Here is a 57,671-nt window from a genome sequence, read left to right as displayed (position 1 = left end):
CTTCATAAAGGGACTACGCTGTAGTCTGGGGTGCGTCTATCGTTCGAGCACGCAGGTTACGAGGAAATCCGGTAGCGGCAAACCTGAGCCGTGCGGCAGAATCTTTCGTCAATGACGGTCGGGACCAGTTTCGCCGGTTTCAGCCAACTCCGGTCAGTCGACGCTGCCGCGCAAATTCGCGACAATCAGAGAGAACTCCGGTCGCTCACGGCGCAGCGTCAAGTTCACATCCTGGCGTCAGCCAGTGGCCATCTACGCCCGACGATCACATTCGAGCAGCCCGTACAGCGCGCTATCCGACACCTCATCGCCAACTATCCAGCGATCACGCAACAACCCTTCGCGGACAAATCCGAGCCGTTCGAGAAGAAGCGCCGAGGCTACATTTCGTGGGTCGATATCCGCCTCAATCCGGCGTAAATTCAGCGTGCCGAACGCGTGCTCGATCAGCGCGGAAACCGCCTCACTCATATATCCGTTTCCCCAATGCTTGCGTTGCAGACCAAACCCTATCTCCGCGCGTCGGCATTGCTCGTCTGCATGAAAGAGAGCGCAATCACCGAGCACTTCGCCGGTTGTCTGCAACTCGACTGCACAGATGAAGTCCTGGCCGCCAGCTGACGTCTTCAATTTACGTGCGACTCGATCCGTTGCCTGATCCAGGGAAGTCATCGCCGGAAACGAAAAATAGCGCATCGCATCCGCGTCCGACCAGATCGCGAACAGTGGTTGCGCGTCTTCATGACGAAGCGGCCGCAGAACTAGGCGTGGGGTAGTCAGCGTGACGGGCTCGAATAATGGCATGACGGGGGCAGGGCACCGGAAATAGATGACCCCATTAGAACATGTGGGCCGAGAGCCAACAACCGCACGCATCGAACCGCGTGGCAGCACAGCCTTTGTGCGGCCACTTTCGCGATTTACCTCTGTCGCTTACGGGTCGCGTGCTGCCGGTCATGACACGACACTTGTCGATCGCACAACGATTGGCAAGGTTCGGTCACGAAGGGTCACTCGACTCGGAGAATACAATCGGCAAAAATCGGTGGCCGTTCGCGGCCGAAGCTACTCAGGGAGTGACGTGATGGCCGAAGCGCTGACGGATCTTAGTTCCTTTTCTTTCGTCCTCGCGGTTCCAAACCTCGAAGCCAGTGCCTCATACTTTCGGGACGCGCTCGGTTTTCGGCTGGACTGGCCCGACGGCACAGGTTGGAAGTTGGCCACGAGAGGGGGTGTGCGCGTCATGATCGGCCATTGCCCCGATGCCATGTTGCCTTCGGCAACCGGGGACCACAGTTATTTCGGCTACCTCCAAGTGGCGAACGCTGACGCACTTCATGAAGAACTTGTCGGTCGACGCGCCATCATCCTGCAACCTCCGACCGACAGACCGCACGGCATGCGCGAGTTCCTTGTAGGGACTCCGGATGGTCATCGAATGATGTTTGGTCAAGACCTGTCGTGACTCCGCGCATAAAAGGAAGCGACGACACAATGCTGATTGTTGTTGGCTTCACGGCTAGCTCGCACAAATTTTCTTGCGCTATGCCGACTGCATGAAGCGCAATTGGTGGCCGCCGCCGCGTGGGGCACAGCCCGGCCACTTTGAGACACTCGACGCCGCCGCTTAAACTGTTGTCAATCATTCCTCCTGAGGCGAAGAAAATGACAACTGAGATCGAACTCTTGAGGCCTACGACTGCGTTGCTGGCAAGCTACGTTTCGGCCCTTGAGGCGGGATGGTCACCTGACAATGTTCGTAAGGAGGTCGCTGCGCGCGAACAGTTGAATGCTATCGAGTTGAACGCAGAGGCATTCGTCGACGGGCTGGATGATCCGACCGCATCAGGCGGCCCGATTCCTTTGCCCGATGGCTCGACCGTTGCCCGTCTTCCAAGCATCATCCGATGGATTTGGGACGGCGATGTTAGCGGTGCGATCGGATTTCGTTGGCAGGCTGGATCTGCCGAATTGCCGCCGTATGTGCTCGGACATATCGGCTTCTCAGTCGTGCCGTGGAAGCGAGGCAACGGCTACGCCAAGCAGGCGCTCAATTTGATGCTTGGCGAAGCGAGGCTGCAAGGCTTGCCCTACGTGGAACTAACGGTTGATCCTGAAAATATAGCCTCACAGCGGGTGATCGCAGCATGCAGTGGTGTCCTGATTGACCGGTTCAAAAAGACCGCCGCCTATGGATTCGCGGAAACTCTTCGTTATCGCATTGAGCTAGACGACTGAGAAACCTGTCGGACCCTGTTCGGCCAACTCCGGAGATTGATCCATCTCTGTTGGATCGGCGACAATTCAAGCCCTGCACACGCCTATACGATGGAGCATCATGAGTGGCATTCAGCTAAGCCGAGTGATCCGTGCCGACGCCGCCGATTTGATCGCCGCAAACTCAGCAAGTCAGGACTATCACCTGCCTTGGGTCACATCCTTTACCGATCAAACGGGCTTCGATAACTGGTTTTCAGGTGGTCTCACCGGGTCGAACGTCGGCCTCATTGCGCGTGAAGTGGCATCGATTCAAATTGTCGGTGTGGTGAACATTAGCGAAATAGTAATGGGCGCTTTTCGCAGCGCCTATCTCGGGTATTACGGAATGTCGAACTTCGCCCGGGCAGGGTTGATGACGGACGCGGTACGGGCAGCTGTGATCTATGCTTTCAGCGAACTTGGATTGCATCGGGTGGAGGCAAATATTCAACCAGGGAATATCGCGTCGATCGCACTTGTGCGGCGGTTGGGTTTTAAACAGGAAGGTTTTTCTCCTCGCTATCTCCGCATAAATGGCGAATGGCGCGACCACGAGCGATGGGCGTTGCTGGCCGATATGCCCGGTTAGACACAGCCGCCACTCAAAAAAATAATGTGCTCACGCAGAAATTGTTTTTGTGCCAATATTGACAGCATGGAACTTCGTAACGTCCCGAGCAAGGCTCACCACCATCATCACGGTCGCTATCCGCTGCGCCGTGGGTCGTTACGTCCATAGCAAGGAATTCGACCTCACGGTCCATTCCATGTGCAAACGACCAAGGCGCTTAAGGCGCCTTTTTTTTTATTTTTCCACCATGAAGAGCTGAAGATGACCGACTCGATAAGCTATCGCCGCGCAACCGTGGACGACATTTTGAAAATTTGCGAGTTGGGTCAAATCTTGAACGCGATCCACCATCAGGCACGTCCTGACGTCTATGCAAACGCCACTGAAGAGTTCGCTCGAGACAAGCCTCACTGGCTATCTAGCCTTCAGGGAGAAGATCGAGCCATGTTTCTCGCCGAGCATGGCAGCACGGCGGTCGGCTTTATCACCGTTCAAGTGATGCAGCCGACAAGTCCACTGTTGCAACCGTTGACCGTTGGCCGCATTGGCTCAGTCGCTGTTTTGGAACGACTGCGGGGACGCGGCGTCGGGAGCACGCTGATGAAACTTGCTGAAGAGTGGGCACGAAAAAACGGTGCCAACGACATGAGGCTGACCGTTTGGGCGTTTAATGAACAGGCGGTCGATTTGTATCAGGAACTTGGCTACGAGCTTCGTGCGTTCGAGATGGGAAAGCAACTGCCTATTGCTGGGGATATGCCAGTCGCATGAGGCGATGCTCGGCCACGAACGGTCAGTCTATATTCGTGCATAGATCGTGGACAATTAATTGTTCACGTGAAACTTTTGAAACCTCTATTATCTGTTGCGTCTTTCCGAAAACGTTCTTGGAGCATTCAATGCGGATTAGAACCACCTATTTGAAAGTGTCGGACATGGAACGCAGTTCTGCTTTCTGGGAAAACCTGTTGGAACGCGCGCCGAACCGCAGGTCGGATAAGTGGACCGAATTCTCGCTCGGTGAAGTCCGCTTCGGGTTGCTGCTAAATGATTTTGGCGATGAGTTCGTCGGGAGCGGATGCGTTCCTGTGTTCGAATTTGACGTATCCGCCTTGCATATATTTCTGGATCGCGCCAAGGCTTCTGGAGCAACAGTCGCTCTCGACGGGCTAAACAATGAAGCCATGAAGAGCATTGTGTTGGTTAGCCCTGATGGCCATGAGTTCGAACTTTGCGCATGTCACGACTAATCGGTTGTTCTACCCCGAAAATCTAGGCCCGCGTTGCCCGTCGCGAGTGTCCGTTCCTAAGGGCGTCAACGGGCTGTTGTGGGTCGAACTCGGCCGACCGTAATATGCCCGGTTCGCCGATAAGCTTTCGCTCGCTCATTCTGGCAAATACGCACGCCCGGTGGTATTTTTGGTGCTATCCGTACCGGCAAAATTCCTCGAACCCGCTCAAGCAAAGCGATAGCAGGAATTTTTTCATTCGGGCCCTGCCATCAAACAATCTTCCCGATTCCCAATCGTCCGGAATACATCGCCAGTCGCATCTCCCATCAAAAACCGGTTAGCCACACCGGGATCATTCATCCAGGCTGGTAAGCACGCCCTCGCCGCCTCACCGACGGTGGAAAGTACCTTGCGACACAGAGCCCGTAAATGATCAGCGCCGCGACCGTGTAGGACACGAATCGCGCCGCAAAGAACAGCAAGACTACGACGATCGCGGCCAGCAGCATCTCCAGTCTCGGACCGAGCGCCGACAGTTGCCCGCCGCGCGCCTCGAAGGCGGTCCCCAGCAAAATCAGCAACGGGATCAACGCGAGCACCATGTGGATCGGCTCGAGGATCGGATAAGCCACGAGCATCGTCATCGAAGCGAGCGCGTAGTCGATGCGGCTGTCCCGATGGCGGCGAAACACCAGATACGCGGACAGCAGGCAAGCAGCCAGCACCAACGCATGCGAAGCAATCGACAGCAACGTACCGGACACCGGCATGCCGATCGTCGCCGATAGCGTCTGCAGCGCGCCCCTCACGGCATTGTTCATCGGCGCGCCGCCACCGCTCATCGCCAGTGCCATGCCGTTCAGGCGCGGCATGTCCGACACGAAGTAGTGCCACAAAACGTCGAAGCCGAGGCGCGCTCCGGTGATCAACGTCAACGCAATCGCAACGACGCTTGCCATCACGAACGTCCGCCATTCGCGACGCAGCAACAGCAGGCCGGCGACGGCCAGGGGCGTGAGCTTGATCGCGATCGCAAAGCCAAGAAAGAGTCCAGCGGCATAACCTTTGCCACGCTCGATCAGCGCGAAAGTCGCAATCAACAGGAAGAACAGCAGTTCGTTCGATTGGCCGTCGTAGGTATCTTCGACGAGCGGAAAGCTCAGCAGCGCGACCGCCACCAGCAGCAGGTTCACGCTGCGCTCCGTGCCGCGGTACGCCATCGTGACGACGAGATACAAAGCCACCGAGAACAACACGAGCGACGTACTCACCCAGACGATTTTCGCGGTGAGCGGCGTCAGCAGCGCGAGCGGCGCAAACACCAGCGCGAACTGCGGCGGGTAGGCGTAGAAGATGTCGTCGCCCGTCGAGCGCGCGCCGATGCCCTGCAAAAACGCGATGAGCGCGTCGTGGTCGTACAGGCGCGTCGGGTCATGCAGCACGACGTTGAAGGCGTACAGGTAGAAATTGAAATCGCCGAAGGCGTCAGGGACGTTGCCACGAAACTTCGCGACGACGTGCAGAATACGCAGCGCGAGGCAGGCTACCGCAATCAGCAAAAGGAGCGCGGCACCCGCGCCGAAGTTCGACCTGGTTCGTACGGCGCCTGCGTTGAACATGGTGTCTCTCCGCGGTACGTCAATCAACGTGGGAGTTGCTGCGCCCATGAGACCCGCGCTAGCGGGGGCGTACCAGCAGACCATGTCGCCGGTACGGTCCGGGGATGGCCGGCATGGCCAGCCATGCCGGCTTCGTGCCGGACGACCGGACAGAGATTACCGATTCGCAAAAATCGATCTGTGCGCTCGCCCACACGAGACCGACCTATGTCGGGAACTTCGGCGCGCGAAGATCGTTCGTTGGCGGCGAATCGCCGTGTTCGCTGCGGAATGCCACGCACGTCGCGCCGATCGGCGCTTATCGGCTCGCGGCCCCCATGCCAGCGCGCGCAACCTCACGGCGTCGCTTGATCACGTAGCCGCCCCACATCAGCACGAGCCATGCCGGCACCAGCCACACCGAGATCGACAAGCCCGGCGTCAGCGCCAGAATCACGAGGATCAGCGCCATGAATGCCAGGCAGATCCAGTTGCTGACCGGGAACCAGAACGAGCGGAACACCAGCGTTTCGCCCGCGGCTACCATCGCCTTGCGCGACTTCAGATGCGTGAGGCTGATCAGCGCCCAGTTCAGCACCAGCGCCGCGACCACGAGCGACATCAGCGGTCCGAGCGCTTCCGGCGGGATCACGTAGTTGATGATCACGCACGCGAACGTCGCGAGCGCCGACAGACCGATCGCCAGATTACGGCACGCCTCGCCGGTCGAGCTTCAGCAGCGCGCGCGGCGCGTTGCCCTGTTCGGCGAGGCCCTATTCCTCTGACATTCGGAGCCGCCCGCTTCGTTCTGCGCCGCACTTAAGCGCGCGGATTGTGATTGTCACGGGGATGGCGCCTGGGTATGTTGCCGAAGTCCACTTTTCATGCCGCGGAGCTTCAATATGTTGCCCAAACGTCTGCTTTGCGCCGCCGTGTTGTGCCTCTGTTTCGCGGGCGTCAGTACGTCCGCGCTCGCGCAGACGGTGCCCGCCGCCCAGCAAACGGCCGATGACGCCGCGTCGCAGGCAAGCGGCCAGCCTGCGCCAGCGCCTGCCCCCGCTACTGCCAGCAAGCCGCCTGCCGCCGCGCTCGGCGGTCCGGTGCGCAACATCGTGCTCGTGCATGGCGCGTTCGTCGACGGATCGAGCTGGAACGGCGTGGTCGCGAAGCTGCAGCAAAAGGGTTATCACGTGAGCTCGGTGCAGAACCCGCTGACCTCGCTCGCCGACGACGTCGCCGCGACCCGCCGCGTGCTCGATCGCGAGAACGGTCCGGTGCTGCTGGTCGGGCACTCGTGGGGCGGCGTCGTGATCACCGAGGTCGCCGCGAATGCGCCGAACGTCGCCGGGCTCGTGTATGTCGCCGCGCTTGCGCCGCAACTGCACGAATCGGCGATGGACGTGATGAAGGCCGGCGGGCCGATGCCGGCCGGCCAGAGCATCAGCAAGGACGCGAACGGGTTCTTGTGGATCGACCGCGCGCGCTATCACGCCGATCTCGCCGCCGACGTGCCCGAGACCGTCACACGCGTGCTCGCCGCCGCGCAGGTGCCGATCGCTGCGAGCGCATTCGACGAACCGGTCGATCAGGTCGGCTGGAAGGACAAACCGTCATGGTACGTGCTGACGACGAAAGACCACGCGGTGTCGCCCGATCTGCAGAGAATGATCGCCGCGCGCATCGGCGCGAAGGTGGTGCCGGTCGCGTCGAGCCATCTCGCGCCGGTGTCGCACGCCGGGGCGGTGGCGGAGGCGATCGATCACGCGGCGCGCGAGTTGAGCCGGCAGCAGCAGTAAGCCGGCGGCTCGACGCCGCGCGGCTCAGCGCAGCATGAACGACATCGCCGACAGACAGTTCAGCATCCGCACCGCATGCTCGGCCGACGCCGCACTGAAGCGCAACCTCACGCCATCGACGCGTGTAAGCGTCGGCCATTGGCAGAACAGATCGGCGAGCCCGCTCGTTTGCACGCGCAGTTCGCAGTCGATCGTTCGCGGCTCCGCGCGCGTCGCGGCAGGCGCGCGGCCCGCTTCGACATGCTGACGGACCACGTCGCGCGCGGCGACCCGCAGCGCCTCGCGCACGCTCGCGGGCGACTGCGTGACGCCGCTTGCCTGCCCGGTTGCGGTCTTCGTGACGACGAAACGCGCGCCGGGAAAACGCGACGCGGTTTCCTCGGCGAACACGTCGTCACCCGATAAAAGCACCACACGCGCGCCATATTCTTCGGCGAGCGCACCGTACAGCCCCGCTTCGCCCAGCTCCACGCCGTTGAACGCCACGCGCGCGAACGCGAAGCTGTTGATCGTGTGCGCGAGGATGCCGCGCGTTTGCGCCTTCGCGTGATAGCCGAGCATGAAGACCAGCGCCGCACCGTATTCGAGCCCGGCCATCATGCCGAGCGTGCGCGGCTTGCCGAGCACGAGCTGGGCGCGCGGATCGAGCAGATCGGGCAGCAAATTGCGAAAGCCGCCGTGCGAATCATTGACCCACACGTCGGTCGCGCCGCCCGCGAACGCGCCTTCGACGGCCGCGTTGGCTTCGAGCGTCATCCAGCGTCGCGCGGCTTCGTATTCGCCGTTGCCCGCGCGCGTCTGCTCGGCATGGAACACGCCGGCGATGCCTTCGATGTCGGTGGAGATCAGGACTTTCATCGCGCGGAATTCCTCAGCAGGTGGGCAAGGTCCGGCACGCTGTCGCGCAGCGACAGCCGCCGATGGCCGTCGCGACCGGTGACCGACTCGGCGCTCCACAATGCATCGACGATCGCCTGCTCGACGCTGTCGGCGCAGGCGCGAAACAGCGGGTCCATACAGTGATCCGCGACCAGCGGCGGCAGCGCGACGAAGTCCGCGCCGTGCGGCACCGTGTACGCGGTCGAAAACGCCAGCGCGATATCGCCGCTGCCGTGGCCGTACACCGAGCCGGTGCGCGCGAGACCGGCCGCCGCGCGCAACGACAGGCGTTTCAGCTGGCGCGCGTCGAGCGGCGCATCGGTCGCGACGATCATGATGATCGAGCCTTGCTCGGGTTGCTCGGGGGTCGCGTGAGCAGCGGCACTGGCAGCATTCGCCGCCTCAGCGACGGCCGCGCGTTCGGCCAGCATGCGGCCGAGCGGCGTGCCGTCGATCGTCAGCATCGGCAGACGGCCGAAGTTGGCAAGCACGAGCGCGCCAACGGTGTAGTCAGGGCCCGCCGCACTGAACACGCGCGACGCAGTGCCGATGCCGCCCTTCAGATCGAAACACGACATGCCGCGCCCCGCGCCGAGCGCACCGCTCGCGACATCGGCACTTGCCGCGTCGAACGCTTTGGTGAAGTGCTGTTCGGTCACGGCAAGCGCCTGAATGTCGTTCAGGTAGCCGTCGTTGCACTCGAACACGAGCGGATTGAGCGTCGACCATTCGCGGCCGATGAGCGGATTCGCGCGAATCGCCGCGCGGATCTGCGCCTGCGCGACCGTACCGACGCCGAAGGTGTTGGTCAGCGCGATCGGCGTCTCCAGCGTGCCGAGTTCGTCGAGCTGCACGAGCCCGATGCTCTTGCCGAAGCCGTTGATCACCGACGCGGCGGCCGGCACCTTGTCGACGAACGGATCGCCGCGATGCGGCCGGATCACGGTCACGCCGGTTTGCAGCGCGCCTTCGGCAAGCGTGCAATGACCGACGCTGACGCCGTCCACGTCGGCGATCGTGCCGAGCGCTCCGGCCGGCAACGTGCCGAGATGCGGCGCGCGCTCAGCCGAATGATGGTTGCTCATGCTCATGGCCGATCCAGCTTCGGATCGAGCGCATCGCGCAGACCGTCGCCGAGCAGATTGAACGCGAGCACGGTCAGGAAGATAGCGAGGCTCGGAAACAGCGCGATATGCGGCGCGGTCACCATGTCGGCGCGAGCTTCGTTGAGCATCGCGCCCCACTCGGGCGTCGGCGGCTGCGCGCCCAAGCCGAGAAACGACAGGCTCGCCGCCGTGATGATCGACGTGCCGATGCGCATCGTCAGGTACACGACGACCGACGAAATCGTGCCCGGCAGAATGTGCCGCGCCATGATCGTCCAGTCCGACGCGCCGATGCTGCGCGCCGCCTCGATATAGGTGAGTTGCTTGAGCATCAGCGTATTGCCGCGCACGAGCCGCGCGAATGCCGGAATGCTGAAGATCGCCACGGCGCAGATCACGTTGATCATGCCGTTGCCGAGAATCGCGACCACGCCGATCGCGAGCAGAATGCCGGGGAACGCGAACAGCACGTCGGCCACGCGCATCGTGATGCGATCCCACCAGCCCTCGTAGTAACCGGCAAGCAGACCGAAGAACGTGCCGATCACCGCGCCGATCGCAACCGACAGAAAGCCTGCCTCGAGCGAAATGCGCGAGCCGACGAGGATGCGGCTGAAGATATCGCGGCCCAGCGAATCGACGCCGAACCAGTGCGCGGCCGACGGCCCCGCGTTCAGCGCGTCGTAGTCGAAGAAGTTCTCGGGGTCGTACCGCACGATATGCGGCGCGATGATCGCGACCACGATCAGGAGCAGCACGAACACGCCGGCGGCCAGCGCGACATGCTGCTTGCGGAACTTGCGCCAGAATTCGCTCCACGGTGTGCGGATCGCGCGTTCGGAGGCAACGGGAGTGGCCGCATTCGGCCCGGTGGCAGTGGTGCTCATGCGGGCCTCACTTGAAACGGATGGTCGGGTTGATCACCGCGTACAGCACGTCGACGATCAGGTTGATGATGATGAATTCGAGCGAGAACAACAGCACCTCGGCCTGAATGATCGGATAGTCGCGCATCGACACGGCATCGACGAGCAAACGGCCGAGGCCCGGCCAGTTGAACACCACCTCGACGACGATCGAGCCGCCGAGCAGAAAGCCGAACTGCAGACCCATCATCGTGACGACGGGAATCAGCGCGTTGCGCAGGCAATGCTTGATGATCACGAGCCGCTCGGGCACGCCCTTCGCACGCGCGGTGCGCACGAAGTCCTCGTGCAGCACTTCGACGAACGAGGCCCGCGTGAAGCGCGCCATCACGGCCGCGACCGCCGCGCCGAGCGTCAGCGACGGCAGCACGTAGCTGCGCCACGAACCATCGCCGACGATCGGCAGCCAGCCGAGCTGCACCGAGAAAATCTGCATCAGCAGCATGCCGAGCGCGAACGCCGGAAACGAAATGCCCGACACCGCGAGCGTCATGCCCAGGCGGTCCGGCCAGCGGTTGCGCCACACCGCCGAGGCGATGCCGATCGCCATGCCGATCACGACCGCCCACACCATGCTCGCGATCGTCAGCCACAACGTCGGGAAGAAGCGTTCCGCGATCTCCTGGCTCACCGGCCGCTTGCTGCGCGTCGAAACGCCGAAGTCGCCATGCGCCATCCGCCAGAAGAAACGGACGAACTGCCGCGGCAGCGGCTTGTCGAGCCCGAGGTCGGAGCGCACGAGCGCCACGGTCGCCTCGTCCGCTTCAGGACCGGCGGCGAGCCGCGCCGGATCGCCCGGCAGCAGATGCACGAACAGGAACACCAGCACGGCGACGATGAAGAGCGTCGGCAGCAGGCCTAGCAGACGTTTGACGAGGAAGTTCAGCATGAAACCAGTCCGGCAAATGAGCGGCAATTGAGCGGCAAAGCAGGCGGGCAACCAGGACTCGTGTGCGGCGGCGGCGCGGCGGCGGGCTGGCTGAACCGCCGCCTGCGCATGCCGCCTCGTCAGCTCATCACCTGATCGCGATCTCGTCGAAGTTGAACGAGCCGTCCGGCGCGACGTAAGCGCCCGACAGACGCTTGCTGCGCGCATACACGACCTTCTCCTTGACGAGGAAGATCCACGGCGCGTCGGCCCAGATGCGCTTCTGCGCGTCGGTGTAGAGCGCGGCCTTCTGCGTGCGGTCGGTCGTTTCGAGCGCCTGCTTCAGATCGTTGTCGACCGCGTCGTTCTTGTAGTACGACGTGTTGACCATCTTCGGCGGAATCGAGTAGCCCGCGAGCAGCGGGCTGATCGCCCAGTCCGCCTCGCCGGTCGACGACGACCAGCCCGCGTAGTACATCCGCACCGGCGCGGTCGCCGGGTCCTGCGCGCTTTCGACCTTGGCGACGCGCTGACCCGCTTCGAGCGCCTCGACGCTGGCCTTGATGCCGACCTGCGCGAGCTGCTGCTGCACGAACTGGATCACCTTCTGCGCAGTCGAGTAGTTATACGCGGACCACAGCGTCGTTTCGAAGCCGTTCGGATAGCCCGCTTCCTTCAGCAGTTCGCGCGCCTTCGCCGGATCGTACGGCCAGGGTCCGAGCTTGACCGCATAGTCGACGCCCTGCGGCACGACGCCGTCGGCCGGCGTCGCGTAACCGGCGAACGCGACCTTCGTCAGCGCTTCCTTGTTGACCGCGTAATTCAGCGCCTCACGCACCTTCGGGTTGTCGAACGGCTTCTGGTTCATGTTCAGGCTGATGTAGCGCTGGATGATCGACGGCGCCGCGATCAGATCGAGCTTCGGGCTCGACTGCAGTTGCGCGGCCTGCTCGAACGGCACCTGGAACGCGAAGTCCGCTTCGCCGGTGCGCATCAGCGCGGCGCGCGTGTTGTTGTCGACGACCGGCTTCCAGTCGATCGCATCGATCTTCGGATAACCCTTCTTCCAGTAGCCGGCGAACTTCTTCACGGTCAGGTCGCCGGCCGGGTCCCACTTCACGAGTTCGAACGGGCCCGTGCCGACCGGATGAAACGCGATGTCCTTGCCGTACTTCTTCAGCGCGTCCGGCGAGATCATCACCGCAGACGGATGCGCGAGCACGTTGATGAACGCCGAGAACGGCGTTTTCAGCGTGACGCGCACCGTGTACGGATCGACCACTTCCGTTTTCTCGATGCGGCTGAACATGTTGTAGCGCTTCAGCTTGTTGGCCGGATCGGTCACGCGGTCGAAGTTCGCCTTCACGGCGGCCGCATTGAAGTCGGTGCCGTCCTGGAACTTCACGCCATGGCGCAGCTTGATCGTATAGACGCGCGCGTCGGGGCTCGCCTCATAGCTGTCGGCGAGCACGTTGACGAGCTTCATGTCCTTGTCGAAGCCGAACAGCCCCTGATAGAACGATTTCGCGACCGCCTGCGACAGCGTGTCGTTCGCGTCGTACGGATCGAGCGACGTGAAGGTCGACGCGACGGCCATCACGGCCGTCGTTTCGGCGTGCGCCAGATTGCCCGCGAGCGTCGCGAACACCACCGCGCCGCCGCTGACGAGCGCGCGCAAACGAAACGGAGACGACGGGAACAGCAGCTTCATGAGATTGCTCCAGGCTGCGAGTTAAGGGTGTGACAGGGTCGTTATGGTTGGCTTGTGCTTCGGCTGCGGGTGCTGCGGGTTTTGCTTCGGATCTTTTTGCTTTAACGCGATGCGGCGCTTCGCTCAATAAGCGCCGCCGACGCGATGCTGCGCGACGAAATGATCCGGGCCCACCGCGACGAGCGGCGCGACGACCGGCTCGTCGTGCAGCGCGCGAATCGGGCTCGGAATATCGTCGGCGGCGAGCATGCGTTGCGCGTGACGGCGCGCGGGATCGGCGACCGGCACCGCGCTCATCAGCTTCTTCGTGTACGGATGCTGGGGCGCCTCGAACACCGCGCGACGCGGACCGATCTCGACGATCTGGCCGAGATACATCACCGCGACGCGATGGCTGACCCGCTCGACCACCGCCATGTCGTGCGAAATGAACAGATACGCGACGCCGAGCTCGCGCTGCAGGTCGAGCATCAGATTGACGATCTGCGCCTGCACGGAGACGTCGAGCGCGGACACCGATTCGTCGGCGATCACGACCTTCGGATTCAGCGCGAGCGCGCGAGCAATCGCGATACGCTGACGCTGCCCGCCCGAAAACTCATGCGGATAGCGGCGCGCGGCCTCGGCCGGCAAACCGACTTTCTCGAGCAGCCACGCGACGCGCGCCTGCGCTTGTCCACCCTGCGCGACGCCATGCACGAGCAGCGGCTCCATGATCGAGAAGCCGACGGTCAAGCGCGGATTCAACGACGCGAACGGATCCTGGAAAATAAACTGGATATCGCGGCGCAGCGCCTGCAACGCGGGCCCGGTCAGCGAGCTGATTTCCTTGCCAGCGAATTCGATCGAGCCACTCTGACTTTCGACGAGCCTCAGCAGCGAGCGGCCCGTGGTCGACTTGCCGCAGCCCGACTCGCCGACCAGCGCGAGCGTTTCGCCGGGCCGCAGATCGAAGCTGACTTTTTCGACCGCATGCACACGGCCCGTCATACGGCCGAACAGGCCGCTACGGACCGGAAAGCGCGTGACCAGATCGCGCACGCGCAGGATCGGCGGCGTGTCGTCGCGCACCAGCGGCTGCGCTTCTTCGGCGACAGCCGCCGCCGGCTGCACCACGGCATCGGCGCCGTTCGCGCCGGCCTGCTCGACGCTCAGGATCGGAAAGCGCGCGGGCTGATCGGTGCCCTGCATCGAGCCGAGCCGCGGCACCGCCGCGAGCAGCGCCTTCGTGTACGGATGCGACGGCGCGGCGAACAGCGCGTCCGACCCGCCCTCCTCGACCTTCTCGCCGCGATACATCACGAGCACGCGGTCGGCCACTTCGGCAACCACGCCCATGTCGTGCGTAATGAAGATCACGCCCATGTTCATCTCGTCCTGCAAGCCGCGAATTAGTTGCAGGATCTGCGCCTGGATCGTCACGTCGAGCGCGGTGGTCGGTTCATCGGCGATCAGCAGCGCGGGCTTGCACGACAACGCCATCGCAATCATCACGCGCTGGCGCATACCGCCCGACAGCTGATGCGGGTAACGCGCCGCGACGCGCCTTGCCTCGGGAATCCGCACGATCTCGAGCAGACGCAAGGTTTCGGCGCGCGCGGCCTCGCGGCTCTTGCCCTGGTGCAGCGCGATCGCCTCGCTGATCTGATCGCCGACCGTGAAGACCGGATTGAGCGAGGTCATCGGCTCCTGGAAGATCATCGCGATGTCGGCGCCGCGCACCGTGCGCATCGTGCCGGACGACGCCTTCGCGAGATCGAGCACGCTGCCGTCGCGCCCCCGGAATGCGATGCTGCCGCCGGCAAGACGGCCGCCGCCATGCTCGATCAGCCGCATCAGCGCCAGCGACGTGACCGACTTGCCCGAGCCCGATTCGTCGACGATCGCGAGCGTCTCGCCGCGCTCGACCGTGAACGACAGATTGCGCACCGCGTTGAAGGTCGAATCGCCGCGGCGGAACGCGACCGTCAGATCGTCGACCGCGAGCACGCGCTGCGGCGGCAGGGTTTCGATAAGCGGGCTGGCGGTGTGCGAGGAAGTCGGCACGGTGGTTCCTTTGCTTTGAATTCGAACGCGGCTAACGGGGCCTCAGGCATGTGGCGACACGCGCCAGCGGCTAGCGATAGATCGCCGTCACCGGCGCTTCGCCGAGCCGCGCGAAACCGCGGTACATACCCTCGGTATTGAACGGCAGCGTGACGTTGCCCCGCGCGTCGACGGCGACGAGGCCGCCGCGTCCGTCGATCTTCGGCAAGCGGTTCATCACGACGTCGTGCGCGGCTTCTTCGAGCGAGACCTGGCGATAGGCCATCTGCGCGGCGACGTCGTAGGCGGCGACCATGCGCATGAACATTTCGCCGGAACCGGTGGTCGATACCGCGCAGGTCGCGTCGTCCGCGTAGCAGCCCGCGCCGATTAGCGGTGTATCGCCGACGCGGCCCACCTGCTTGTTGGTCACGCCGCCCGTCGAGGTCGCCGCGGCGAGATGCCCGTGGCGGTCGAGCGCGACTGCGCCGACGGTGCCGAACTTGCGATTCGGATCGATCGGCTCGTGCGGCGTCGGGTCGTCGTTGCTCGAAGCCGTGGACGCGAGCGTCGCGGCGTCGTGATCGAGCATCGGACGCTGCTGCTTACGCGCCAGTTGCCATTGGCGATAGCGCGCGTCGGTATCGAAGTAGCTGTTGTCGACGAACTCGAGCCCCTGCGCGGCCGCGAACGCTTCCGCGCCGTCACCGGTGAACAGCACGTGGTCGCTGCGCTCGAGCACGCGGCGCGCGGCGAGAATCGGATTGCGCACGCGCTTCACGCAACAGATCGCGCCCGCGTCGAGCGTGCGGCCGTCCATGATCGCGGCGTCGAGCTCGTGCGTGCCGGCCGCCGTGTAGACCGCGCCGTGGCCCGCATTGAAGAGCGCGCAGTCTTCGAGCAGCCGCACCGCTTCGCTGACCGCGTCGAGCGCGCTGCCGCCGTCGGCGAGCACGCGCTGGCCAGCGCTCAGCACCGCGTTGAGCGCCGCGTGATATCCGGTTTCGGCGCTGGCCGACATCGACGTGCGCAGGATCGTCCCGGCCCCGCCGTGAATGGCAATGACTGCGTTGGAGTTCATCGTTTGGATCGTGGAGTGCGGGTGGTTCGGGGAGTGCGGGGTGCTGTGATGGCTTTTGCTTCGGCATCCCTGGCTTTCGTGCTTCTGGCTTGGGTGCTGTCGGCCTTTGCGCCGTCGCTGTGTTTTAGCCTTGCAGCCCTCGCGCGCGCGGCTTTGCTCAGGGCGCGCGCCGGCTCCTGCGCAGCGCCGGCAGCGCCCGACTGCGGATCGAACAGCCACGGCAGCACGAACTCGCTGACCTCGGCGGCCGCCTTGACCGAGCGTTGCGCGCGATACGCGACCGCGTCGCACAACGCCTCGATGACCGCGAGCACGGCCGAATCGGCATTCGATGCGAGACGCCGGTCGGTGCGGACATACAGCGCCAGGTCCGCGAACCGCACGAGCGGCGAGCGCGGACCGTCGGTGAGCGCGAGCACGCGCGCGCCGCGTTCGGAGGCGCGGCGCGCGAGCTCGATCGTGTCCTCGACATAGCGCGGAAACGCGATGCCGATCACGAGATCGCCCGGGCCCGAACCCACGAGGTGCCGCGCCGCATGCGACGGCCCGCCGCTCAGCGCCAGCGAATGCACGTTGTCGTGATACGGCAGCAGTCCGTGCTCCATCAGGCTCGCGAGAAACGCGCTGGCGCCGAAGCCGATCACGAATACGCGACGCGCGGCGATGATTGCGTCGACGGCGGCGTCGGCGGTCGCGCGATCGATCGACGTACGCGTCGCGTGCAGATTGTTGGCGGCCTGCTCGAGCGACGCGTCGATCAGATCGTCACCGGCCGCGAGCGTTTCCTGCGCGCTGCGCAGCCGCTCGACCGGCGCGAGCGTCGCCTCGAAGCCACGCACGAGCGCCTCGCGAAACTGCGGATAACCGTCGAAGCCGAGCGCGCGCGCAAAGCGATTCGCGCTCGCGACCGACGCGCCGACCACGCTCGCGAGCTCGTCGATACGCATCGTCGCCGCGCGGAACAGATGGGCCAGCACGTACTCGCCCATGCGCTGGTGGATCGGCGTGAGCGTCGGCATCGCAGCGGTGATGCGCGCGGCAATGGCCTCCTCGACGGGGTTCGACACAGCGGACGGGTGATGGATCATGCGAGCGGACAGGCGCGGTTGTTCTATGCGAATGGGATGAAATTATATTTACATGAAACACGCGCCGAAAAAAATTCATTTTCATTATTTCGAGGGTTTTCACCGACCGAAGCCCTCGTAGGCGCCAAAGTAAGCGCGACTGGCGCCATAGTTCTACGATTGACCGACAGAGTTAGTGCGAATGGCCTATCGTTTTGGCGCCGCGGTCGCACGGGCGCCGCACTGTTGAAAGCCACCGCTGAGCGCGCATTGGGTCAAAGGACCCCTGGGTGCGAGTACCGATTGTCGGAAGGCAGAGGTCGGCCACGGACGGTCAGTCGCACCTAGTTCCCGGCGGTCTCTTCACGAAAGCCTATCGGCCCCTCGCCGCAACGGTCGCAACCGAAAGGTCGCTGGCCGTGTCAAAACTTTGGCTGTCCGTGAGAAGATGGAACATCAAAAAACATGAGGCTAGTGGTATGCCCGCAACGGCAGAGCAAATCACACGGCTATGTGATGACTGGTTGGCGGCAGTAACGCAACCGGGCGGTGGCACGGCCATTGGCGGCGCATCCGAACGTTTCCGCCTTCACAAAAATGGCGTCAACTTTCATGAGGTAGAGTTTGACGCGCTGTGCGCGGCGATTGTGGGCTTAACTAAGGTCGTGTTATTGCCAGGACTCACTACGGTTGTCGACGCGGACCATCAGCTACTGTGGTCGTGGTGCGCGGAGGTTCTCTTATGTCGCCGTGCTGACGTGTTTCAGCCTGAACAGTCCGAGCTTCGTGAACTGCTGTCGACGGCAATCCACTGTGCATTGGTAACAGCTCGAAATCCGGGCTTGCGTCCGAGCGATTGGCATCGAGAAGCCTTGATCACGCAGATTCAAAGCGTACATGTACAAGAGTTGACTGTGAATTCGTTGTTGACGCTTACGTATCTCGCGTTTCCCGTGCTGGAGGGGCTCATCAAGTTGAAGTGCGCGGAATTTGTCGACATGAGCGGGCGCGTTTTGGCGGAGTTTGAGGTACCGAGGCGTGGCGGGGAGTCGGGACGATTGAGGGCGTACCGCCCCGAGCAGCGCGGCAATGGGCAATGCAATAGCATCCGAGACTTGCTGATGCTCTATCGAGCGAGGGTTGCCGGGGAGGCGGCTGGGCGATATCTGGATGAAATATTCGGTCGCCTAGTGCAATTGGAGGACAAGCCTGGGCCAGATGCTTTGGCCGATTGGCGAAATAGTTCGTTACACGGTGCAGGATCGTTTCCCACGATCGCCGGGACTGTCATGGGGTGCGCTCTGTTGATCGCCACTGACGGTATAGCGGGCCAATATGTTGAGTTGAGACAAGCAGCGTTGGATGGACTTGCTGCACGCCAGCGAATGCCAGTGCGTTTCGGCAATACCTTCTACCCGCCGTGGTAACGCCTGCATGACGGAGAGGACTGCGGCCGTCCGTTTCAGAACAGGAAGTAGACGCCTCGGTCGGTCGGCTAATACAGCTAATTGGCCGTTGTGGGTCCGACTTGCGACGATCATCCGCTGCGGGCCGGCAAGCGGTTCTCAATTCAGCTATCGGACAGGGTTCGGCCAAGAACCGACATTGGGACGGATGCTCACAGTGGCCACCTACGCACTAATAGCAGTCAAATCGTGTGTGCTAGCTCCCGGACGGACAATTTGAAGGCAGCCTCATCGGTGGACAAGACTGTCCACGGAGTCGGACCACACGACCCGCCTATGCGTTTGCACTTCAAGGTGAGTTGCGTTAAGCTCTTTGCATGCCAGCGACTAGGAGCATCTCCGGTCTTATGTCTGGCCTCTCCCGGCTCTGCATCCACTTTACGATTGGGCGGTGCGCTTCTTCGAGGCCGCCGCCCAAATTGTAACTGCTGGCAGCAGCCCCCTTCTCCCTCTCTCCGTTCTGCTCCCCCGGCTCTGCCATCTGACGGCATAATGCATTAGGCTGCTGGTTTCGCGCGTCGCGAAACGGGCCCGTCGACCTTAACTCACGCGTCTCTATGACCAAGAAGCCACTCGCAGAGCTGTTTCGGGCGATGTACCACGGTAAATACGAATATCGTGACTTCATAGGCGAAGCCTTAGATACGCGATATAAACCGCTCAACGTTGGCAGAACCCAAGCGTCGAAGGAACGTCTTGTCTACGCACCAGACAAGACGATGAAGATATATCACAGCTTCCTCAAACTGTTTCTGTTCGAGTACCTCGATGTCAATGAGCGGGTCGTATTTTCCTACCGAAAAGGTGTGAATGTTGTCGAAGCCGTAAAAAAGCATGCGCATAACAAGCACTTTTTCCAGGCCGACATTCAGGATTTTTTCCCCAGTATTGATTCAATGATGGTGCGCTCCGTCATCGAAAGCGCCGCGGCGCGCACACCGATCGCCGACCTCATGGATCACGTTGATCGCATTATCGAACTGGTTACTATCGGCGGTGCCTTGCCAATTGGATTTCCTTCCTCGCCGCTCATAAGTAATGCGGTTTTGCATCGGTTCGACGATAACTTTGAGGATTATTGCGTCAATCATGGAATGGTCTACACGCGATACTCCGATGACATCATCGTCTCGTCTCAAAATAGGGATGGCCTTAACAACCTCGCGGCTGCCATCGAAAACACGCTAAAATCTGTCGAATTAGATCACCTAAGACTCAATCCAGAAAAAACGAAGATTACCAGCATTGGTCGAAAAATAAAGCTTCTCGGCCTAGTTATACTGCCGAACGGTACCGTGTCTGTCGATATTAAATTGAAGCAACAAATCGAAACGATGCTTCATTTTTACATTACAGACAGTGCGAAACTCCGTGACTTTTTAGAGGCGGATCTTTCCAAAGCCACGGAGCAACTTTCCGGCTATGTGAATTATGTGAATACTGTCGATTCCGCATACCTTGATAAGCTCAGGAAGAAATATGGCGTCACCGTAATCGACACACTTATTCACCAAGGATCGAGATGAACCTGATCCTGAAAATTGAGAACGTGCAACATGTCCGCTCCGCAGAGCTGACTCTTGATCTCGACGCAAATGGAATTACCTGTCTCGTTGGGCGCAACGGGATTGGGAAGACCACTCTCGTTAAGGCGCTGCGCAATCTTCGCATAGCAGACACTTTCAAGAAAACAGCCGTTGATAGCATTTTCTCGACGTCGAGCAAAATTATTTACTCGTGCGATCCATATGAATACGTATTTACGTTCGATCCCAAACTTCAGAGCCTAAATTGTAAGACAGTCGTTGCTCAGCAACTTCGCGACAGCCTCGAAGTCGAGCTACCCATGCCCTATGGTGATCGATTCAATTTTTTCCAGAGTATCAGTGATGCAGACCACGAAATCAGACGTAACATCGTCATAGAAAGTTACACGCGCCCCGACGAGTTGATCGATTTCCTTCATACAATTTACGATAACAATAAGTTTGATAATTTGCGTTGCATTGTCATTAAGAAGAAATCTTACTATTGCCAAATTCTTGATGAAAGCAGATATATTCGAGAGGATTATTTTAGCTCTGGTGAGTATTTTCTAATATCTCTCTATCGCAATATAGTTGCTGGCAGAAAGCTAATCGTTATCGACGAGATTGATATTTCCCTTGACGCTGCTGCGCAGACGAAACTTGTCGCGCAGCTAAGGGTGTATTGCCAAAAGTACGCGGTAAACATTGTATTCACAACGCACTCTCTCGCGATGATGGAAACACTGCAAGCCGAAGAATTACACTACATCGAGTCAAAGGATGGGGTGCTCGATATTCAGCCCGTTTCTTTCAATTATGCAAAGAGCTTGCTATTTGGTTTTGCAGGCTGGGACAAGTACATCCTCACTGAGGATGATGTACTGGAAAATTTCATAGAATTTGTCATTAAGCGATATCTCTTGAGGACATTTTATAAGTACAAGATTATATTTATTGGTGGCGGGACGAATACCGTTAGATTGATGGATAGGAATTCCGATCAAAACTTCTTTTCTACCGAAGGCAATGTAATTTCCGTTCTCGACGGCGATCAACGTGCACTCCGTTACGCGAGAGATCGACACAATATTGAGTTTCTTCCATGGGAGAGTATAGAAAAACAAATTTTCATCGAATACACTGATGGAAATCATTGGCCTCGTTTGTCTATAGAAGAAAATCCAGGCATCGATAATCAAAATGGAAAGAATTTGTACGCTGCATTGATTCGAAACAGGATCGTGTCAGAAGACGAAATGTTCTTACACTTGTGCGAAACATATGATGAACAGGCGCGTGCATTCGCGCATTCACTATCCGGCTTTTTGAACACTTAGGTGCGCGCCCTGTTCCAGAGACGTGCGACGACAGATAGGCTAAGGCTGGGCTTGCTCTTCGCATTCCGGACGGTCAGTGGCCGTTTTCCAGGCACATTGAGACATCTGCTGAACCTCGCTAGGGGGCTGCAACGGGTCGGCTCCGGCCGATCGCGGCCGGAGACATGCTACAACTTTGGCGCGAACGTAGGCCAGTCGCACGAACTTTGTCGCACCCACTCTGACACATGTGGCGCGGCTACGCGTAGGCCCTTGATGTTCAGTGTGCGACATCCCAATAACTGGGGCGGCCTACGGCCCTTCAGACAAGGGGGTTCGGCAGCCGAGCCCTGTTGCACCCCGGTGAAAATCCATTTTCATCGGGGCGAGGGGTGGCTTCACCGCGTGCCGCGCTCCGCCGCTCAGCACGCCGCCGCGCTCTGTTCGGGAATGCCCAGGAGCCGCGCCGCCGGCGACATCACGATGATCAGCGCCTGCACGACGAACGCGAGCGACGCCGCGACCAGACACACGTCGATGCTCCAGCGCGCGCTGAGCGCGGCGCCGAGCAGCGCGCCCACCGGCCGCGCGCCGTAGGTGGCGGTGCTGATCAGCGCGGACACGCGGCCGATCATCCGTTCGGGCGTGATCGCCTGACGCAGCGTGGTCGAGCCGACGACCCACAGGATTGGTCCCGCGCCGAGCAGGAAGAAGCTCGCGAGCGCGAGCCAGAACGATGGGACGATCAGCGTCGCCACCATCACGAGCGACGCGAGCAGGCCGCACGACGGTCCGACGATCAGCAGACGGCCGAATGCGAGACGCCGCGCGACCGCGGGCGCGGCGAGCGCGCCGCAGACCATGCCGGCCCCGTACGCGCCGAGCGTCACGCCGACCGCCGAGGCATTGAGCCCCAGCCGATGCACCGCGTAAGGCACATAGACCGCCTGCATGATGAAGAAGCCGAGATTGAAGAACACGGCGGTCAGCAGCATCGGCAACAGCAACGGATCGCGCAGCACGAAGCGCGTGCCGTCGCGCAGCTCCAGCATGAAGTGCCACCGCGGCGCGGCCGCGCGCGGCGGCTCGTGCAATCCCGCCAGCAACGCGACCGCGAACGCCGACAACATCGCCGCGCCGCCATACGCCCAACCCGCGCCGATCCAGCCGACCAGCACGCCGCCCAGCGCCGGCCCCGCCGAATACGCGACGCTGCGCGCGAGTTCGAGCCGGCCGTTCGCGCTCGCATAGGCGTCGCGCGGCACGATCGACGGCACCAGCGACGGCGCCGCAACGTTGTAGGCGACCGTACCCGTCGCGGCGACGAAGCCGAGCGCGGCGAGCAGCGGCAGGTTCAACGCATGCGTGAGCACCAGCAGCAGCACGCACAGCATCGCGCAGACCCGCACGCTCTCGGCGAGCGTCATCAGCACGCGGCGCGAGCGGCGGTCGGCCCAGACGCCGAGCGGCATCGACAGCAACAGGAACGGCAGCGTCTGCGCGGTTTGCAGCAGACCGGTATCGCGCGCGTCGGCGCCGAGCGCGAACACCGCGACGAGCGGTGCGGCGGCGAGGCTGATCTGCTCCGCCGATTGCGCGCACAGGTTCGACCAGGCGAGGCGCTGGAATGCGCGGGGCAGACGTCGCGCATTGGACGGCGAAGACGACGAAGGGGAAGACGTGGCGGACATCGATGCACTCCCGAGGTTTTGACGTGAGGCATTCATCGTCGGCGCTCAGGGCCTGCGGGGCGCTCCGCTTCTTGCGGTGTTATTCTTCGCTCGCCATGAATCTCGAAAGCATTCTCTTTACTCAAGGTTTCGGTTCGCGCCGCCAATGCCGTGCGCTGATCGGCGACGGCCGCGTCAGCGTCGACGGTGCGATTTGCACCGATGCCGACGCCGATTTCGCTATTGATGGCGGCGCGTTGCGCTTTAGCGTCGACAACGTCGAATGGCCGTATCGCGAGCACGCGTATCTGCTGCTGAACAAGCCCATCGGCTACGAATGCTCGCGCGATCCGCAGCATCATCCGAGCGTGTTCAGCCTGCTGCCGCCGCAGTTCGCCGAGCGCGGCGTGCAGTGCGTCGGCCGTCTCGATCAGGACACCACGGGCCTCCTGCTGCTCTCCGACGACGGCAAGTTCGTGCATCAGTTCACGTCGCCGAAACGCAAGGTGCCGAAGCTCTACGTCGCGACCACGCGCCATCCGCTCGACGACGCGCAGCTCGCCGCGCTGCGCGACGGCGTGCTGCTGCACGGCGAAACGAAACCGAGCGCCGCGCTCGACGCCCAGGCGCGCGACACTCACACGCTCGCGCTCACCGTGCTCGAAGGCAAATACCACCAGGTCAAGCGGATGATCGCGGCCTCGGGCAACCGCTGCGAGGCGCTGCATCGCGAACGGATCGGTGGGCTCGCGCTTCCCGCGGCGCTCGCGCCCGGCGCATGGCAATGGCTCGACGCAGCGGCTCTTGCCGCGCTGCGGGCCGGGTAAACGACTAGCCCCAACGAGCGCCCGCCTAAGCCCTTGATGCGCCGGAGAAAGCCCGCGCGCATTGCGGTGCACCGAACCTAGGCCGTTGCGTTGCAGCATGCCGGTGCTTACATGTCGCCCTATACTCGTCTAAACAAACGACTACAAAGGTTTCAAGGAGGGGCGTCATGCAAATCGACGGCACGATGGCGTTTTCGCACGCGATGATCGTGTTCATCTGCCTTGCGCTGCTGCTGGTCGGCGGATTGCTGGTCATCATGCGGCTGCGGCACAAGTACCATCCGAATCTGATCGGCGCATTGATCGGCGGCATGCTGTGCTTCCTGTTGCTGGAAGTGCTGCCTGCGCTGAGCTGATGCCGGTTGGACCGCGCAGCTCGTTTTGCGCGGCGCATTGATGCGGTGCGGCGGATACGCTTTGCGGGGCAACCCGGCCCTCGCGGGGCGGTATTTTGTTTCTGCTGCCGGCCTAGCCGCGTTTCCCGTTCGCCTCGCGCAAAAAATCCTCGACGCTCGGATAGCGCAGACGTACCCGCAATTCCTCCTTCAGACGCCGGTTCACGAGCCGGCGCGACTCGCGCATGAACGACAGCAGCATCGGATCGATCTGCTGCTCCGCCTGCTCTCTCGTGATGCGCGGCGGGCGCGCGAGCCCGAACGCATCGGCGACCGCATCGAAATACTCCCCCATTTTCAGCGACGAATCGTCGGACGCGTGCAGTGCGCGCGCGGGCCGGCCATGCGTGGCGAGACGCACGAGGATCGCGGCGAGGTCGTCGGCGTGGATGTGATTCGTGTAGACGTCGTCGGCATCGACGAGCGCCGGCGTGCCTCTTTCGAGCCGCGCGAGCGGCAGACGGTTGCGTGCATAGATGCCCGGGATCCGCGCGATGCTCGTGGCGACGCTGCCGCGCGCCGTCGCGCGCCGCAACTGCCGCTCGGCCGACACGCGACGTTTGGCGCGCGCATTCGCGGGCCGCGGCGCGCGCGTTTCGTCGATCCACGCGCCGCCGCAATCGCCGTAGACGCCCGTCGTGCTCGCGTAAACGATGCGCACCGGTGCGCGCGAAGCGCCGGTCCGGCGCACCCCGTCGGGTACAATATCGGGTGTTTCAGCGTCCAGACCTGAAGCGCGCGCACGGCGCAACCGCGCGATCGGCGCGACGGACGACCTCGCCGCGCAAGCGTTCATGCGGCCCGCGGCACCTAACGTCGCAAGCAGCGCGCGAGTGCGTCGATCGTCGTCGCCGGACTTCTGCGGCGGCGCGAGATGCAGCACCGTGGGCGCGAGGCGCGCGAGCCGTTTGAGGCTGCCGCGCGCGTCGAGATCGCCGACGAGCGGCATCACGCCCGCGGCGCGCAACTCATCGCAGCGCGCGGCATGGCTCGTCAACGCGAAGATACGCGCGCGCGGCCGCAACAGGGACACGCAGCGCATGCCGACGTCGCCGCATCCTACGATCAGCACGCGCGGCCGGCGGAAGTTTCGTGTCGCTTTCATGGTGGGCGCATTGTAGCGGTCACACGCAACAGGTACCGCGCGGTTGATCCGGCGGGTCCCATTACGATTCCGAATTTTCGATTCCGAACACTTTATGGCATTTAACGTCACGCTCCGGCAAACCGGCCGGCAGTTTCAGGTAGAACAGGACGAACCGGTGCTCTCCGCAGCGCTGCGTCAAGGCATCGGCCTGCCGTACGGCTGCAAGAACGGCGCGTGCGGTTCGTGCAAAGGCACGGTCGTGAGCGGCGAGGTCGAACAGCGCGCGCACTCGTCGTCGGCGCTGTCGAACGACGAAAAGACGCGCGGCATGGCGCTCCTGTGCTGCGCGACCGCGTGCTCCGATCTCGAAGTCGACATCCGCGAAGTGGCCGGCGTCGGCGATGTGCAGGTCAAGAAGCTGCCGTGCCGCGTGAACGCGATCGAGCGCAAGGCCGACGACGTGATCGTCGTGAAGCTGCAACTGCCCGCCAACGAACGTCTGCAATATCTGGCCGGCCAGTACCTCGAATTCACCCTGAAGGACGGCAAGCGCCGCAGCTATTCGATGGCGAGCGCGCCGCACGTCGAAGGCCCGGTCGAACTGCACATCCGCCACATGCCCGGCGGTGCGTTCACCGACCATGTGTTCAACACGATGAAGGAGCGCGACATCCTGCGCTTCGAAGCGCCGCTCGGCACGTTCTTCCTGCGCGAAGACTCGGACAAGCCGATCGTGCTGCTCGCGTCGGGCACCGGTTTCGCGCCGCTGAAGGCGATCGTCGAGCATGCGGTGTTCAAGAGCATGACGCGCCCCATGACGCTCTACTGGGGCGCGCGCCGCAAGAAAGACCTGTATCTGCTCGAACTCGCCGAGCAATGGGCGCGCGAGATTCCGAACTTCAAGTTCGTGCCGGTGCTCTCCGAGCCCGATGCGGGCGACGCATGGACGGGCCGCACGGGCTTCGTGCATCGGGCGGTGATCGAGGATCTGCCCGATCTGTCGGCCTACCAGGTGTATGCATGCGGCGCGCCGGTGATGGTCGAATCGGCGCTGCGCGACTTCACGCAGCATCACCAGCTGCCGGAAGACGAGTTCTACGCGGACTCGTTCACCAGCGCGGCCGATCTCGCGAACGCGGTCTGATTGCACGGCGGCAAATTCCCCCCGATGCAGCGCCAGTGCAAATTCATGGTTTACACCAGCGCTTTTCTTGTCGTATTCTTTCGCGCATGAACCGCATCCAGTCCGAATTCCGACGTCGCCGCTCGCCGCTCCCTTAGGGACGCCGCTGGCTTCGTCACGGACTCGCGCCACACAAAACCTGGGCGCAAGCTGTTCGAATCATGAAAGCCACGGCATGCCGTGGCTTTTCTGTTTTTCCGGCCGCCGTTTTTATTGGCCAAATCGTCACCGTTTCTTCACCCTGCTCTTACCCTTTTGCCTGGAGCCTGCCGTCATGAATTTCAATGAGTATCCAATCGATTCGCTGATGTACATCACGAACCGGCCTGAAATCGTTTTCACGCACGGCAAAGGCTCGTGGATTTACGACAACAATGGCAAGCGCTACCTGGATTTCATTCAGGGCTGGGCGGTCAATTGTCTCGGCCACTGCAACGACGGCATGATCGAAGCGCTGAACCAGCAGGCCAAGCTGCTGATCAACCCGTCGCCCGCGTTCTACAACGAGCCGATGGCGAAGCTAGCGGACCTGCTCACGCAGCACAGCTGCTTCGACAAGGTGTTCTTCGCGAACAGCGGCGCCGAGGCGAACGAAGGCGCGATCAAGCTCGCGCGCAAGTGGGGCAGAAAGTTCAAGGACGGCGCGTTCGAGATCATCACGTTCGACCACAGCTTCCACGGCCGCACGCTCGCGACGATGTCGGCCAGCGGCAAGCCGGGCTGGGACACGATCTACGCGCCGCAGGTGCCGGGCTTCCCGAAGGCGGACCTGAACGACATCGCGTCGGTGGAAAAGCTGATCAACGCGAAGACCGTCGCGGTGATGCTCGAGCCGATCCAGGGCGAAGGCGGCGTGATCCCCGCAACCCGCGAGTTCATGCAGCAACTGCGCGAGCTGACGAAAAAACACAACATCTTGCTGATCGTCGACGAAGTGCAAAGCGGCTGCGGTCGCGCCGGCACGCTGTTCGCGTATCAGCTGTCGGGCATCGAGCCGGACATCATGACGCTCGGCAAAGGCATCGGCGGCGGCGTGCCGCTCGCGGCGCTGCTGTCGAAGGCGGAAATCGCCGTGTTCGAAGCGGGCGATCAGGGCGGCACCTACAACGGCAATCCGCTGATGACCGCGGTCGGCTACTCGGTGATCTCGCAACTGACGGCGCCGGGCTTCCTCGAAGGCGTGCGCTCGCGCGGCGAATATCTGCGCACGAAGCTGCTCGAGCTGTCCGAGGAGCGCGGCTTCAAGGGCGAGCGCGGCGAGGGTCTGCTGCGCGCGCTGCTGCTCGACAAGGACATCGGCAACCAGATTGTCGAGAAGGCGCGCGACATGCAACCCGACGGCGTGCTGCTGAACGCCGCGCGTCCGAACCTGCTGCGCTTCATGCCGGCGCTTAACGTGACGACCGAAGAAATCGACCGGATGCTGGCGATGCTGCGCTCGGTTCTCGACTCGCTGTAATCAACCACGGAGCGCACCGATGACGACGAACACGACGCTGTCGATCCGCCGCTTCGACGCGACCGATACCGAAGCCGTGATTGCGCTATGGCAGGACGTGTTTCCCGAGTATCGCGACGTGACGCGACCGCAGCGCAACCCGCGTCAGTCGATCGCCAACAAGCTCGCGACGCAACCGGAGCTGTTCTTCGTCGCGGTGCTCGATGGACGCATCGTCGGCACCGTAATGGGCGGCTATGATGGACACCGCGGCTGGTTGTATTCGCTCGCGGTCGACGCATCGCTGCGACGTCATGGCATCGGCACGCGGCTCGTCGCGCACGTCGAGAGCGAGTTGACGAAGCTTGGTTGTCCGAAGCTGAACCTGCAGATACTGTCGTCGGCAACGGCTGAGATACGGGCGTTCTACGATGCGCTCGGGTATCGCACCGATGCGGTGATCAGCCTCGGCAAGCGGCTCGGCCAATACGCCGACGCGGCCCCGGCCAGTTGATTCGCGTCGTACGACTGATTAAAGAAAGCCGCATGCGTTGCTTGACGCATGCGACTTTTTCAATGGTTCTCCCGCAAGCAGCGCACGTATCGGCGAATTCGGACAAATAGCAGATGGCGAGCAGTTGGATTGCCTAGAATCGTTTACGCACGAGACGACGCCGGCGCTGGAAAGACAGGTTTGCGGCGAATCGCGACCCTTCCCCCCCGGGGGCGGCTCATGCGTCTGAGTCCCAACGCGTTGGAATCCTAAGGGGAATCTTCATGGCGACTTATGTGGTGCTCCTGCAATTTACGGATCAGGGTATCCGCACGATCAAGAACAGTGCAGAGCGAGCCGGGCAGGCGGCGGAAATGGCGAAATCTTTTGGCTGCGAGATGAAGCAGATCTACTGGACGTTAGGGGCATACGACGTTGTCTCGGTCGTCGAAGCGGCAGACGAGCAGAGCTTCCTCGCCTTCGGCTTCGCACTCGGCTCGGCCGGCAATGTCCGCTCGCAAACGCTGCGTGCGTTCACAAAAGACGAAATCAGTTCGGTTATCGGGCGACTCCCTTAATTCACGTCCCAACCAGAAAAATAAAACGCGCCCCGCGACATTGCATCGCTGGGCGCGTTGCAAGCCGGACGTGTGCGCAAAGGGCATACGTCCAACTATTCACCCACTCATTCACCCAGATAGGCGGCCCGAACCTTCGGATCGTCGAGCATCTGCTTCGCGTCGCCCGACATCGTGATCAGACCGGAGTCCATCACGTAGCCGCGATTCGCCGCCTGCAGCGCGAGCCGCGCGTTCTGCTCGACGAGCAGCACGGTCATGCCTTCAGAGGAAATCAGGCGCACCACTTCGAAGATCTTCTCGACCATGATCGGCGACAGACCCATCGACGGTTCGTCGAGCAGCAGCAGTTTGGGCCGCGAGATGATCGCGCGTGCCATCGCGAGCATCTGCTGCTCGCCGCCCGACAGCGTGCCCGCGTATTGCGATGCACGCTCCTTCAGACGCGGAAAGAAGCCGAACATGCGCTCGACGTCCGACTTGATGCCATCGTCATCGTTGCGCAGATACGCACCCATCTGCATGTTCTCGACGATCGACATGCGCGCGAAAATGCCGCGCCCTTCCGGCACCATCGCGAGACCGCGCTTCAGAAGCTCATGCGCGGGCAACCCCTTGATCGACTGACCCATGTACTCGATGTCGCCGGCCGCATACGCCTTCAGGCCGGTGATCGCCTTCATCGTCGTGGTTTTGCCCGCGCCGTTCGCGCCGATCAGCGTGACGAGTTCGCCCTGCCCGACCTCGAGGTCGACACCCTTGACCGCCTGGATGCCACCGTAGTTGACCTGCAGGCCCTTGATTTTCAACATTGCTTGCGTCGTGGACATCAGTGGACCCCCGCACCCAGATAAGCTTCGATCACCTTCGCATCCTTCTGCACGTCCTGCGGCAAACCTTGCGCAATCACCTTGCCGTAGTCGAGCACCGTCATCTGATTGCACAGACCCATCACGAGCTTCACGTCGTGTTCGATCAGCAGAATCGTCTTGCCGTCCGCACGGATCTTGTCGAGCAGCCTGGTCAGCTCGACCTTCTCGGTGGCGTTCATGCCGGCCGCCGGTTCGTCGAGCGCGAGCAGCTTCGGATCGGTCGCCAGCGCACGCGCGATTTCGAGCCGCCGCTGGTGGCCATACGACAGGTTGCGCGACGTATAGTCCGCGTACTGCGTAATGCCGACGTAGTCGAGCAGTTCGAGCGCGCGCTCCTTGATCTCGCGCTCTTCCTGGCGTTCGGCCGGCGTCTGGAACACCGCGCCGAGCAGACCGTGCTTCGTGCGCACATGACGGCCGACCATCACGTTTTCGAGCGCGGTCATGCCGCCGAACAGACGGATGTTCTGGAACGTGCGCGCAATGCCCGCCTTCGCGACCTGATAGACCGCGGTCGGCGTGTAGCTCTCGCCGTCGAGCTTGAACTCGCCTGAATCCGGCGTGTACAGACCCGTGATCACATTGAAGAAGGTGGTCTTGCCGGCGCCGTTCGGGCCGATCAGGCCGTAGATCTCGCCCGCGCGGATCTGCAGGCCGACCTCGGAAAGCGCCTGAAGGCCGCCGAAGCGCTTGTTGACGCCCTTCACCGACAGCCGGGTCGTCGCGTTGTTGCTTACGTTATCGCTCATGTCTTTTTCTCCACCGGACCTTATGCGCGCACCGGCTTCTTGCCGCCACGCTTCGCCAGCTTCGCAATCCTGTCTTCGTGCTTCGGCGCGGGCCACAGGCCTTCCGAGCGGTACAGCATGATCACGACCATCGCGAGGCCGTACAGCAACTGACGGATCACTTCGGTATCGACGATTTCATGGCCGAAGATCATGTTCTGCAGCGGACCCATCGTCGAGCGCAGGAACTCGGGGAACACCGCGAGCAGCACCGCGCCGAGGATCACGCCCGGAATGTGGCCCATGCCGCCGAGCACCACGCAGGCGAGCACCACGACCGATTCCCAGAACGTGAACGATTCCGGCGACACGAAACCCTGGAACGAGCCGAACATGGCGCCCGACAGGCCGCCGAACGACGCGCCCATCGCGAACGCAAGCAGCTTCACGTTACGGGTATTGATGCCCATCGCCTTGGCCGCGATTTCGTCTTCGCGGATCGCGGCCCACGCGCGGCCGATCCGCGAATGCTGCAGACGCGTACAGGTCCAGATCACGAACAGCGCGCACAGCACGAACAGGTAGTAGTACAGGTACACCGACGGAAACTGCATGCCGAACAGCGAGTGTGTCTGCGCGAGGCTGAAGCCGCCGACGGACACCGGATCGATCCCGGTGATCCCCTTCGGGCCGTTGGTGATGTTCACCGGACGGTCGAGGTTGTTCATGAAGATCCGCACGATTTCCCCGAAGCCGAGGGTCACGATCGCGAGGTAGTCGCCACGCAGACGCAGTGTCGGCGCACCGAGCAGAATCCCGAACATCGCGGCGAGCGCCATCGCGATCGGCGCGATGATCCAGATCGGCACGTGGATGCCGTTCGGCGCGAGATGCGCGATCCACGCGAATTGCGTCGCGAGGTGCGGTGAGCTCAGCAGCGCGGCCGTGTAGGCGCCGATCGCGTAGAACGCGATGTAGCCCAGGTCCAGCAGGCCGGCAAAGCCGACCACCACGTTCAGGCCCAGCGCGAGCATCACGTACAGCATCGCGAAGTCGAGCACGCGGACCCAGTAGTTGCCGCCCGCGGCACCGATGACCATCGGCGCCGCGATCACGAAGATCGCCGTGAGAATACCGATAGTCAGCGTCTTCGTGCGGTTCTTTTCGGGGATGAGCGTCGTGGACGGCTCGATCGGTTGAATTGAGGTCATGATTGTTGACTCCTTGTGGCCCGGGATCAGGCGCGATCCGCGACACGTTCGCCGAGCAGGCCCGACGGACGGAACACCAGCACGACGATCAGCACGATGAACGCGAACACGTCCTGGTAGTTACTGCCGAACACGCCGCCCGTGAGGTCGCCGATATAGCCGGCACCCAACTGCTCGATCAGGCCGAGGAGCACGCCGCCGACCATCGCGCCGCCGAGATTGCCGATACCGCCGAGCACCGCCGCGGTAAAGGCCTTCAGGCCAGGGATGAAGCCCATGTAGAAGTGCGCGTTGCCGTATTCGGACGCGATCATCACGCCGGCGAGCGCAGCCAGCGCCGAGCCGATCATGAAGGTCGCCGAAATCACGAAGTTCGGGTTCACACCCATCAGACTCGCGACGTTCGGGTTCTCGGCGATCGCGCGCATCGCACGGCCGAGCCTGGTCTTGTGCACGAGCAGCAGGAGGCCGCCCATCACGAGGAACGCCGCCACGATGATCACGATTTCAGTCATCGAGATCACGGCGCCGGGCGTCGTGTCGGTGGCCTTGATCACGTTGAGCGGGTCGGTAGGCAACAACTGCGGGAACGGCAGCGGATTGCGCGACCAGATCATCATCGCGAGCGTCTGCAGCAGAATCGATACACCGATCGCGGTGATCAGCGGCGCGAGACGCGGCGCACGCCGCAACGGCCGGTAGGCGACCCGCTCGATCGTGTAGCCGACCACCGCGCAGACCGCCGCCGCGATGATCAACGCGATCACGAGCGTCAGCACATTGCCGAGGCCGGGGAAGTGGTTCTGCAGCACACCTATGGCGGAAAGCGCAACCATCGCGCCCACCATCAACACGTCGCCGTGGGCGAAGTTGATGATGCCCAGAATGCCGTAAACCATCGTATAGCCCAGTGCGATGATGGCGTAGACACTGCCAAGCACCAGTCCATTGATGATCTGCTGGATGAAGATATCCATTTAATGCTCCTTAGCCCGTGCGACTGGATTCGCGTTTTTCATCTGCCGGTGGGCGGTGATGCGCTACGAATCTCAACGGCACTGCGGGTACTGATGTAAAAGACCGGTAAGGGTTATCCGTTGCCGGCTTGCCCTGACGACCGTGACGCGGTCGCGAGCTCACCTCGGGCGGATGCAAAAACGGCACCGTTGGATGGTGTCGGTGCCGTCAGGCCGAACTTCCCGTCATCACATCTTTACGACGTCGAGCACTGCTTTCTTGCCGTCCTTGAAGTCGTAAAGCGTAATGGCGCCCTCTTTCAAATCACCCTTGTCGTCGAACGCGATGTGGCCGATTACCCCGTTGTAATCGGTCGAAGGCATCGCAGCCAGCACCTTGGGCGCCTCGATAGAATTAGCGCGCTTCATTGCATCGACGATCACGTACGCAGCGTCATACGTGAACGGCGCGTAAATCTGCACCGGCGTGTGGAAGCGGTCCTCGTACTTCTTTTCGAAGTCCGCTCCATTGGTCATTTTCGAAAGCGCGAGTCCTGCTTCCGAACAGACCAGGTTTTGCACGGCGGTACCCGCCAGCTCACCTACCTTGTCGGTACACACACCGTCGCCGCCAAGGATTTTTGCCCTGATACCGAGCGCCGCCTGCTTCGTAAACGGCCCGCCCGTCGCGTCCATGCCGCCGAACATGATGGCGTCCGGCTGAACACTCTTGATCTTCGTGAGAATGGCCCGGAAATCCGTGGCCTTGTCGCTCGTCGCCTCCCGCGCGACGATCTTCGCGCCGCTCGCCTCGGCGGTCTTCGTGAACTCGTCCGCGAGACCTTTGCCGTAGGCGGTCGCATCGTCCACGACCGCGATGCGTTTGGCGCCCAGCGCCTTCGTCGCGTAATTGGCGAGCGCCGGACCCTGCTGCGCGTCGGTCGCGACCACCCGATAGGTCGTCTTGAACCCTTGCTGCGTATAGGCCGGATTCGTCGACGACGGCGAGATCTCGACGATGCTCGCGTCGCTATAGATCTTCGACGCCGGAATCGAGACCCCGGAGTTCAGGTGTCCGATCACCGCGACCACGTGATCGTCGACCAGCTTCTGCGCGACGGCGGTGCCGGTTTTCGGGTCCGCTGCATCGTCCTGCGCGTCGAGTTGCAGCTGGATCTTGCGACCGTCGATCGTCAAACCCTGCGCATTGATTTCTTCGACCGCGAGGCGCGCCCCATTTTCGTTGTCCTTGCCCAGGTGCGCGATGCCGCCCGTCAACGGAGCCGCATGACCGATCTTCACGATAGTCGCTTCGCTCGCGGCGGCAACCGCCGCGGCCGAGGCCCCCGATGTGCCCGTTCCCGCTTCGCCATCCTGTTTCTTGCCGCACGCGGTCAGCATCGCAACCGTGGCCGCGATGGACACGGCGTAAGCAAATTTGACTCGCATCAAGTAAGGTCTCCTGCGCCTTGCAAAATCCACTGTCCAGGACCTCAAGGCCTTGAGAACGCGCGCATTGTAACTCCAATTATGCGGGTGGCAATATTGTTGAACCGGTGGGGTTTTCCTGCATTGCAACCTGATTTTGAGAGCGAAATCCGTCAAAAGGCGCAACCTGGTTGCGATCCGTTTTCGTGCACCAGTTGCACCGGCGCCGAACCCGCTGGCATCAAGTGTTGCGGGCGATCGGCGCGAATCCCGGATAGGCCGGGCTTTGCGTCGGGTATGACCATTTAGCGCGCGCTCGGCAAATTGCACCAATTCAGTGCATTCTCAATCCGTCTTAAAGCTTTGGCGAGCTTAAAACGGGGACGCATCGCGCCAAAATCGATAAAAGCCCCGATCACCATTCAAAATAATTTGTGCGCGAGACCACCGAAAGTTGACCGGTCATTCGATGTGGCACTTAATTTAATCAGAGGTTCGTCGGGCACGGGCATAAAAAAAGCGCGCCCACGGGCGCGCTTTCCTTTCAGTGTAGCTAACGGATTGTCAGGCTGGCAGACCGAGCCCGCGTGGCAGCGGAAACGCGATGTTTTCCTCGATGCCCTCGAGCGCGCGCACGTTGCGCACACCCAGTTCGCGCAAACGCGCGATCACCGCCTGCGCCAGTACCTCCGGCGCCGACGCACCGGCGGTCACGCCAATGCGGCGCTTGCCCTCGACCCAAACCGGATCGATCTGATCGGGCGAATCGACCATATAGGCTGGCACGCCGAGCTTCTCGGCGAGCTCGCGCAAGCGGTTCGAATTCGAGCTGTTCGGACTGCCGACGACGATCACGACGTCGCACTGCGGCGCCATGAACTTCACTGCGTCCTGGCGATTCTGCGTGGCGTAGCAGATGTCCTGCTTCTTCGGCTCACGGATGGACGGGTACTTGGCCTTCAGCGCGCCGATGATTTCGGCGGCGTCGTCGACCGACAGCGTGGTTTGCGTGACGAAGGCGATCCGCTCCGGATCGGCGAGCTGCAACGCCTGCACATCCTCGATGTCCTCGACCAGATGCATGCCCTCGGCCGCCTGGCCCATCGTGCCTTCGACTTCCGGGTGGCCCTTGTGGCCGATCATCACGATGTCGAAACCGTCCTGGCGCATCTTCGCGACTTCGATATGCACCTTGGTCACGAGCGGACAGGTGGCGTCGTACACCCGCAGCCCGCGCGACTCCGCCTCCGAGCGCACGGCCTTCGACACGCCATGCGCGCTGAAGATCACCGTGTTGCCCGCCGGCACTTCGTCCAGGTTCTCGATGAAGATCGCACCCTTCTTGCGCAGGTCTTCGACCACATAGGCGTTATGGACGATTTCGTGACGCACGTAGATCGGCGAGCCATACAGCTTGATGGCCCGCTCGACGATCTCGATCGCCCGGTCGACGCCGGCGCAGAACCCGCGTGGCTGGGCCAGCAGGATCTCCGCTTCGGCAAGAGTCGTATCCGTGATGCTCATGTTTACAGAATCCCGATGATTTTCACTTCAAACGCCAGCGCCTGGCCGGCAAGCGGGTGATTGAAATCGAATAGGGCCGACGTTTCGCCAACTTCCTTCAGTACGCCGGCATAGCGCCCGCCGCCCGGCGCGTTGAATTCGATCAGGTCACCCGGGGAAAAATCCTCGCCGATCATGCTGTTCTCCCGCAGCGTGGCGAGGGACACGCGCTGGATCAGATCCGGATTGCGCGGGCCGAACGCCTGGCCCGGCGCTAGCTGAAAGGTCGAATGGCGGCCCACCTTCAAACCCAGCAAAATATCTTCCAGCGGCGGCGCCAGTTGACCGGCGCCGAGCAGCAGCGTGGCCGGCTTGTCGTTGAACGTGTTGATCACTTCGGCGCCATCGGCAAGGGAAAGCCGGTAATGCAGCGTGACGTGTGAACCGGGTTTCACCTCGGAAATATCGATGATGCTCATGCAATGCTCGCTCAGTCGAAGCGCTGCACGCGTGCGCCGCGGGGCAGTCGACGCGTGTGGCAAACCGTCGGCGTGCCGTGCGCAAAGTGTCTATTGTAAGCCACCTAGCGGGCGCCGGCTTGAGTCCGTCGCGCGCGAGGGCGGCACGGCCCGGCGGCGCATTGCGCCGCGTGCGCCGTCAACCTTACGCGGAGGACTCTATATATATGGCTGATTTCGCCAGCACAATCGACGAAACACCTGCGCCAACGCTGCGACGACCGAAGGCGCCGGCACGCGCCGGAGGCGGCGTGAAAGCCGCCGCGAATCGGTCGGCCGAGGCCCCGTCAGAAGCCGCCGACTCCACCGCCCGCTGCCGGCGGCAACTGTTTCGGGGTAAATGGCTCCGGCGCGACATGCCGCGCGAGCGACTGATCGAGCAGGGCCCCGACGTGCTGTCGGACACCGAAATGATCGCGCTCGTGCTCGGCTCTGGCCTGCCCGGTCACGACGTGTTCAGCGTCGCGCGGGCGCTGCTGGATCGCTTCGGCTCCCTGCGCGCGATGCTCGACGCGACTTATGCGGACTTCGACGGCATTCGCGGCATCGGCCCCGCGAAAAAAGCGCAATTACTCGCGATCATGGAAATGGCGCGTCGCTCGCTGGTCGACAAGATGCGCAAGCGCCCGCTAATGAATTCGCCCGAAGCGGTCGAAAGTTATCTGCGCCTTCTGATCGGCGGACAGCCGCAGGAGGTGTTCGTGTCGCTGTTTCTCGACGCCCGGCATCGGCTGATCCGCTGCGAGGAAAGCGCGCGCGGCTCGCTCACGCGCATGGCCGTGTATCCGCGCGAGATCGTGCGGCGGGCGCTCGCCGCGAACGCGGCCAGCCTGATCGTCGCGCATAATCATCCGTCCGGCGCCGTCGAGCCGAGTGCCAGCGACTGCCGCCTCACGCAGACGCTGCGCGACGCGCTCGCGCTCGTCGATGTGCAGTTGATCGATCATCTGGTGATCGGCGCGGACACCGTATATTCGTTCGCCCGCGCCGGCTGGCCGGGGCTCGCGCGCAAGCCCGCCCGAGCGCGGGAGGCGGAATGGCCGCCGTACGGCGCAGCGTCCCGCATCGCAAATAAGGTTTGATTTTGCGGCTTTTTTTCTGCTAGAATTCCGGTTTGCCTATTTCCAACCCCCTGTTCCGAAGCCATCAAGGCGTTCCGCAAAGGTCAGGCAGCTGTGGTAGCGAAGTGTCTCGATGCAAATTCGGCGCAACTTCGCACACTTTCAGCGCGGCTCTTTTCGGGAAACTTTCACGGCGTTCGAACTCAGAATTAGCGTATTAGGAGTGCTCTCATGGCACGCGTATGCCAAGTAACTGGGAAAGCGCCGATGAGCGGCAACAACGTTTCCCACGCGAACAACAAGACCAAGCGCCGGTTCCTGCCGAACCTGCAAAACCGCCGTATCTGGGTGGAAAGCGAAAACCGTTGGGTGCGTCTGCGCGTTTCGAACGCCGGTCTGCGCCTGATCGACAAGAACGGTATCGACGCTGTGCTCGCAGATTTGCGCGCACGCGGTGAAGCCTAAGGAGTAAATCATGGCGAAAGGCGCACGCGACAAGATCAAGCTGGAATCGACCGCAGGCACGGGTCACTTCTACACGACCACGAAGAACAAACGCAACATGCCGGAAAAGATGCTGATCAAGAAATTTGATCCGGTCATCCGCAAGCACGTTGACTACAAGGAAACCAAGATCAAGTAATCTTGGCTCTCCAGCCTGACGAAGGCAAAAACATGAAAGGCCTCGCATTCGTGCGAGGCTTTTTTGTTTTTGCGCGGACCTCGCGATAGCTCCGCAAGGCGCGCGCGAATCGCCCTATTCCGTTTGGCCAGCTTTCGCCAGGGCGATGCGGCGCGTATCCTTTGTCGTTTTCGCGGCGTGCGGTTCGCGCGCCGTCATCGCAAAACGAAAGACGGAGATGTGGGCAATGGAATTCGATGTGGCGATTGTCGGTAGCGGTCTGGCTGGTTTGAGCGTCGCGCTCAATCTCGCGCAGACACGGCGCGTTGCTGTGATCGCCAAGCGATCGCTGACCGAAGGCGCTAGCGACTGGGCGCAAGGCGGCATCGCCGCGGTGCTCGATTCGGCGGACAGCGTCGAGAATCACGTGCGCGATACGCTGACCGCAGGCGGCGGCCTGTGCGACGAGGCGGCGACACGCTTTATCGTCGAGCATGGGCGCGCCGCGATCGAATGGCTGATCGGACAGGGCGTGCCGTTCACGAAAGACGAGGCCGCCGAACTGGGCTTTCATTTGACGCGCGAAGGCGGCCATAGCCATCGCCGGATCATTCACGCGGCCGACGCGACCGGCCACGCGGTCGTCGCCACGCTCAGCGAGCAGGTGCGCCAGCATCCGAACATCACGCTGTTCGAAGACCATTACGCAATCGACCTGATCACGTCCGAACGCCTCGGCCTGCCCGGCCGCCGCTGCCATGGTCTGTATGCGCTCGATCTGCAAAGCGGCCGCACCGTTACGATCGAAGCGCCGCATACGGTGCTCGCGACCGGCGGCGCCGGCAAGGTCTACCTGTACACGACCAACCCCGACACCGCGACCGGCGACGGCATCGCGATGGCATGGCGCGCCGGCTGCCGCGTGTCGAACATGGAATTCATTCAGTTCCACCCGACGTGCCTGTTTCACCCGTACGCGAAGTCGTTCCTGATTTCGGAAGCAGTGCGCGGCGAAGGCGGCATTCTGAAACTGCCGGATGGCACGCGCTTCATGCCCAATCACGACGAGCGCGCGGAGCTTGCGCCGCGCGACATCGTCGCGCGGGCGATCGACTTCGAGATCAAGAAACGCGGCATCGATTGCGTGTACCTCGACATCAGCCACCAGCCGGCCGCGTTCCTGCACGAGCATTTCCCGACGATCCTGGCACGCTGCCGCGAGTTCGGCATCGACATCACGAAAGAGCCGATTCCAGTGGTACCGGCCGCGCATTACACGTGCGGCGGCGTCGTCACCGATCTGGCGGGCCGCACCGATCTCGCGGGTCTCTACGCAGTCGGCGAAACGTCCTGCACCGGCCTGCACGGCGCGAACCGACTTGCCAGCAATTCGCTGCTCGAATGCCTCGTGACCGGCCGCTCCGCCGCCAAGGCGATCGAAGAGGAAGGCTTCGCTGCCGCCGTTCACGCGCCGCTGCCGGCCTGGGACGAAAGCCGCGTGTCCGATCCGGACGAGGAGGTCGTGGTCGCGCACAACTGGGACGAACTGCGCCGGCTGATGTGGAACTACGTCGGTATCGTGCGCACCGACAAGCGACTCGAGCGCGCGAAGCATCGGCTCGCGTTGCTGCGCGACGAGATCCACGAGTACTACGCGAACTTCAAGGTGAGCCGCGATCTGCTGGAACTGCGCAATCTGGTCGATGTGGCGTCGCTGATCGTGGACAGCGCGCGCTCGCGGCGCGAAAGCCGCGGCCTGCATTTCAGCCGCGACTGGCCGTCCACATTACCCAAGGCGCTACCGACGGTGCTCACGCCGAAGTATGTACGCAGGCCGAATCCCTGACAGCCTTGGGCCGAAATACACGCTGAAACGACGCCACAAACGACAAGGCCATTGCCGGTAAGCTCCGGCAATGGCCTTGTTAAGTCGTCACGAGCGTCGACTGTCGCGCTAAAACGCGCGGCGCTCAAACGATCCGCATCGAGTAGTCGGTCGCGCGCACGTCTTTGGTCAGTGCGCCAATCGACACGCGGTCCACGCCAGTCTCCGCGATCGTGCGCACGGTCTCGAAATTCACGCCGCCGGACACTTCGAGCACCGCGCGCCCGGCCGTGATGCGAACCGCGTCGCGCATCATGTCGAACGAGAAGTTGTCGAGCAGGATCGACTGCGCGCCATGCGCGAGCGCAGTTTCCAGTTGTTCGAGCGTTTCGACTTCGATCTGGATCGGCACGCCCGCATTCAACGCAAGCGCCGCGTCCATCGCCGCGCCCAAGCCGCCGGCCGCGGCGATATGGTTTTCCTTGATCAGAATGCCGTCGTACAGCGCGAGCCGCTGGTTCGCACCGCCGCCGATGCGCACCGCGTACTTCTGCGCGAGCCGCAAGCCCGGGAGCGTCTTGCGCGTATCGAGAACGCGCGCGTGCGTGTGAGCAATCGCGTCGACATAGCGGCGCGTCGCGCTCGCCACGCCCGACAGCAGCTGCAGGAAATTCATCGCGTTGCGCTCGGCGGTCAGCAGCGCGCGCACCGGCCCGCGAAGATCGCAGACCGTCGTGTCGGCGCTCATGCGGTCGCCCTCGCGGTAACGCCATTGAACTACGATGCGAGGATCGACCGCGCGCATCACCGCGTCGAACCACGGCACGCCGCACAGTACCGCTTCCTCGCGCACGATGATGCGCGCGTCGCGAACGTCATCGGCAGGCACGAGGCGGCCGGTCTGATCGCCGGTGCCGATATCTTCGGCGAGTGCATCGGCGACATTGCGTGCGAGCGCCGCGTCGAACGCCACGCCATATTGCGCGTGAATCGCCGCGAAAAGCGGCGACACTGCGTCGGCCCCTTCGCGCGCCACTACCTGCTCAGGCGCCTTCTCCACCACCTTCATTACGCTGCCCCCACATTCGAATACAGTTGCGCGTCGCGCGCGAGATCGCCGCTCGCCTGCACGCGCTTCTTGTGACGCGCCGCGAAATCGAGCATGCGATCGATAGGTAGACGCGCACGCTCGCCGATCCCACGCTCGACGAAGATTTCGTTGTGGCCGCGCTCGAGCACATCGGCCAGATTGGCGAGTCCGTTCATCGCCATCCACGGGCAATGCGCGCAGCTCTTGCAGGTCGCGCTGTTGCCGGCCGTCGGCGCGGCAATCAGCGTCTTGCCGGGCGCGGCGAGTTGCATCTTGTGCAGGATGCCGAGGTCGGTCGCGACGATGAAGTGCGTCGCGTCGAGCTTCTGCGCGGCGTCGATCAACTGCGTGGTCGAGCCGACCACGTCCGCCTGGGCGACCACGTTGGCCGGCGACTCCGGATGCACGAGCACCTTCGCGTGCGGATAATCGGCGCGCAGCAGATCGAGTTCGATGCCCTTGAATTCGTCGTGCACGAGGCACGAGCCCTGCCACATCAGCATGTCCGCGCCGGTCTTGCCCTGGATGAAGCTGCCGAGATGACGGTCCGGCGCCCAGATGATCTTTTCGCCGCGCGCATGCAGATCGGCGACGATCTCCAACCCGATCGACGACGTCACCATCCAGTCCGCGCGCGCCTTCACGGCCGCGCTCGTGTTCGCGTACACGACCACCGTGCGGTCCGGGTGTGCGTCGCAGAACGCCGAGAACTCGTCGACCGGACAACCGAGGTCGAGCGAACAGGTCGCATCCAGATCCGGCATCAGAATGCGCTTGTCTGGACTGAGGATTTTTGCGGTCTCGCCCATGAAGCGCACGCCCGCGACCACCAGCGTCTGCGCCTCGTGATCGCGGCCGAAGCGCGCCATTTCCAGCGAATCGGCCACGCAACCGCCGGTTTCGTCGGCGAGTTCCTGCAATTCGGCGTCGACATAATAGTGCGCGACCAGCACCGCTTTCTCGCGCTTGAGTAATTCGCGAATGCGCGCCTTCAGCGCCCGCTTTTCTTCCGCCGACGGCGTCTCGGGTACCTTCGCCCACGCCTGCCCGATCCCGCAGGTCGTGCCCTGCGCCTGAGGCCGATCGAATTCGACGGTCCTGATCGCCTGCTGCTTCATCATCTCCTCTGCCCTCACCTGGCCGCCGCGGCTTGCCGATCGCGCTACACGCGCAATGCATTTCCACGGCCCAAAAATGCAAAACCCCGCCAACGCGGGGTTTTGTGACGTCCTGAAATTTTAATGGATTTCAGGCATAGCGACGCAGTCGCATCGCGAAGTCTTGCAGCGCCTTGATACCGCTCTGCTCTGCGCGATGGCACCAGTCCTGCAATTGCACCAGCAATTGCTCGCGCGACGCGTTGGAGCGCTCCCACATTGCCGCCAGTTCGTTGCGCATGTCGATGTAGGTCTTCAGCTTCTGGCTGTTCGCGAAAATCTGCGGCAGCTGGAGCTTCTGCGGCTCGTTCAGGCCCGCCTCTTCCTTGTGGAACCAGCTGCGCGCACCACGCATCACCTGATACTTTTCGCGCGCGCCGACTTCCTTCAGATGCGCGAGCTCCTGGCGGTATGCGCGCTTGATCGCTTTCGCGTAACGCGCCATCACTTCGTAGCGGTTCGCGAGCACGGCCTGCAGCGTGTCCTGATCGAGCACGAGCTTGCCGGTGGTCAGGCGCGGCGTCGGTGCGACCTTCTTCACTTTGGCCAGACGAAACGCCTGCATGATGCGGATGTACATCCAGCCAATGTCGAACTCGTACCACTTGTTCGACAGCTTCGCCGACGTCGCATACGTGTGGTGATTGTTATGCAGCTCTTCGCCACCGATGATGATGCCCCACGGGAAAATGTTGGTGCTCGCATCCGACGAATTGAAGTTGCGATAGCCCCAGAAGTGCGCGAGGCCGTTGACCACGCCCGCGGCCCAGAAAGGGATCCACACCATCTGCACGGCCCAGATGGTCAGGCCGACGACGCCGAACAGCGCGACGTTGATCACCATCATGAGGCTCACGCCAAGAATCGGGTACTTCGTGTAGACGTTGCGCTCCATCCAGTCGTTCGGTGTACCGTGACTGAACTTGCGCATCGTTTCTTCGTTTTTCGCTTCGGTGCGATAGAGCTCGGCGCCTTGGAGCAGTACCTTCCAGATGCCGCGCGTCTGCGGGCTGTGCGGATCCTCTTCGGTCTCGCATTTCGCGTGGTGCTTGCGGTGAATCGCGGCCCACTGGCCGGTCAGCATGCCGGTGGTCATCCACAGCCAGAAGCGGAAAAAATGACTGGCGATCGGGTGCAGATCCAGCGCGCGATGCGCCTGGCAGCGATGCAGATAGACGGTCACGCCGATAATCGTGATGTGCGTCACGATCAGCGTGTACACGACGAGTTGCCACCACGAGAAACGCAGCAGCCCGTGGGCAAGGAAATCGAGCAAAGAATTCAACAAGGTAAGTTACCTGCAGAACGAGAGATACGAAGCACACGCGGCGCGCGTGTCATGAAAGTGAAAGCATACAGCGGGATAGGACGATATTCTACTTGAACGGTTCCAAGTGTTTGTAACAAATAGGGATTTTTTGTGCGCAATCAAGTCGATAGCGATTGCCTGGGCACTGGCGCATGCCTTGCCGCGGCGCGAAATGGGGCTTAACGGCCGTCGTTGGCGGCACGGTTGGCGGGCCTGAGCGCGGGATCGGACGTGGTGTCGGAAATCGGATCGGTCATCGCCACCGGGTGCGGCATTGGGCCGCTTGCCTGACCGACGATGCGCACCTCGCGTTGCGGGAGCGCAATAGTGATGCCGTGCTCGGAAAAGAGACGCCAGATATTGCAGTTGACGGTTGAGAGCACGCCACGTGCCGCTCACCGCATCTTCGATCCAGAAACCCAACCCGAGATTGATGCCGTCCCGGCCAAAGCCGACCAGAAATGGCGTCGGCGCCAGTTCGCGCAGCACCCGCGGCACGTCGGCGGCGGCCTGGGCGAGCAGCGTCATCGCCGGCTCGACGTCGGATGTGTAGGCGATCTGCACGGCCGCCCGCGCGTAGCCGCGGGTCAGATACGACGACTGGTTCTGCACGACGTCGGTGATCAGCTTTTCGTTCGGAATCAGCGTCTCGATGCCGTCGAGTTCGCGCACCACGGTATAGCGTGTGCGGATCTGCGTGACGCGGCCCTGCAGGCCGCTCACGTTGATCGTGTCGCCGATCCGCAACGAGCGATCGAGAAGGATGATGAAGCCCGATACATAGTTGCTCGCGATCTTCTGCATGCCGAAGCCGAGCCCGACGCCAAGCGCGCCGCCGAACACGCCGAGCACCGTGATGTCGATGCCGACGATCGACAGGCTGATCAGGATCGCCGCCAGCACGAAGGCCGCTCGGCCGACGCGCGCGACCACGACCTTCAGATTCCCGTCGAGCGTCTTCGTGCGCATCAGGCGATCTTCGAACGACGAGCCGAGCCACATCGCGACGATCAACGTGACGGCGACCCACAACAGCCCCGTGATCAGCGACAGCAGCGTCATATGCGCATTACCGACGCCAAAGCTCACGCTGTCCATCCACGCGATCACGGCGTTCTGAATGCCCAACAGCATGAGTACCATGCCGATCCACACGACCACCGACACGATCTTCTCGACGAGAAACAGCCACGGATGCTCGCCACCTTCGCGCTTGAACACCCGCCGAAGAAGAACGCGATGTAGATCAGCCCAATGCCGGCGAGCGGCACCAGCGCCAGATCGAGCAGCGCGGTGTCCATGAACTGGCCGGCGATCGCCCGCGCGAGCCACACCAGTGCCGCGCCGATCAGCGGAAAAGCCGCCCGGTCGAGGCTTTCCATGCCGAAACGCAGGCTCTCGTAGCGCGTCGATTGCGGCCGCTTGATGCGGCGGCGCAGCGTCCGCGCGAGCAGCCACGCGACGAGCAGCGTCGCAAGCAGGATCGCGACCTGCCACAGCATCACGCGCTGACCGAAGTCGCGCGCGATGTCGCTGAGCATGTGGGTAAAGTCGTATGCATGGATGTCGCCGGAATGGCCGGCGCGCGCGGATTCATCCGCCAATCCGCGCGCCGGCCTGCAGCCGCTTGCCTAGCTCTGGCGCTCGAGCACGGCGGCGAAAAAGCCGTCGGTCGCGTGGCGGTGCGGCCACAGCGACAGGTAGTCGCCCATCTCCAGCTCGATACGCTGCTCGGCAAGGACGTCGCGCACCGGCACCAGCGCGAAATCAGGGTGATCGGCGAGGAACCGCTGCACCACCGCCTCGTTTTCGGCTTCGAGAATCGAGCACGTAGCATAGACGAGCCGGCCGCCCTTCTTCACGAGACGCGCCGCGCTCGTGAGAATCGACGCCTGCTTCGGCGCCAGCTCGGCGATCGACTCCGGCGACTGGCGCCACTTCAGATCCGGGTTGCGGCGCAGCGTGCCGAGGCCGCTGCACGGTGCATCGACGAGCACGCGGTCGATCTTGCCAGCCAGACGCTTGATCTTCGCGTCGTGTTCGCTGTCGATCAGCACCGGGTTCACGTTCGACAGGCCGCTGCGCGCGAGACGCGGCTTCAGCTTCGCGAGACGCCGCTCGGAGATATCGAACGCGTAGAGCCGGCCGGTCGAGCGCATTGCCGCGCCGAGCGCCAGCGTCTTGCCGCCCGCGCCAGCACAGAAATCGACGATCATCTCGCCGCGCCGAGGTGCGACCACCGAGCACAGCAGCTGGCTGCCCTCGTCCTGCACTTCGAGCCAGCCCTGCTGGAACGCGTCGAGCTTGGTGAGCGCCGGCTTGCCGACCACGCGCACCCCGAGCGGCGCGAACGGCGTCGCGCCCGCCTCGATGCCCGCCTTCGACAGCGCACCCAGCACGTCGTCGCGGCTCGCCTTGATCGGGTTCGCGCGCAGATCGAGCGGCGCCGGGTAGTTCAGCGCGGCGGCCAGCTGCGCGAGCTCGGCGGCCTCGAAGCGCGAGCTGAGCGCCTGGCTGATCCAGTCGGGCAGGTTCAGGCGAATCCGCAGCGGCAGGCTTTCCGGGTCGATCTTCGCCACGTGTTCGAGCCAAGTCGCCTCGGCCTCGGTGACGAACGGCTTGAGCGCCGAGCGTCCGGCCGTCTGCATCAGGCCCAGCAGCGCCATGCGGCGCGCGGGGCTGCCAGTGCCGCTTTCGGCCAGATGCGCGAACTCCATCCGGCGGCGCAGCACGGCGAACACCGCCTCGGCGATCACGCCGCGCTCGGCGTGCCCGAGCTTCGGATGCGCGCGGAAGAAGCGGCTCGTGGTGGCGTCGGCGGGGCCGTTCAGCCGCAGCACTTCGGCCAGCAGCGTTTCAGTTTGTCCAATCAGGAAACCATGCAATCTCATGCGCCCTCTCCGGCGGTATGACCGGCAAAGAGCCATTGCGGCTCCGACGGCGTAAGCGTGACGCGCGAGCCGTCCAGAGCGAGACGCCCTTCGACGAACCAGCGCACCGCGCGTGGATAAATGATGTGCTCGGTGGCGAGCAAACGCGTGCGGCGAGCGTCTGTGCGGTATCGGCCGCCTCGACAGGCACCGCCGACTGCAAGACGATCGGCCCGTGATCCAGCTTTGACGTGACAAAATGCACCGACGCGCCGTGGAACCGCACGCCGGCGTCGAGCGCCTGCTGATGGGTCTTCAGACCCGGAAAGCTCGGCAGCAATGACGGGTGCACGTTCAGCATGCGCGCTGCGTAGTGGTCGACGAAGCGCTCGGTCAGCACGCGCATGAAGCCCGCGAGCACGACGAGGTCCGGCGCGATGGCGTCGATCTGCTCGGCGAGTGCCGCGTCGAAGCTGTCGCGATCCGGAAACTGGCGGTGGTCGACCACCGCCGTGGCGATGCCATGCGACGCCGCGAACGCGAGCCCCGCGGCATCGGGACGGTTAGCAATCACGGCGGCGACCCGCGCCGGCCAGCCCTCGCTCGCGCAGGCGCGCACGATGGCTTCCATGTTGCTACCCCGCCCGGAAATCAGGATGACGAGTTTTTTCATGCGCGGATTTTATCATTCGGCAATCGCCGGACCGCGACCGCGCAGCCGTCTGTTGCGCCAAGCGTTTATAATCGATTGTTTTGCGGCACCCCGCCCGCGCCCCTATTGCAATCGCAGCAACGCCTGCAACCCGCTATCGTGAGAGTCTTCCGCGGCCTTCCCAATGCCGAGAGCCGCGCGCCGTGCGCGCTGACCATCGGCAACTTCGACGGTGTCCACCGCGGCCACCAGGCTCTGCTCGCCCACGTCCGCGCGGCCGCGAACGCGCGTGGCCTGCCCGTCTGCGTGATGACCTTCGAGCCGCACCCGCGCGAGTTCTTCAACCCGGCCGGCGCGCCGCCGCGCATCGCGATGCTGCGTGACAAGCTCGAGGCGCTGCGCACCAACGGGGTCGACCGGGTCGTCGTCGAGCACTTCAATCACACGTTCGCGAGCCAGTCGCCAGATGCGTTCGTCGAGCGGATCATCGTCAACGGCTTGCACGCGCGCTGGATCATGATCGGCGACGACTTCCGCTACGGCGCGAAGCGCGCCGGCGATTTCGCGTCGCTGCGGACGGCCGGCAAGCAGTACGGTTTCGAAGTCGAACAGATGGCGACGGTCGCCGATCCGTCGGGCGCGCGCATCTCGAGCTCGGGCGTGCGCGCGGCGCTGGTCGCGGGCGACCTCGACTCGGCGCGCGCAGCGCTCGGCCGCGACTATCTGATCAGCGGCCACGTCACCCATGGCATGAAGCTCGGCCGCGATCTCGGCTTTCCGACGCTCAATCTGCCGATCGCGCACAAGCGTCCGGCACTGGCCGGCATCTTCGTCGTACAGGTGCACGGCATCGCCGAGCAACCGCTGCCGGGCGTCGCGAGTCTCGGCCTGCGCCCCACCGTCGACGATTCCGGCCGTGTGCTGCTCGAAGTGCACCTGCTCGATTGGCACGGCGACGCGTATGGCAAACTCGTGCGCGTCGAATTTCTGAAGAAGCTGCGCGACGAGGAGAAGTTCGTCGATCTCGAAACGCTGACCGCCGCGATCGCGCGCGACGTCGCCAATGCGCGCGCATGGTTCGCTGCGGTCGGCGCCGGCACGCCGGGCAGCCGTTCCACCGGTTTCGCCACCTCGGCCACCGACCGAATTAGATAACCACCGCGGTTCGGGCCGGCGCGGCGCGCCGCACGAACCGTCGCCGCGCGCATCGAAGGGCGTCCGGGCTTCACGCGGAGCCGCCTGCCGGGCGCGTCCCACGCTCCTCGCGCAGCGCGCAATCCGCGTGCCGCTACGCATAGAAACGAATTCACCGCCACCCACATCATGAGCAACAAGAAAGCTGATTCGAAACCGCAGTCCCGCTACCCGGTCAACCTGCTCGACACACCGTTCCCGATGCGCGGCGACCTGCCCAAGCGCGAGCCGCAATGGGTCAAGGACTGGCAGGAACGCAAGGTGTACGACAAGATCCGCGCCGCCTCCAGGGGCCGCACGAAGTTCATCCTGCACGACGGCCCGCCGTATGCGAACGGCGACATCCACCTCGGTCACGCGGTGAACAAAATCCTGAAGGACATGATCGTCAAGGCGCGCAATCTGGCGGGCTTCGACGCGGTCTACGTGCCGGGCTGGGACTGTCACGGCATGCCGATCGAAATCCAGATCGAAAAGCAGTTCGGCAAGTCGCTGCCGGCGGCCGAAGTGATGCAGAAGGCGCGCGCCTACGCGACCGAGCAGATCGAGAAGCAGAAGGCGGGCTTCCGCCGTCTGGGCGTGCTCGGCGACTGGGACAATCCGTACAAGACGATGAACTTCGCGAATGAAGCCGGCGAAATCCGCGCGCTCGCGAAAATCATGGAAAAAGGCTACGTATTCCGCGGCCTGAAGCCGGTCAACTGGTGTTTCGACTGCGGCTCGGCGCTCGCCGAAGCGGAAGTCGAGTACAAGGACAAGACCGATCCGACCATCGATGTGCTGTTCAGCTTCGCCGAACCAGAGAAGACCGCGCAGGCGTTCGGCCTCGCCGCGCTGCCGCGCAACGAAGGCGGCATCGTGATCTGGACCACTACGCCGTGGACCATCCCCGCCAACCAGGCGCTGAACCTGCATCCGGAACTCGTCTACGCGCTCGTCGACACGCCGCGCGGCCTGCTGATCCTCGCCGAGGAACGCGTCGAGGCGTGCCTGACGCTGTACGGCCTCGAAGGCACGGTCATCGCGACGACGCCGGGCGAAAAGCTCGTGAACCTGCGCTTCAACCACCCGCTCGCGTCCGCGCATCCGGGCTACAAGCGCACCGCGCCGGTCTACCTCGGCGACTACGTGACGACCGAAACCGGCACCGGCATCGTGCACTCGTCGCCGGCGTACGGCGTGGAAGACTTCGTGTCGTGCAAGGCGCACGGCATGGCCGACTCGGACATCATCAACCCGGTGATGGGCGACGGCCGCTACATCGAATCGCTCGCGCTGTTCGGCGGCCTGTCGATCTGGGCTGCCAATCCGCAGATCGTCGAGGCGCTGCAAGGCGCCGGCTCGCTGCTGCGCACCGAGAAGTACACGCACAGCTATATGCACTGCTGGCGCCACAAGACGCCGATCATCTACCGCGCCACTTCGCAGTGGTTCGCCGGCATGGACGTGAAGCCCAACGACGGCGACAAGACGCTGCGCGAGACCGCACTCGAAGGCATCGAGAACACGGCGTTCTATCCATCGTGGGGCAAGCAGCGCCTCTTCAGCATGATCGCGAACCGCCCGGACTGGACGCTGTCGCGGCAGCGCCAGTGGGGCGTGCCGATGGCGTTCTTCGTGCACAAGGAAACCGGCGAGCTGCATCCGCGCACGCTGGAGTTGCTCGAACAGGTCGCGCAGCGCGTCGAGGAGGAAGGCATCGAGGCATGGCAGACGGTCGATCCGCGAGAGCTGATCGGCGAGGACGCCAACCTGTACGAAAAGAACCGCGACACGCTCGACGTGTGGTTCGATTCGGGCACCACGCACTGGCACGTGCTGCGCGGCTCGCACAAGGACGAGCTGCAGTTTCCGGCCGACCTGTACCTCGAAGGCTCGGACCAGCATCGCGGCTGGTTCCATTCGTCGCTGTTGACCGCGTCGATGCTCGACGGCCGCCCGCCCTACAACGCGCTGCTCACGCACGGCTTCACCGTCGACGGCGAAGGCCGCAAGATGAGCAAGTCGCTCGGCAACGGCATCGATCCGCATGAAGTCGCAAACCGCCTCGGCGCGGAAATCATCCGCCTGTGGATCGCGTCGACCGACTACTCGGGCGAGCTCGCGATCTCCGAGGAAATCCTGAAGCGCGTGACGGAAGGCTATCGCCGCATCCGCAATACGCTGCGCTTCCTGCTCGCGAACCTGTCGGACTTCGACTTCGCGCAGCACGCGCGTCCGGTCGAAGACTGGCTCGAAATCGACCGTTACGCGGTGACGCTGTCGGCGAATCTGCAGAACGACATCCTCGCGCACTACGAGAAGTACGAGTTCCACCCGGTCGTCGCCAAGTTGCAGACGTTCTGCTCGGAAGACCTGGGCGGCTTCTACCTCGACGTGCTGAAGGACCGCCTCTACACGACCGCGGCGGATTCGGTCGCCCGCCGCTCGGCGCAGACCGCGCTCTACCACATCGCGCACGGCCTCCTGCGCGTGATGGCGCCGTTCCTGTCGTTCACCGCGGAAGAAGCGTGGAAGGTGTTCCAGCCCAACAGCGAGACGATCTTCACCGAGACGTACCACGCGCACCCGGCCGTGCCGGACGCGGGCGCGCTGCTCGACAAGTGGACGCTGCTGCGCGCGGTGCGCGGCGACGTGACCAAGGCGCTCGAAGAGGCGCGGGTCGCGAACCTGATCGGCTCGTCGCTGCAGGCGGAAGTCGAAATCCGCGCGAGCGGGGCGCGTTACGACGCACTCGCGAGCCTCGGCGACGACCTGAAGTTCGTGCTGATCACGTCGGCGGCGAACGTCGTCAAGGTCGACAGCGAAGCCGATGAAGGCGTCGAAGTGATCGCGTCGAAGTACCTGAAGTGCGAGCGCTGCTGGCACTATCGCGCGGACGTCGGCGCGAACGCCGAGCATCCGTCGCTGTGCGGCCGCTGCTTCAGCAACCTGTTCGGCAGTGGCGAATCGAGGAGCGCGGCATAATGGCGAGAACCGTGTCGAAAACGCGCACCGGAAGCAGTTCGCTCGCACCCTGGCTCGGCATTGCGCTGATCGTCATCCTGTTCGACCAGCTGACGAAAATCGCCGTGCGCAAGGTGTTCGCCTACGGTGTGCCGCACGAGGTCACGCCGTTCTTCAACCTGATTCTCGTGTTCAACCGCGGCGCCGCGTTCAGCTTCCTCGCGATGGCGGGCGGCTGGCAGCGCTGGGCATTCACCGCGCTCGGCGTGGTCGCGGCGCTCGTGATCTGCTATCTGCTCAAGCGGCATAGCGGGCAGAAAATGTTCTGCACGGCGCTCGCACTGATTCTCGGCGGCGCGCTCGGCAATGTGATCGACCGGCTCGCGTACGGCCACGTGATCGACTTCCTCGATTTCCACGTGGGCGGCTGGCACTGGCCGGCGTTCAATCTCGCCGACAGCGCGATCACGATCGGCGCGATCCTGCTCGTGATCGACGAGCTGCGGCGGGTACGCGGCACACGCTAACGTCGCCGACGTGAGGCACGGTCGCGGCTGCGCGAGCCGTGCCTCAGGTCCGGTTTGAAGCGCGCGGCGACGACGGGCAACGCCCTCGCGCCGCCGCGCGATCACGCTTTGTCGGAGGCTTTCGTTGGCAACCGCAGAACTCGCAGGCAAACACCTCGTCCTCGGCATGACGGGCGGCATCGCCTGCTACAAGATCGCCGAACTCACGCGTCTGCTGACCAAGGCAGGCGCGACCGTGCAGGTCGTCATGACCGAAGCGGCCACCCAGTTCATCACCCCCGTCACGATGCAGGCGCTGTCGGGGCGGCCGGTCTTCACGAGCCAGTGGGACGGTCGCGTGCCGAACAACATGGCGCACATCGATCTATCGCGCGAAGCCGATGTGATCGTGATCGCGCCGGCGTCGACCGACTTCCTCGCCAAGCTCGCGCACGGCATGGCCGACGATCTGCTGTCGACGCTGTGCATCGCACGCGACTGCCCGCTGCTCGTCGTGCCGGCGATGAACCGGCAGATGTGGCAGAACCCGGCCACGCAACGCAACGTCGCGCAACTGCGCGCGGACGGCGTCGAGGTGCTCGGCCCCGATTCGGGCCCGCAGGCCTGCGGCGAAATCGGCGATGGGCGCATGCTCGAAGCGGCCGCGACCTACGAGGCGGTCGCGTCGTTCTTCGCGCCGAAAATCCTGTCCGGCCGGCGCGTGCTGCTGACCGCCGGGCCGACCTTCGAACCGCTCGACCCGGTGCGCGGCATCACCAATCGTTCGAGCGGCAAGATGGGCTTCGCGCTCGCGCGCGCCGCGCAGCAGGCCGGCGCCGACGTGCATCTGGTGGCCGGTCCGGTCGCGCTGGAAACGCCGTGGGGCGTCTTGCGCGAGGACGTGCAGACCGCGCAGCAGATGCACGACGCGGTGATGCGCGCGGTCGCGGAGGCGGACATTTTCATCGGCGTCGCGGCGGTGGCCGACTGGCGCGTCGATCACGTCAGCGGTCAGAAGATCAAGAAGACCGCCGAGCACGCGCTGCCGAGCTTTTCATTCGTCGAGAATCCAGACATCCTCGCCGCGGTCGCCGGGCGGCCGAAGCCGCCGTTCGCGGTCGGCTTCGCCGCCGAAAGCGACAACCTCGAAGTCCACGGCGAGGAAAAGCGCGCCCGCAAGAACGTGCCGCTGCTGATCGGCAATCTGGGGCCGCAAACGTTCGGGCTCGACGACAACGAAGTGATTCTGTTCGAAGCAGGCCGCGCGACGAAGCTGCCACGCGCCGACAAGCAGACGCTGGCGCGCGCGCTGATCGCGGAAATCGCGAAGCGTCTGCCGCCCGGCATCAGTCCGGTTGGCTGAACGAGCGAGCGGCAGTGGGCCCGTGTGGCCCTGCCATCTTTGCCCGGTTAGCCGACCGGAATCACCTGGAGCACTACTGCCATGACGCTACTCTCCGTGCTCGATCAAACACCGGTGATCGCCGGCCATTCGGTGGCGGACGCGATCGCCGCGACCGTCGAACTCGCGCAACTCGCCGACGACCTCGGCTACACGCGCTACTGGTGCGCCGAGCACCACGGCCTGCGCGGCGTGTCGAATCCCTGCCCTGAAGTGATGCTGGCGCGCCTCGGCAGCGTGACCAAACGCATTCGCATCGGCTCGGGCGGCATCATGCTGCCGTACTACAGCCCGTTCAAGGTCGCCGAGCAGTTCATGATGCTCGAGGCGCTGTTTCCGAATCGCGTCGATCTCGGCGTCGGACGCGCGCCGGGCGGCGACATGCGCACCGCGCAGGCGGTCGCCGCCGGCGCTTACAATCGCGGCGAGCATTTTCCGCAGCAGGTCGCCGAGTTGCTCGGCCTCATGCACGGCGCCCTGCCCGACGATCATCTCGCGCAGGGCGTGCTGCTGCAGCCGCAGATCGATACGCGCCCGCAGCTGTGGATGCTCGGCTCGAGCGACTTCGGCGGTTTGCTCGCGGCGCAGCTCGGCATCCGCTTTTCGTTCGCGCATTTCATCAACGCGCATTTCGGCAAACAGGTCGCGCTGGCGTATCGCGAGCGCTTCCAGCCTGGCAACGACGCGTCGCGGCCGTATCTGGCGGCCGCGGTCTTCGTGATCTGCGCGGATACCGAGCAGGAAGCCGCGGACCTCGAAAAAGCCGTCGATCTGCGTCGCGTGCAGATCGCGTATGGTCTGAACGAACCGATACCCTCGATCGAACAAGGCATCGCGCAGGAATATGGCGAGCGCGAACAGCTCGTGATCGACCGCGAAAAGCCGCGCAGCATCATCGGCACGCCTGAGCGCGTGACCGAACGGCTCACGGATTTACAGCAGCAGTTCCAGGCCGACGAACTGATGGTGCTGACCGTCGCCGGCAGCTATCGTGCGCGCTTGCGCTCCTACGAACTGCTCGCCGACGCGTTTCAGCTCGGCTCGAACCAGGCGGCTTGATCGCAAAGGCGTTGCCAGTCAGCCGCGTGCCCCTTCACCAATCTCACCCCCAACTATCGAACCTGAATGAAACTCGACCTGAAGATTCTCGATCAGCGCATGCGCGAACAGCTCCCCGCTTACGCGACGACCGGTAGCGCCGGCCTCGATCTGCGCGCCTGCCTCGACGAACCGCTGACGCTGAAACCCGGCGAAACCGCGCTGGTGCCGACCGGACTCGCGATCCACGTCGGCGACCCCGGTTATGCGGCGTTGATTCTGCCGCGCTCGGGTCTCGGCCATAAGCATGGGATCGTGCTCGGCAATCTGGTCGGCCTGATCGATTCCGATTACCAGGGCCAACTGATGATTTCGACGTGGAATCGCGGCGAGACGACATTCGTGCTGAATCCGATGGAACGCCTCGCGCAACTGGTGATCGTGCCCGTCGTGCAGGCCGGGTTCAATATCGTCGATGACTTCGAGGAAAGCGTGCGCGGCGCGGGCGGGTTTGGTAGCACCGGCAAGCATTGATCGACTGCTGCGACGCGGCGGCTGGCGCCTTCAGCGCACGCCGTGAGAAAAAACCAGAGCATAAAAAACGGCGCGGGATAAAACCCGCGCCGTTCTGCCTTTGGTGTCAGGCCAGCTCAACGCAACGCCGACCTGACTGACATCACTCGACTTCCACCGCCTCCGGATTCGGATTGCGCGGCGCCGGATGCTCGTCGAAGGTCAACTGCACCTTGTCGTCGGCATCGACGTCGACCGTCACGCGGCCGCCGTTCATCAGCTTGCCGAACAGCAGCTCGTCGGCGAGCGCACGACGGATCGTGTCCTGGATCAGGCGCTGCATTGGCCGCGCGCCCATCAGCGGATCGAAACCATGCTTCGCCAGATGCTTGCGCAGCGCATCGGTGAACAGCGCATCGACCTTCTTCTCGTGCAGCTGATCTTCCAGCTGCATCAGGAATTTGTCGACCACGCGCATGATGATTTCCTCATCGAGCGAACGGAAGCTGATCGTCGCGTCCAGACGGTTGCGGAACTCCGGCGTGAACATGCGCTTGATGTCGACCATCTCGTCGCCCGCCTCGCGGCGGTTCGTGAAGCCGATCACCGACTTGCCCATCGCCTCGGCGCCCGCGTTCGTCGTCATGATGATGATGACGTTGCGGAAGTCCGCCTTACGCCCGTTGTTGTCCGTCAGCGTGCCGTGGTCCATCACCTGCAGCAGCACGTTGAAGATGTCCGGATGCGCCTTTTCGATTTCATCGAGCAGCAGCACGCAATGCGGCTTCTTCGTGATCGCCTCGGTCAGCAGGCCACCCTGGTCGAAACCGACGTAGCCCGGCGGCGCGCCGATCAGCCGGCTCACCGCGTGACGCTCCATGTACTCCGACATGTCGAAGCGGATCAGCTCGATGCCGAGCGTGAACGCGAGCTGCTTTGCGACCTCGGTCTTGCCGACGCCGGTCGGACCCGAGAACAGGAATGCGCCGATCGGCTTGTCGAGCTTGCCGAGGCCCGCGCGCGCCATCTTGATCGCGGCCGACAGCGCGTCGATAGCCGGATCTTGACCAAACACGACGCTCTTCAGATCGCGGTCGAGCGTCTGCAGCTTGCTGCGATCGTCCTGCGACACGCTTTGCGCCGGCACGCGCGCGATCTTCGAGATGATTTCCTCGATCTCGTTCTTGCCGATCGTCTTCTTCTGCTTCGACTTCGGCAGAATGCGCTGCGCCGCGCCCGCTTCGTCGATCACGTCGATCGCCTTGTCCGGCAAATGACGATCGGTGATGAAGCGCGCCGACAACTCAGCCGCCGCCGACAGCGCACCCGACGAATACTTGACGCCGTGGTGCTCTTCGAAGCGCGACTTCAACCCGCGCAGGATCGCTACCGTCTGCTCGACGGTCGGCTCGGTCACGTCGATCTTCTGGAAACGACGCGACAGCGCCGCGTCCTTTTCGAAGATGCCGCGATATTCGGTGAAGGTGGTTGCGCCGATGCACTTCAGCGTGCCCGACGAGAGCGCCGGTTTCAGCAGGTTCGACGCGTCCAGCGTGCCGCCCGACGCGGCGCCCGCGCCGATCAGCGTATGGATTTCGTCGATGAAGAGAATGGCGTGCGGACGCTCCTTCAGTTCCTTCAGCACCGTCTTCAGACGCTGCTCGAAGTCGCCGCGATACTTGGTGCCCGCGAGCAGCGCGCCCATGTCGAGCGAATACACCTGGGCATCGGCCAGGATGTCCGGCACTTCGCCGCGCGTGATGCGCCATGCGAGCCCTTCGGCGATCGCGGTCTTGCCGACACCGGCCTCGCCGACCAGCAGCGGATTGTTCTTGCGGCGGCGACACAGCACCTGCACCACACGCTCGACTTCCGACTCACGTCCGATCAGCGGATCGATGCGGCCGTCCTTCGCCATCTGGTTCAGGTTCTGCGTGAACTGGGCGAGCGGCGTTTCCTTCTGCGCGGCGGCTTCGTCGGACTCGGCATTCGCATCGCTCGCCTTCGCGGCGTCCGAACTGCTCGTCTTGGCGATGCCGTGCGAGATGAAATTGACTACGTCCAGACGCGTGACGCCCTGCTGCTGCAGGTAGTACACCGCATGCGAGTCCTTCTCGCCGAAGATCGCGACCAGCACGTTCGCGCCGGTCACTTCCTTCTTGCCGTTCGAGGTGGACTGCACATGCATGATCGCGCGCTGGATCACACGCTGGAAACCGAGCGTGGGCTGCGTGTCGACGTCGTCCGTGCCCGGCACGGTCGGCGTGTTGTCATGAATGAAGTTGCGCAGGTTCTGGCGCAGATCCTCGATATTGGCCGCGCATGCGCGCAGTACCTCTGCCGCCGTCGGGTTATCCAACAGCGCGAGCAAAAGATGTTCGACCGTTATGAACTCGTGCCTTGCCTGGCGCGCTTCCATGAACGCCATATGCAGGCTGACTTCCAGTTCCTGGGCAATCATGCTTCCTCCATCACACACTGCAGCGGATGCCCGGCCTGCCGTGCGTGGGTAACGACTTGCTCGACTTTGGTCGACGCGATGTCCCGCGTATAGACCCCACAAACTCCCCTGCCCTCGCGATGCACCTTCAACATGACCTGCGTTGCGGTTTCACGATCCTTATTGAAATATTCCTGCACGATCATCACGACAAATTCCATCGGCGTGAAGTCGTCATTCAGCAGCACCACCTTGTACATGGACGGCGGCTTGAGTTTCTGCTCCTGCCGCTCCAGTACGGTGCCGTCCTGCTTGTCCGGGATAATCGCCATACACCCATTCTAAACAACTAGGACAGGCCCGCAATCCTGTCAGAACCCGGCCGCCCGGCCGATGAGCCCGTTCGCTGCCACCCGGCGGTCACGACGCTGTCATGTTCGGCCTGGCCTGCGCGTTTTCGACGGGCCGATTGCGGTGCCGGCCCCGATCCTGTCATGCGCGGCGCGTGCTGCACCGCGGTCGGATCGAGTATCGCACAACCTGCCGGTACTGGCTGCGAGCGCTCGCCGCGCTGGGCGTCGGCGCCGCGGGCACAGTCAGCATGTGAGTGGATTATGCGACTTTTCAAGCCACGCCGCTTGCGCCACCGCACATACGGAAGCGGTAAAAACCCTGGAAAGCGGCCTGTTTGCAACGCGACAACGACGTCTCAAAATTTTCTTGACACTC

The 57,671-nt window shown here is 63.0% G+C and carries 51 protein-coding genes and 3 pseudogenes (1 of these 54 only partly in view); 25 read left to right on the top strand and 29 right to left on the bottom strand.

Annotated elements, in window-relative coordinates; genetic code table 11:
- Positions 1–6 carry the 5' portion of a type B chloramphenicol O-acetyltransferase gene (gene catB / locus OKW30_RS22690; protein ID WP_429347618.1) on the bottom strand. It extends 636 nt beyond the left edge of the window, so only the first 6 of its 642 coding nucleotides appear in the window; it begins with the start codon at positions 4–6; its stop codon lies off the left edge, out of view.
- Positions 7–252: 246 nt separating this feature from the next.
- Positions 253–804, bottom strand: coding sequence for a GNAT family N-acetyltransferase (locus OKW30_RS22685; protein WP_184072603.1), 552 nt, complete (start codon positions 802–804; stop codon positions 253–255).
- Positions 805–1,084: 280 nt separating this feature from the next.
- Here OKW30_RS22685 and OKW30_RS22680 point away from each other — a divergent pair, with 280 nt between their 5' ends.
- The 5 genes from OKW30_RS22680 (at position 1,085) to OKW30_RS22660 (ending at position 4,080) form a co-directional block, all read left to right on the top strand.
- On the top strand, positions 1,085–1,465 hold the full coding sequence (locus OKW30_RS22680) for a VOC family protein (RefSeq protein ID WP_429347617.1): 381 nt from the start codon (positions 1,085–1,087) through the stop codon (positions 1,463–1,465).
- Positions 1,466–1,665: 200 nt separating this feature from the next.
- Positions 1,666–2,238, top strand: a complete 573-nt coding sequence (locus tag OKW30_RS22675; protein WP_018421033.1) for a GNAT family N-acetyltransferase — start codon at positions 1,666–1,668, stop codon at positions 2,236–2,238.
- A gap of 100 nt (positions 2,239–2,338) precedes the next feature.
- Positions 2,339–2,848: a GNAT family N-acetyltransferase gene (locus OKW30_RS22670; RefSeq protein ID WP_429347616.1), complete on the top strand. Its 510-nt coding sequence runs from the start codon at positions 2,339–2,341 to the stop codon at positions 2,846–2,848.
- A 180-nt stretch (positions 2,849–3,028) separates the two neighbouring features.
- Positions 3,029–3,601, top strand: a complete 573-nt coding sequence (locus OKW30_RS22665; RefSeq protein WP_429347615.1) for a GNAT family N-acetyltransferase — start codon at positions 3,029–3,031, stop codon at positions 3,599–3,601.
- A 128-nt stretch (positions 3,602–3,729) separates the two neighbouring features.
- On the top strand, positions 3,730–4,080 hold the full coding sequence (locus OKW30_RS22660) for a VOC family protein (protein WP_429347614.1): 351 nt from the start codon (positions 3,730–3,732) through the stop codon (positions 4,078–4,080).
- A 338-nt stretch (positions 4,081–4,418) separates the two neighbouring features.
- Here the strand turns inward: OKW30_RS22660 and OKW30_RS22655 are convergent, their stop codons facing one another.
- Both OKW30_RS22655 and OKW30_RS22650 read right to left on the bottom strand, forming a co-directional pair.
- The gene (locus OKW30_RS22655; protein WP_429347613.1) at positions 4,419–5,681 is read right to left on the bottom strand and encodes a glycosyltransferase family 87 protein; all 1,263 of its coding nucleotides are present in this window, start codon (positions 5,679–5,681) and stop codon (positions 4,419–4,421) included.
- Between the two features lie 298 nt (positions 5,682–5,979).
- Positions 5,980–6,433, bottom strand: a pseudogene (locus OKW30_RS22650) (aromatic amino acid transporter AroP); the annotation flags it as partial.
- Between the two features lie 129 nt (positions 6,434–6,562).
- Between OKW30_RS22650 and OKW30_RS22645 the strand changes: the two are divergent.
- Positions 6,563–7,456 carry an alpha/beta fold hydrolase gene (locus OKW30_RS22645; RefSeq protein ID WP_184072613.1) on the top strand — a complete coding sequence of 298 codons (894 nt, stop codon included), beginning with the start codon at positions 6,563–6,565 and terminating at the stop codon, positions 7,454–7,456.
- 24 nt (positions 7,457–7,480) lie between these two features.
- Here the strand turns inward: OKW30_RS22645 and OKW30_RS22640 are convergent, their stop codons facing one another.
- The 8 genes from OKW30_RS22640 to OKW30_RS22605 form a co-directional block, all read right to left on the bottom strand.
- On the bottom strand, positions 7,481–8,314 hold the full coding sequence (locus OKW30_RS22640) for a M55 family metallopeptidase (protein ID WP_429347612.1): 834 nt from the start codon (positions 8,312–8,314) through the stop codon (positions 7,481–7,483).
- Positions 8,311–9,426 (bottom strand): P1 family peptidase, encoded by a 1,116-nt coding sequence (locus tag OKW30_RS22635; RefSeq protein ID WP_429347611.1) that lies wholly within the window; start codon positions 9,424–9,426, stop codon positions 8,311–8,313. Before OKW30_RS22635 ends, OKW30_RS22640 begins: the two co-directional genes overlap by 4 nt.
- Complete coding sequence (gene gsiD / locus OKW30_RS22630; protein ID WP_184072618.1) at positions 9,423–10,328, bottom strand: glutathione ABC transporter permease GsiD; 906 nt, start codon at positions 10,326–10,328, stop codon at positions 9,423–9,425. Before gsiD ends, OKW30_RS22635 begins: the two co-directional genes overlap by 4 nt.
- A gap of 7 nt (positions 10,329–10,335) precedes the next feature.
- Positions 10,336–11,256, bottom strand: coding sequence for a glutathione ABC transporter permease GsiC (gene gsiC, locus OKW30_RS22625; RefSeq protein ID WP_184023184.1), 921 nt, complete (start codon positions 11,254–11,256; stop codon positions 10,336–10,338).
- Positions 11,257–11,383: 127 nt separating this feature from the next.
- Positions 11,384–12,946: a glutathione ABC transporter substrate-binding protein GsiB gene (gene gsiB / locus OKW30_RS22620; protein WP_429347610.1), complete on the bottom strand. Its 1,563-nt coding sequence runs from the start codon at positions 12,944–12,946 to the stop codon at positions 11,384–11,386.
- Positions 12,947–13,069: 123 nt separating this feature from the next.
- A complete protein-coding gene (locus OKW30_RS22615; RefSeq protein WP_429347609.1) occupies positions 13,070–14,992 on the bottom strand; it encodes a dipeptide ABC transporter ATP-binding protein in 1,923 nt (640 codons plus the stop codon).
- Between the two features lie 70 nt (positions 14,993–15,062).
- Positions 15,063–16,052, bottom strand: coding sequence for an isoaspartyl peptidase/L-asparaginase family protein (locus OKW30_RS22610; RefSeq protein ID WP_429347608.1), 990 nt, complete (start codon positions 16,050–16,052; stop codon positions 15,063–15,065).
- Complete coding sequence (locus OKW30_RS22605) at positions 16,049–17,140, bottom strand: MurR/RpiR family transcriptional regulator (RefSeq protein ID WP_429347607.1); 1,092 nt, start codon at positions 17,138–17,140, stop codon at positions 16,049–16,051. The genes OKW30_RS22610 and OKW30_RS22605 overlap by 4 nt, the downstream gene beginning before the upstream one ends.
- Before the next feature lie 398 nt (positions 17,141–17,538).
- Between OKW30_RS22605 and OKW30_RS22600 the strand changes: the two genes are divergently transcribed.
- From OKW30_RS22600 to OKW30_RS22590, 3 genes are all read left to right on the top strand, one after another.
- Positions 17,539–18,546 (top strand): hypothetical protein, encoded by a 1,008-nt coding sequence (locus tag OKW30_RS22600; protein WP_429347606.1) that lies wholly within the window; start codon positions 17,539–17,541, stop codon positions 18,544–18,546.
- Between the two features lie 596 nt (positions 18,547–19,142).
- Positions 19,143–20,111, top strand: coding sequence for a reverse transcriptase domain-containing protein (locus OKW30_RS22595; protein WP_429347605.1), 969 nt, complete (start codon positions 19,143–19,145; stop codon positions 20,109–20,111).
- The gene (locus OKW30_RS22590; RefSeq protein ID WP_429347604.1) at positions 20,108–21,451 is read left to right on the top strand and encodes an AAA family ATPase; all 1,344 of its coding nucleotides are present in this window, start codon (positions 20,108–20,110) and stop codon (positions 21,449–21,451) included. Before OKW30_RS22595 ends, OKW30_RS22590 begins: the two co-directional genes overlap by 4 nt.
- Positions 21,452–21,852: 401 nt before the next feature.
- On the opposite strand, the gene OKW30_RS22585 is transcribed toward OKW30_RS22590, so the two are convergent.
- On the bottom strand, positions 21,853–23,121 hold the full coding sequence (locus OKW30_RS22585; RefSeq protein ID WP_429347603.1) for an MFS transporter: 1,269 nt from the start codon (positions 23,119–23,121) through the stop codon (positions 21,853–21,855).
- A gap of 95 nt (positions 23,122–23,216) precedes the next feature.
- Here OKW30_RS22585 and OKW30_RS22580 point away from each other — a divergent pair, with 95 nt between their 5' ends.
- On the top strand, positions 23,217–23,927 hold the full coding sequence (locus OKW30_RS22580; protein WP_429347602.1) for a pseudouridine synthase: 711 nt from the start codon (positions 23,217–23,219) through the stop codon (positions 23,925–23,927).
- Between the two features lie 167 nt (positions 23,928–24,094).
- Entirely contained in the window at positions 24,095–24,283 is a 189-nt protein-coding gene (locus tag OKW30_RS22575; RefSeq protein WP_184072632.1) for a hypothetical protein, read from the top strand.
- A gap of 112 nt (positions 24,284–24,395) precedes the next feature.
- On the opposite strand, the gene OKW30_RS22570 is transcribed toward OKW30_RS22575, so the two are convergent.
- The gene (locus tag OKW30_RS22570) at positions 24,396–25,427 is read right to left on the bottom strand and encodes an SDR family NAD(P)-dependent oxidoreductase (protein ID WP_184023162.1); all 1,032 of its coding nucleotides are present in this window, start codon (positions 25,425–25,427) and stop codon (positions 24,396–24,398) included.
- Between the two features lie 94 nt (positions 25,428–25,521).
- Here OKW30_RS22570 and OKW30_RS22565 point away from each other — a divergent pair, with 94 nt between their 5' ends.
- The 4 genes from OKW30_RS22565 (at position 25,522) to OKW30_RS22550 (ending at position 29,101) form a co-directional block, all read left to right on the top strand.
- Positions 25,522–26,553: a CDP-6-deoxy-delta-3,4-glucoseen reductase gene (locus OKW30_RS22565; RefSeq protein WP_184072636.1), complete on the top strand. Its 1,032-nt coding sequence runs from the start codon at positions 25,522–25,524 to the stop codon at positions 26,551–26,553.
- A 313-nt stretch (positions 26,554–26,866) separates the two neighbouring features.
- A complete protein-coding gene (locus tag OKW30_RS22560; protein ID WP_429347601.1) occupies positions 26,867–28,051 on the top strand; it encodes an acetylornithine transaminase in 1,185 nt (394 codons plus the stop codon).
- Between the two features lie 19 nt (positions 28,052–28,070).
- Positions 28,071–28,544, top strand: coding sequence for a GNAT family acetyltransferase (locus OKW30_RS22555; RefSeq protein ID WP_184072640.1), 474 nt, complete (start codon positions 28,071–28,073; stop codon positions 28,542–28,544).
- A gap of 263 nt (positions 28,545–28,807) precedes the next feature.
- Complete coding sequence (locus OKW30_RS22550; protein WP_018421572.1) at positions 28,808–29,101, top strand: GYD domain-containing protein; 294 nt, start codon at positions 28,808–28,810, stop codon at positions 29,099–29,101.
- A 107-nt stretch (positions 29,102–29,208) separates the two neighbouring features.
- Here the strand turns inward: OKW30_RS22550 and OKW30_RS22545 are convergent, their stop codons facing one another.
- The 7 genes from OKW30_RS22545 to OKW30_RS22515 all read right to left on the bottom strand — a co-directional run bounded on the left by OKW30_RS22545 (position 29,209) and on the right by OKW30_RS22515 (position 36,278).
- Complete coding sequence (locus OKW30_RS22545) at positions 29,209–29,913, bottom strand: ABC transporter ATP-binding protein (RefSeq protein WP_026225995.1); 705 nt, start codon at positions 29,911–29,913, stop codon at positions 29,209–29,211.
- 17 nt (positions 29,914–29,930) lie between these two features.
- Positions 29,931–30,722 (bottom strand): ABC transporter ATP-binding protein, encoded by a 792-nt coding sequence (locus OKW30_RS22540; RefSeq protein WP_184023151.1) that lies wholly within the window; start codon positions 30,720–30,722, stop codon positions 29,931–29,933.
- A 20-nt stretch (positions 30,723–30,742) separates the two neighbouring features.
- Positions 30,743–31,912, bottom strand: a complete 1,170-nt coding sequence (locus OKW30_RS22535) for an ABC transporter permease subunit (protein WP_184023149.1) — start codon at positions 31,910–31,912, stop codon at positions 30,743–30,745.
- Between the two features lie 26 nt (positions 31,913–31,938).
- Entirely contained in the window at positions 31,939–32,889 is a 951-nt protein-coding gene (locus OKW30_RS22530; RefSeq protein ID WP_184051600.1) for a branched-chain amino acid ABC transporter permease, read from the bottom strand.
- Between the two features lie 228 nt (positions 32,890–33,117).
- Positions 33,118–34,317, bottom strand: a complete 1,200-nt coding sequence (locus OKW30_RS22525; protein ID WP_429347600.1) for a branched-chain amino acid ABC transporter substrate-binding protein — start codon at positions 34,315–34,317, stop codon at positions 33,118–33,120.
- 543 nt (positions 34,318–34,860) lie between these two features.
- Complete coding sequence (gene ispH / locus OKW30_RS22520; RefSeq protein WP_184006365.1) at positions 34,861–35,820, bottom strand: 4-hydroxy-3-methylbut-2-enyl diphosphate reductase; 960 nt, start codon at positions 35,818–35,820, stop codon at positions 34,861–34,863.
- Positions 35,821–35,822: 2 nt separating this feature from the next.
- Positions 35,823–36,278 carry an FKBP-type peptidyl-prolyl cis-trans isomerase gene (locus OKW30_RS22515; RefSeq protein ID WP_184072644.1) on the bottom strand — a complete coding sequence of 152 codons (456 nt, stop codon included), beginning with the start codon at positions 36,276–36,278 and terminating at the stop codon, positions 35,823–35,825.
- 206 nt (positions 36,279–36,484) lie between these two features.
- Here OKW30_RS22515 and radC point away from each other — a divergent pair, with 206 nt between their 5' ends.
- From radC to nadB, 4 genes are all read left to right on the top strand, one after another.
- On the top strand, positions 36,485–37,399 hold the full coding sequence (gene radC / locus OKW30_RS22510) for a RadC family protein (protein ID WP_184072717.1): 915 nt from the start codon (positions 36,485–36,487) through the stop codon (positions 37,397–37,399).
- 210 nt (positions 37,400–37,609) lie between these two features.
- Positions 37,610–37,843: a 50S ribosomal protein L28 gene (rpmB, locus tag OKW30_RS22505; protein ID WP_007180631.1), complete on the top strand. Its 234-nt coding sequence runs from the start codon at positions 37,610–37,612 to the stop codon at positions 37,841–37,843.
- A gap of 10 nt (positions 37,844–37,853) precedes the next feature.
- Positions 37,854–38,021 (top strand): 50S ribosomal protein L33, encoded by a 168-nt coding sequence (gene rpmG / locus OKW30_RS22500; protein WP_008919555.1) that lies wholly within the window; start codon positions 37,854–37,856, stop codon positions 38,019–38,021.
- 226 nt (positions 38,022–38,247) lie between these two features.
- Complete coding sequence (gene nadB, locus OKW30_RS22495; protein WP_429347599.1) at positions 38,248–39,846, top strand: L-aspartate oxidase; 1,599 nt, start codon at positions 38,248–38,250, stop codon at positions 39,844–39,846.
- Positions 39,847–39,970: 124 nt separating this feature from the next.
- Here nadB and nadC read toward each other — a convergent pair whose 3' ends face one another.
- The 6 genes and pseudogenes from nadC to purN all read right to left on the bottom strand — a co-directional run bounded on the left by nadC (position 39,971) and on the right by purN (position 46,924).
- Positions 39,971–40,894 (bottom strand): carboxylating nicotinate-nucleotide diphosphorylase, encoded by a 924-nt coding sequence (gene nadC, locus OKW30_RS22490; RefSeq protein WP_429347598.1) that lies wholly within the window; start codon positions 40,892–40,894, stop codon positions 39,971–39,973.
- Entirely contained in the window at positions 40,894–42,033 is a 1,140-nt protein-coding gene (gene nadA / locus OKW30_RS22485; RefSeq protein ID WP_187630486.1) for a quinolinate synthase NadA, read from the bottom strand. The genes nadC and nadA overlap by 1 nt, the downstream gene beginning before the upstream one ends.
- Before the next feature lie 130 nt (positions 42,034–42,163).
- Complete coding sequence (locus OKW30_RS22480; RefSeq protein ID WP_184072649.1) at positions 42,164–43,360, bottom strand: DesA family fatty acid desaturase; 1,197 nt, start codon at positions 43,358–43,360, stop codon at positions 42,164–42,166.
- 200 nt (positions 43,361–43,560) lie between these two features.
- Positions 43,561–44,922, bottom strand: a pseudogene (locus tag OKW30_RS22475) (mechanosensitive ion channel family protein).
- Between the two features lie 90 nt (positions 44,923–45,012).
- The gene (locus tag OKW30_RS22470) at positions 45,013–46,272 is read right to left on the bottom strand and encodes an RsmB/NOP family class I SAM-dependent RNA methyltransferase (protein ID WP_184023137.1); all 1,260 of its coding nucleotides are present in this window, start codon (positions 46,270–46,272) and stop codon (positions 45,013–45,015) included.
- Positions 46,269–46,924, bottom strand: a pseudogene (purN, locus tag OKW30_RS22465) (phosphoribosylglycinamide formyltransferase). Before purN ends, OKW30_RS22470 begins: the two are co-directional and overlap by 4 nt.
- A 138-nt stretch (positions 46,925–47,062) precedes the next feature.
- On the opposite strand from purN, the gene OKW30_RS22460 reads away from it, so the two are divergent.
- The 6 genes from OKW30_RS22460 to dut all read left to right on the top strand — a co-directional run bounded on the left by OKW30_RS22460 (position 47,063) and on the right by dut (position 54,523).
- On the top strand, positions 47,063–48,058 hold the full coding sequence (locus tag OKW30_RS22460) for a bifunctional riboflavin kinase/FAD synthetase (RefSeq protein WP_184051586.1): 996 nt from the start codon (positions 47,063–47,065) through the stop codon (positions 48,056–48,058).
- Between the two features lie 168 nt (positions 48,059–48,226).
- On the top strand, positions 48,227–51,064 hold the full coding sequence (ileS, locus tag OKW30_RS22455) for an isoleucine--tRNA ligase (RefSeq protein WP_429347597.1): 2,838 nt from the start codon (positions 48,227–48,229) through the stop codon (positions 51,062–51,064).
- On the top strand, positions 51,064–51,570 hold the full coding sequence (gene lspA, locus OKW30_RS22450) for a signal peptidase II (RefSeq protein ID WP_429347596.1): 507 nt from the start codon (positions 51,064–51,066) through the stop codon (positions 51,568–51,570). The genes ileS and lspA overlap by 1 nt, the downstream gene beginning before the upstream one ends.
- 124 nt (positions 51,571–51,694) lie before the next feature.
- Positions 51,695–52,912 carry a bifunctional phosphopantothenoylcysteine decarboxylase/phosphopantothenate--cysteine ligase CoaBC gene (gene coaBC / locus OKW30_RS22445; protein ID WP_429347595.1) on the top strand — a complete coding sequence of 406 codons (1,218 nt, stop codon included), beginning with the start codon at positions 51,695–51,697 and terminating at the stop codon, positions 52,910–52,912.
- 81 nt (positions 52,913–52,993) lie between these two features.
- The gene (locus tag OKW30_RS22440; protein ID WP_429347594.1) at positions 52,994–54,010 is read left to right on the top strand and encodes an LLM class flavin-dependent oxidoreductase; all 1,017 of its coding nucleotides are present in this window, start codon (positions 52,994–52,996) and stop codon (positions 54,008–54,010) included.
- Between the two features lie 66 nt (positions 54,011–54,076).
- Positions 54,077–54,523, top strand: a complete 447-nt coding sequence (gene dut / locus OKW30_RS22435) for a dUTP diphosphatase (protein ID WP_018421593.1) — start codon at positions 54,077–54,079, stop codon at positions 54,521–54,523.
- Positions 54,524–54,665: 142 nt separating this feature from the next.
- On the opposite strand, the gene clpA is transcribed toward dut, so the two are convergent.
- A complete protein-coding gene (gene clpA / locus OKW30_RS22430) occupies positions 54,666–56,963 on the bottom strand; it encodes an ATP-dependent Clp protease ATP-binding subunit ClpA (RefSeq protein WP_090801577.1) in 2,298 nt (765 codons plus the stop codon).
- Positions 56,960–57,274, bottom strand: coding sequence for an ATP-dependent Clp protease adapter ClpS (clpS, locus tag OKW30_RS22425; protein ID WP_008919570.1), 315 nt, complete (start codon positions 57,272–57,274; stop codon positions 56,960–56,962). Before clpS ends, clpA begins: the two co-directional genes overlap by 4 nt.
- Between the last annotated feature and the right edge of the window lie 397 nt (positions 57,275–57,671).

This window comes from Paraburkholderia sp. Clong3, assembly GCF_050436485.1.
Taxonomy (GTDB): Bacteria; Pseudomonadota; Gammaproteobacteria; order Burkholderiales; family Burkholderiaceae; genus Paraburkholderia; species Paraburkholderia tuberum.
This window is presented reverse-complemented; position numbering and strand designations above follow the sequence as displayed.

Coding starts and splice junctions, on each gene's coding strand:
- rpmB (WP_007180631.1), top strand. CDS start 37,610: ATGGCACGCGTATGCCAAGTAACTGGGAAAGCGCCGATGAGCGGCAAC.
- nadB (WP_429347599.1), top strand. CDS start 38,248: ATGGAATTCGATGTGGCGATTGTCGGTAGCGGTCTGGCTGGTTTGAGC.
- nadC (WP_429347598.1), bottom strand. CDS start 40,894: ATGAAGGTGGTGGAGAAGGCGCCTGAGCAGGTAGTGGCGCGCGAAGGG.
- OKW30_RS22575 (WP_184072632.1), top strand. CDS start 24,095: ATGCAAATCGACGGCACGATGGCGTTTTCGCACGCGATGATCGTGTTC.
- OKW30_RS22595 (WP_429347605.1), top strand. CDS start 19,143: ATGACCAAGAAGCCACTCGCAGAGCTGTTTCGGGCGATGTACCACGGT.
- OKW30_RS22525 (WP_429347600.1), bottom strand. CDS start 34,317: ATGCGAGTCAAATTTGCTTACGCCGTGTCCATCGCGGCCACGGTTGCG.
- gsiD (WP_184072618.1), bottom strand. CDS start 10,328: ATGAGCACCACTGCCACCGGGCCGAATGCGGCCACTCCCGTTGCCTCC.
- OKW30_RS22660 (WP_429347614.1), top strand. CDS start 3,730: ATGCGGATTAGAACCACCTATTTGAAAGTGTCGGACATGGAACGCAGT.
- clpS (WP_008919570.1), bottom strand. CDS start 57,274: ATGGCGATTATCCCGGACAAGCAGGACGGCACCGTACTGGAGCGGCAG.
- OKW30_RS22685 (WP_184072603.1), bottom strand. CDS start 804: ATGCCATTATTCGAGCCCGTCACGCTGACTACCCCACGCCTAGTTCTG.
- OKW30_RS22545 (WP_026225995.1), bottom strand. CDS start 29,913: ATGTTGAAAATCAAGGGCCTGCAGGTCAACTACGGTGGCATCCAGGCG.
- OKW30_RS22580 (WP_429347602.1), top strand. CDS start 23,217: ATGAATCTCGAAAGCATTCTCTTTACTCAAGGTTTCGGTTCGCGCCGC.
- OKW30_RS22605 (WP_429347607.1), bottom strand. CDS start 17,140: ATGATCCATCACCCGTCCGCTGTGTCGAACCCCGTCGAGGAGGCCATT.
- OKW30_RS22565 (WP_184072636.1), top strand. CDS start 25,522: ATGGCATTTAACGTCACGCTCCGGCAAACCGGCCGGCAGTTTCAGGTA.
- OKW30_RS22590 (WP_429347604.1), top strand. CDS start 20,108: ATGAACCTGATCCTGAAAATTGAGAACGTGCAACATGTCCGCTCCGCA.
- OKW30_RS22570 (WP_184023162.1), bottom strand. CDS start 25,427: ATGAAAGCGACACGAAACTTCCGCCGGCCGCGCGTGCTGATCGTAGGA.
- OKW30_RS22515 (WP_184072644.1), bottom strand. CDS start 36,278: ATGAGCATCATCGATATTTCCGAGGTGAAACCCGGTTCACACGTCACG.
- OKW30_RS22560 (WP_429347601.1), top strand. CDS start 26,867: ATGAATTTCAATGAGTATCCAATCGATTCGCTGATGTACATCACGAAC.
- OKW30_RS22530 (WP_184051600.1), bottom strand. CDS start 32,889: ATGGATATCTTCATCCAGCAGATCATCAATGGACTGGTGCTTGGCAGT.
- gsiC (WP_184023184.1), bottom strand. CDS start 11,256: ATGCTGAACTTCCTCGTCAAACGTCTGCTAGGCCTGCTGCCGACGCTC.
- nadA (WP_187630486.1), bottom strand. CDS start 42,033: ATGAAGCAGCAGGCGATCAGGACCGTCGAATTCGATCGGCCTCAGGCG.
- radC (WP_184072717.1), top strand. CDS start 36,485: ATGGCTGATTTCGCCAGCACAATCGACGAAACACCTGCGCCAACGCTG.
- gsiB (WP_429347610.1), bottom strand. CDS start 12,946: ATGAAGCTGCTGTTCCCGTCGTCTCCGTTTCGTTTGCGCGCGCTCGTC.
- clpA (WP_090801577.1), bottom strand. CDS start 56,963: ATGATTGCCCAGGAACTGGAAGTCAGCCTGCATATGGCGTTCATGGAA.
- OKW30_RS22670 (WP_429347616.1), top strand. CDS start 2,339: ATGAGTGGCATTCAGCTAAGCCGAGTGATCCGTGCCGACGCCGCCGAT.
- OKW30_RS22675 (WP_018421033.1), top strand. CDS start 1,666: ATGACAACTGAGATCGAACTCTTGAGGCCTACGACTGCGTTGCTGGCA.
- OKW30_RS22550 (WP_018421572.1), top strand. CDS start 28,808: ATGGCGACTTATGTGGTGCTCCTGCAATTTACGGATCAGGGTATCCGC.
- OKW30_RS22555 (WP_184072640.1), top strand. CDS start 28,071: ATGACGACGAACACGACGCTGTCGATCCGCCGCTTCGACGCGACCGAT.
- dut (WP_018421593.1), top strand. CDS start 54,077: ATGAAACTCGACCTGAAGATTCTCGATCAGCGCATGCGCGAACAGCTC.
- rpmG (WP_008919555.1), top strand. CDS start 37,854: ATGGCGAAAGGCGCACGCGACAAGATCAAGCTGGAATCGACCGCAGGC.
- ispH (WP_184006365.1), bottom strand. CDS start 35,820: ATGAGCATCACGGATACGACTCTTGCCGAAGCGGAGATCCTGCTGGCC.
- lspA (WP_429347596.1), top strand. CDS start 51,064: ATGGCGAGAACCGTGTCGAAAACGCGCACCGGAAGCAGTTCGCTCGCA.
- OKW30_RS22645 (WP_184072613.1), top strand. CDS start 6,563: ATGTTGCCCAAACGTCTGCTTTGCGCCGCCGTGTTGTGCCTCTGTTTC.
- OKW30_RS22610 (WP_429347608.1), bottom strand. CDS start 16,052: ATGAACTCCAACGCAGTCATTGCCATTCACGGCGGGGCCGGGACGATC.
- OKW30_RS22470 (WP_184023137.1), bottom strand. CDS start 46,272: ATGAGATTGCATGGTTTCCTGATTGGACAAACTGAAACGCTGCTGGCC.
- OKW30_RS22680 (WP_429347617.1), top strand. CDS start 1,085: ATGGCCGAAGCGCTGACGGATCTTAGTTCCTTTTCTTTCGTCCTCGCG.
- OKW30_RS22585 (WP_429347603.1), bottom strand. CDS start 23,121: ATGTCCGCCACGTCTTCCCCTTCGTCGTCTTCGCCGTCCAATGCGCGA.
- OKW30_RS22655 (WP_429347613.1), bottom strand. CDS start 5,681: ATGTTCAACGCAGGCGCCGTACGAACCAGGTCGAACTTCGGCGCGGGT.
- OKW30_RS22635 (WP_429347611.1), bottom strand. CDS start 9,426: ATGAGCATGAGCAACCATCATTCGGCTGAGCGCGCGCCGCATCTCGGC.
- OKW30_RS22540 (WP_184023151.1), bottom strand. CDS start 30,722: ATGAGCGATAACGTAAGCAACAACGCGACGACCCGGCTGTCGGTGAAG.
- OKW30_RS22440 (WP_429347594.1), top strand. CDS start 52,994: ATGACGCTACTCTCCGTGCTCGATCAAACACCGGTGATCGCCGGCCAT.
- OKW30_RS22640 (WP_429347612.1), bottom strand. CDS start 8,314: ATGAAAGTCCTGATCTCCACCGACATCGAAGGCATCGCCGGCGTGTTC.
- ileS (WP_429347597.1), top strand. CDS start 48,227: ATGAGCAACAAGAAAGCTGATTCGAAACCGCAGTCCCGCTACCCGGTC.
- OKW30_RS22535 (WP_184023149.1), bottom strand. CDS start 31,912: ATGACCTCAATTCAACCGATCGAGCCGTCCACGACGCTCATCCCCGAA.